At 53.1% G+C, this 57,671-nt stretch carries 55 protein-coding genes (2 of these 55 only partly in view); 17 read left to right on the top strand and 38 right to left on the bottom strand.

Features of this window, described 5'->3' with window-relative positions; all coding sequences use genetic code 11:
- Together pnpS and LOS79_RS14230 are read right to left on the bottom strand one after the other, a co-directional pair.
- Positions 1-274, bottom strand: partial view of a two-component system histidine kinase PnpS gene (gene pnpS, locus LOS79_RS14225; protein WP_315422224.1) — the 5' portion only. The gene continues 1,520 nt to the left of window position 1, outside the view; only the first 274 of its 1,794 coding nucleotides appear in the window; the start codon lies at positions 272-274; the stop codon falls past the left edge of the window.
- 301 nt (positions 275-575) lie between these two features.
- Positions 576-2,237, bottom strand: coding sequence for a fumarate hydratase (locus LOS79_RS14230; RefSeq protein ID WP_315422227.1), 1,662 nt, complete (start codon positions 2,235-2,237; stop codon positions 576-578).
- Between the two features lie 104 nt (positions 2,238-2,341).
- Here LOS79_RS14230 and yfbR point away from each other — a divergent pair, with 104 nt between their 5' ends.
- Positions 2,342-2,947: a 5'-deoxynucleotidase gene (gene yfbR, locus LOS79_RS14235; RefSeq protein WP_315420819.1), complete on the top strand. Its 606-nt coding sequence runs from the start codon at positions 2,342-2,344 to the stop codon at positions 2,945-2,947.
- Positions 2,948-3,703: 756 nt separating this feature from the next.
- On the opposite strand, the gene LOS79_RS14240 is transcribed toward yfbR, so the two are convergent.
- On the bottom strand, positions 3,704-4,573 hold the full coding sequence (locus LOS79_RS14240; protein WP_315420822.1) for an SDR family oxidoreductase: 870 nt from the start codon (positions 4,571-4,573) through the stop codon (positions 3,704-3,706).
- Between the two features lie 215 nt (positions 4,574-4,788).
- Between LOS79_RS14240 and LOS79_RS14245 the strand changes: the two genes are divergently transcribed.
- Positions 4,789-5,223 carry an NUDIX hydrolase gene (locus LOS79_RS14245; protein ID WP_315420824.1) on the top strand — a complete coding sequence of 145 codons (435 nt, stop codon included), beginning with the start codon at positions 4,789-4,791 and terminating at the stop codon, positions 5,221-5,223.
- A 109-nt stretch (positions 5,224-5,332) separates the two neighbouring features.
- A complete protein-coding gene (locus LOS79_RS14250; protein ID WP_315420827.1) occupies positions 5,333-6,481 on the top strand; it encodes an amidohydrolase family protein in 1,149 nt (382 codons plus the stop codon).
- Between the two features lie 129 nt (positions 6,482-6,610).
- On the opposite strand, the gene LOS79_RS14255 is transcribed toward LOS79_RS14250, so the two are convergent.
- The 4 genes from LOS79_RS14255 to LOS79_RS14270 form a co-directional block, all read right to left on the bottom strand.
- On the bottom strand, positions 6,611-7,036 hold the full coding sequence (locus tag LOS79_RS14255) for a hypothetical protein (protein ID WP_315420829.1): 426 nt from the start codon (positions 7,034-7,036) through the stop codon (positions 6,611-6,613).
- Between the two features lie 51 nt (positions 7,037-7,087).
- Positions 7,088-8,029: a malate dehydrogenase gene (gene mdh, locus LOS79_RS14260; RefSeq protein ID WP_315420831.1), complete on the bottom strand. Its 942-nt coding sequence runs from the start codon at positions 8,027-8,029 to the stop codon at positions 7,088-7,090.
- 233 nt (positions 8,030-8,262) lie between these two features.
- Positions 8,263-9,558 (bottom strand): NADP-dependent isocitrate dehydrogenase, encoded by a 1,296-nt coding sequence (gene icd / locus LOS79_RS14265; RefSeq protein ID WP_315420834.1) that lies wholly within the window; start codon positions 9,556-9,558, stop codon positions 8,263-8,265.
- 210 nt (positions 9,559-9,768) lie between these two features.
- Complete coding sequence (locus LOS79_RS14270; protein WP_315420836.1) at positions 9,769-10,881, bottom strand: citrate/2-methylcitrate synthase; 1,113 nt, start codon at positions 10,879-10,881, stop codon at positions 9,769-9,771.
- A gap of 396 nt (positions 10,882-11,277) precedes the next feature.
- Between LOS79_RS14270 and ytvI the strand changes: the two genes are divergently transcribed.
- The gene (gene ytvI / locus LOS79_RS14275; protein WP_315422229.1) at positions 11,278-12,393 is read left to right on the top strand and encodes a sporulation integral membrane protein YtvI; all 1,116 of its coding nucleotides are present in this window, start codon (positions 11,278-11,280) and stop codon (positions 12,391-12,393) included.
- 861 nt (positions 12,394-13,254) lie between these two features.
- Here the strand turns inward: ytvI and LOS79_RS14280 are convergent.
- Genes LOS79_RS14280 through LOS79_RS14290 form a run of 3 tightly spaced genes read right to left on the bottom strand, consistent with a single transcriptional unit; the run spans position 13,255 to position 15,413 of the window.
- A complete protein-coding gene (locus LOS79_RS14280; RefSeq protein ID WP_315420838.1) occupies positions 13,255-13,653 on the bottom strand; it encodes an FxsA family protein in 399 nt (132 codons plus the stop codon).
- Entirely contained in the window at positions 13,650-14,180 is a 531-nt protein-coding gene (locus tag LOS79_RS14285) for an acyl-CoA thioesterase (RefSeq protein WP_315420841.1), read from the bottom strand. Before LOS79_RS14285 ends, LOS79_RS14280 begins: the two co-directional genes overlap by 4 nt.
- 51 nt (positions 14,181-14,231) lie before the next feature.
- Positions 14,232-15,413, bottom strand: a complete 1,182-nt coding sequence (locus LOS79_RS14290; RefSeq protein ID WP_315420843.1) for an MFS transporter — start codon at positions 15,411-15,413, stop codon at positions 14,232-14,234.
- A gap of 103 nt (positions 15,414-15,516) precedes the next feature.
- On the opposite strand from LOS79_RS14290, the gene LOS79_RS14295 reads away from it, so the two are divergent.
- Positions 15,517-16,260, top strand: a complete 744-nt coding sequence (locus LOS79_RS14295) for a G1 family glutamic endopeptidase (protein ID WP_315420845.1) — start codon at positions 15,517-15,519, stop codon at positions 16,258-16,260.
- Positions 16,261-16,704: 444 nt separating this feature from the next.
- On the opposite strand, the gene pyk is transcribed toward LOS79_RS14295, so the two are convergent.
- The 6 genes from pyk to LOS79_RS14325 form a co-directional block, all read right to left on the bottom strand.
- Complete coding sequence (gene pyk, locus LOS79_RS14300; protein WP_315420847.1) at positions 16,705-18,129, bottom strand: pyruvate kinase; 1,425 nt, start codon at positions 18,127-18,129, stop codon at positions 16,705-16,707.
- Positions 18,130-18,492: 363 nt separating this feature from the next.
- Positions 18,493-19,494, bottom strand: a complete 1,002-nt coding sequence (locus tag LOS79_RS14305) for an acetyl-CoA carboxylase carboxyltransferase subunit alpha (protein WP_315420850.1) — start codon at positions 19,492-19,494, stop codon at positions 18,493-18,495.
- A gap of 1 nt (position 19,495) precedes the next feature.
- The gene (gene accD / locus LOS79_RS14310) at positions 19,496-20,389 is read right to left on the bottom strand and encodes an acetyl-CoA carboxylase, carboxyltransferase subunit beta (protein ID WP_315420853.1); all 894 of its coding nucleotides are present in this window, start codon (positions 20,387-20,389) and stop codon (positions 19,496-19,498) included.
- A gap of 83 nt (positions 20,390-20,472) precedes the next feature.
- Positions 20,473-20,661 carry a glutamate decarboxylase gene (locus LOS79_RS14315; protein WP_315420856.1) on the bottom strand — a complete coding sequence of 63 codons (189 nt, stop codon included), beginning with the start codon at positions 20,659-20,661 and terminating at the stop codon, positions 20,473-20,475.
- Between the two features lie 148 nt (positions 20,662-20,809).
- A complete protein-coding gene (locus tag LOS79_RS14320) occupies positions 20,810-21,310 on the bottom strand; it encodes a phosphatidylglycerophosphatase A family protein (RefSeq protein ID WP_315420860.1) in 501 nt (166 codons plus the stop codon).
- A 110-nt stretch (positions 21,311-21,420) separates the two neighbouring features.
- Complete coding sequence (locus LOS79_RS14325) at positions 21,421-25,047, bottom strand: DNA polymerase III subunit alpha (protein WP_315420862.1); 3,627 nt, start codon at positions 25,045-25,047, stop codon at positions 21,421-21,423.
- Between the two features lie 133 nt (positions 25,048-25,180).
- Here LOS79_RS14325 and LOS79_RS14330 point away from each other — a divergent pair, with 133 nt between their 5' ends.
- From LOS79_RS14330 to LOS79_RS14340, 3 genes are all read left to right on the top strand, one after another.
- Positions 25,181-25,501 (top strand): YtrH family sporulation protein, encoded by a 321-nt coding sequence (locus tag LOS79_RS14330; protein WP_315420864.1) that lies wholly within the window; start codon positions 25,181-25,183, stop codon positions 25,499-25,501.
- 52 nt (positions 25,502-25,553) lie between these two features.
- The gene (locus LOS79_RS14335; protein ID WP_315422231.1) at positions 25,554-26,057 is read left to right on the top strand and encodes a sporulation membrane protein YtrI; all 504 of its coding nucleotides are present in this window, start codon (positions 25,554-25,556) and stop codon (positions 26,055-26,057) included.
- A 106-nt stretch (positions 26,058-26,163) separates the two neighbouring features.
- Positions 26,164-26,466, top strand: a complete 303-nt coding sequence (locus LOS79_RS14340) for a YtpI family protein (protein ID WP_315420867.1) — start codon at positions 26,164-26,166, stop codon at positions 26,464-26,466.
- 106 nt (positions 26,467-26,572) lie between these two features.
- On the opposite strand, the gene LOS79_RS14345 is transcribed toward LOS79_RS14340, so the two are convergent.
- Together LOS79_RS14345 and LOS79_RS14350 are read right to left on the bottom strand one after the other, a co-directional pair.
- On the bottom strand, positions 26,573-27,907 hold the full coding sequence (locus LOS79_RS14345) for a DRTGG domain-containing protein (RefSeq protein ID WP_315420870.1): 1,335 nt from the start codon (positions 27,905-27,907) through the stop codon (positions 26,573-26,575).
- A gap of 342 nt (positions 27,908-28,249) precedes the next feature.
- On the bottom strand, positions 28,250-28,534 hold the full coding sequence (locus LOS79_RS14350) for a hypothetical protein (protein ID WP_315420873.1): 285 nt from the start codon (positions 28,532-28,534) through the stop codon (positions 28,250-28,252).
- A gap of 191 nt (positions 28,535-28,725) precedes the next feature.
- On the opposite strand from LOS79_RS14350, the gene LOS79_RS14355 reads away from it, so the two are divergent.
- Positions 28,726-29,301, top strand: a complete 576-nt coding sequence (locus LOS79_RS14355) for an LURP-one-related family protein (RefSeq protein ID WP_315420876.1) — start codon at positions 28,726-28,728, stop codon at positions 29,299-29,301.
- Between the two features lie 170 nt (positions 29,302-29,471).
- On the opposite strand, the gene LOS79_RS14360 is transcribed toward LOS79_RS14355, so the two are convergent.
- Positions 29,472-29,813, bottom strand: a complete 342-nt coding sequence (locus LOS79_RS14360; RefSeq protein WP_315420878.1) for a YlbF/YmcA family competence regulator — start codon at positions 29,811-29,813, stop codon at positions 29,472-29,474.
- Between the two features lie 471 nt (positions 29,814-30,284).
- Here LOS79_RS14360 and LOS79_RS14365 point away from each other — a divergent pair, with 471 nt between their 5' ends.
- Genes LOS79_RS14365 through LOS79_RS14390 form a run of 6 tightly spaced genes read left to right on the top strand, consistent with a single transcriptional unit; the run spans position 30,285 to position 36,971 of the window.
- Complete coding sequence (locus tag LOS79_RS14365; protein WP_315420880.1) at positions 30,285-31,652, top strand: YheC/YheD family endospore coat-associated protein; 1,368 nt, start codon at positions 30,285-30,287, stop codon at positions 31,650-31,652.
- A 10-nt stretch (positions 31,653-31,662) separates the two neighbouring features.
- Positions 31,663-32,832, top strand: a complete 1,170-nt coding sequence (locus LOS79_RS14370) for a YheC/YheD family endospore coat-associated protein (protein ID WP_315420883.1) — start codon at positions 31,663-31,665, stop codon at positions 32,830-32,832.
- Complete coding sequence (locus LOS79_RS14375; protein WP_315420885.1) at positions 32,833-34,206, top strand: YheC/YheD family endospore coat-associated protein; 1,374 nt, start codon at positions 32,833-32,835, stop codon at positions 34,204-34,206. It begins immediately after the preceding gene.
- Positions 34,203-35,327: a YheC/YheD family endospore coat-associated protein gene (locus LOS79_RS14380; protein WP_315420888.1), complete on the top strand. Its 1,125-nt coding sequence runs from the start codon at positions 34,203-34,205 to the stop codon at positions 35,325-35,327. The genes LOS79_RS14375 and LOS79_RS14380 overlap by 4 nt, the downstream gene beginning before the upstream one ends.
- A gap of 13 nt (positions 35,328-35,340) precedes the next feature.
- Entirely contained in the window at positions 35,341-35,859 is a 519-nt protein-coding gene (locus tag LOS79_RS14385) for a GNAT family N-acetyltransferase (RefSeq protein WP_315420890.1), read from the top strand.
- Complete coding sequence (locus LOS79_RS14390; protein WP_315420893.1) at positions 35,841-36,971, top strand: YheC/YheD family endospore coat-associated protein; 1,131 nt, start codon at positions 35,841-35,843, stop codon at positions 36,969-36,971. Before LOS79_RS14385 ends, LOS79_RS14390 begins: the two co-directional genes overlap by 19 nt.
- A 414-nt stretch (positions 36,972-37,385) precedes the next feature.
- On the opposite strand, the gene LOS79_RS14395 is transcribed toward LOS79_RS14390, so the two are convergent.
- Complete coding sequence (locus LOS79_RS14395; protein WP_315420894.1) at positions 37,386-37,574, bottom strand: hypothetical protein; 189 nt, start codon at positions 37,572-37,574, stop codon at positions 37,386-37,388.
- Between the two features lie 140 nt (positions 37,575-37,714).
- Here LOS79_RS14395 and LOS79_RS14400 point away from each other — a divergent pair, with 140 nt between their 5' ends.
- A complete protein-coding gene (locus tag LOS79_RS14400) occupies positions 37,715-38,905 on the top strand; it encodes a pectin acetylesterase-family hydrolase (protein WP_315420896.1) in 1,191 nt (396 codons plus the stop codon).
- Positions 38,906-38,950: 45 nt separating this feature from the next.
- On the top strand, positions 38,951-39,589 hold the full coding sequence (locus tag LOS79_RS14405; protein ID WP_315420899.1) for a TetR/AcrR family transcriptional regulator: 639 nt from the start codon (positions 38,951-38,953) through the stop codon (positions 39,587-39,589).
- A gap of 273 nt (positions 39,590-39,862) precedes the next feature.
- On the opposite strand, the gene LOS79_RS14410 is transcribed toward LOS79_RS14405, so the two are convergent.
- The 18 genes from LOS79_RS14410 to LOS79_RS14495 form a co-directional block, all read right to left on the bottom strand.
- Positions 39,863-40,432, bottom strand: a complete 570-nt coding sequence (locus LOS79_RS14410) for a PDDEXK family nuclease (protein ID WP_315420902.1) — start codon at positions 40,430-40,432, stop codon at positions 39,863-39,865.
- A gap of 230 nt (positions 40,433-40,662) precedes the next feature.
- Complete coding sequence (locus tag LOS79_RS14415; protein ID WP_315420905.1) at positions 40,663-41,097, bottom strand: hypothetical protein; 435 nt, start codon at positions 41,095-41,097, stop codon at positions 40,663-40,665.
- Positions 41,090-41,539: a hypothetical protein gene (locus LOS79_RS14420; protein ID WP_315420908.1), complete on the bottom strand. Its 450-nt coding sequence runs from the start codon at positions 41,537-41,539 to the stop codon at positions 41,090-41,092. Before LOS79_RS14420 ends, LOS79_RS14415 begins: the two co-directional genes overlap by 8 nt.
- A 1,506-nt stretch (positions 41,540-43,045) precedes the next feature.
- Positions 43,046-43,384 carry an Imm3 family immunity protein gene (locus tag LOS79_RS14425; protein WP_315420911.1) on the bottom strand — a complete coding sequence of 113 codons (339 nt, stop codon included), beginning with the start codon at positions 43,382-43,384 and terminating at the stop codon, positions 43,046-43,048.
- A gap of 17 nt (positions 43,385-43,401) precedes the next feature.
- Positions 43,402-43,572: a deaminase domain-containing protein gene (locus LOS79_RS14430; RefSeq protein WP_315422233.1), complete on the bottom strand. Its 171-nt coding sequence runs from the start codon at positions 43,570-43,572 to the stop codon at positions 43,402-43,404.
- A complete protein-coding gene (locus LOS79_RS14435) occupies positions 43,566-44,783 on the bottom strand; it encodes a hypothetical protein (protein ID WP_315420914.1) in 1,218 nt (405 codons plus the stop codon). Before LOS79_RS14435 ends, LOS79_RS14430 begins: the two co-directional genes overlap by 7 nt.
- Before the next feature lie 25 nt (positions 44,784-44,808).
- The gene (locus tag LOS79_RS14440; RefSeq protein ID WP_315420917.1) at positions 44,809-45,246 is read right to left on the bottom strand and encodes a hypothetical protein; all 438 of its coding nucleotides are present in this window, start codon (positions 45,244-45,246) and stop codon (positions 44,809-44,811) included.
- A complete protein-coding gene (locus LOS79_RS14445; RefSeq protein WP_315420920.1) occupies positions 45,239-45,688 on the bottom strand; it encodes a hypothetical protein in 450 nt (149 codons plus the stop codon). The genes LOS79_RS14440 and LOS79_RS14445 overlap by 8 nt, the downstream gene beginning before the upstream one ends.
- 8 nt (positions 45,689-45,696) lie before the next feature.
- Positions 45,697-45,975: a hypothetical protein gene (locus LOS79_RS14450; RefSeq protein ID WP_315420922.1), complete on the bottom strand. Its 279-nt coding sequence runs from the start codon at positions 45,973-45,975 to the stop codon at positions 45,697-45,699.
- Between the two features lie 178 nt (positions 45,976-46,153).
- Positions 46,154-47,878, bottom strand: a complete 1,725-nt coding sequence (locus tag LOS79_RS14455; RefSeq protein ID WP_315420925.1) for a type 2 periplasmic-binding domain-containing protein — start codon at positions 47,876-47,878, stop codon at positions 46,154-46,156.
- Between the two features lie 91 nt (positions 47,879-47,969).
- The gene (locus LOS79_RS14460; RefSeq protein WP_315420927.1) at positions 47,970-48,848 is read right to left on the bottom strand and encodes a carbohydrate ABC transporter permease; all 879 of its coding nucleotides are present in this window, start codon (positions 48,846-48,848) and stop codon (positions 47,970-47,972) included.
- Positions 48,849-48,861: 13 nt separating this feature from the next.
- Positions 48,862-49,791, bottom strand: a complete 930-nt coding sequence (locus LOS79_RS14465; RefSeq protein WP_315420930.1) for an ABC transporter permease — start codon at positions 49,789-49,791, stop codon at positions 48,862-48,864.
- A 390-nt stretch (positions 49,792-50,181) separates the two neighbouring features.
- Positions 50,182-51,864, bottom strand: a complete 1,683-nt coding sequence (locus tag LOS79_RS14470) for a response regulator (protein WP_315420932.1) — start codon at positions 51,862-51,864, stop codon at positions 50,182-50,184.
- A complete protein-coding gene (locus LOS79_RS14475) occupies positions 51,857-53,659 on the bottom strand; it encodes a sensor histidine kinase (RefSeq protein WP_315420935.1) in 1,803 nt (600 codons plus the stop codon). The genes LOS79_RS14470 and LOS79_RS14475 overlap by 8 nt, the downstream gene beginning before the upstream one ends.
- Positions 53,660-53,826: 167 nt before the next feature.
- A complete protein-coding gene (locus tag LOS79_RS14480; protein WP_315420937.1) occupies positions 53,827-54,399 on the bottom strand; it encodes a CueP family metal-binding protein in 573 nt (190 codons plus the stop codon).
- 55 nt (positions 54,400-54,454) lie between these two features.
- Positions 54,455-56,446 (bottom strand): Na+/H+ antiporter, encoded by a 1,992-nt coding sequence (locus tag LOS79_RS14485; RefSeq protein ID WP_315420939.1) that lies wholly within the window; start codon positions 56,444-56,446, stop codon positions 54,455-54,457.
- 248 nt (positions 56,447-56,694) lie between these two features.
- Complete coding sequence (locus LOS79_RS14490) at positions 56,695-57,426, bottom strand: HAD family hydrolase (RefSeq protein WP_315420942.1); 732 nt, start codon at positions 57,424-57,426, stop codon at positions 56,695-56,697.
- A gap of 156 nt (positions 57,427-57,582) precedes the next feature.
- A protein-coding gene (locus LOS79_RS14495) for an AbrB/MazE/SpoVT family DNA-binding domain-containing protein (protein WP_315422235.1) crosses the window boundary here: on the bottom strand, positions 57,583-57,671 show its final stretch. Its footprint extends 169 nt past the window's final position; only the last 89 of its 258 coding nucleotides appear in the window; its start codon lies off the right edge, out of view — the gene reads right to left on this strand; it ends in the stop codon at positions 57,583-57,585.

The raw sequence follows: 57,671 nt of genomic DNA on the forward strand, positions 1-57,671 counted from the left end.
CCCGGCCTTCCTTCGTAATGAAAGTAATGCGTGAGCCGGTCAGCTCAGAGATCTGCCGGGCCTGGTCCGTATAGTAGTCCATCGCGTCCGGACTGTTCATATCCTTGAATGAAAAAGTGCCGGATAGCAGTTTTATTTCCCGGGACATGTTTTCTTCCAGCACGGAAATATGTGAATCCTTAAACAGCTGAGCCATTGTAATGCCAGCCCCGAGCATAGATATTCCGATCAGGGCCATCAGTATGAAGGTAAGTCGAATGCGGAACGGTTTCATCAATAGCAGTCCTCTTCCTTGTCGTTATGTCTGTGTCCTTGAGAACATCCTAACCCCATTTCCGTCAAAATACCAGTTGCTGACCGGATTATCAACGCATTGTAAAATGGGTGCAAGCGTCTGGAGCCAGTGGTATGAGCAGGAGTAACGCCGCAATTAGGGTGAACGCTCCGCAAACGGACCGCTGTTTAAGAGGGAGAAGTTGCGCAAATTCTTATAAAAACATATCTCACACAAAAGACCTCTTTCATCAAGTGAAAGAGGTCTTTTGTACTGAAACCTGCCGTTAACAGCAAGCTGCTTATTTAAATACCGGCTCCTTGAACTGGGCCAGCCGGGCAGCAGAGTCCTTCTCGACATCCGCATGCAGGCTGTTGCCGTGCGCATCCATCGTCACAATTGCAGCAAAGCCGTCTACCTGCAGATGCCACATCGCTTCAGGAATTCCAAATTCCATGAAGTCTACTGAATTCACTTTTTTGATGCATTCGGCATAATACTGCGCTGCCCCGCCGATGGCATTGAGATAGACACCGCCGTGCTCGCCCAGCGCCTTCAAGGTTTTGGGTCCCATACCGCCTTTACCAATTACGGCGCGGATGCCGAATTTCTTAATAATATCGCCCTGATACGGCTCCTCGCGGATACTTGTCGTCGGTCCTGCGGCCTTCACATGCCAGCCGTCCTCATCCTTTAGCATGACCGGCCCGCAGTGGTAAATAACCGCACCGTTCAGATCAACAGGAGCCTCATGGTCCATGAGGTATTTGTGCAGGGCATCGCGTCCGGTATGCATCTCCCCGGAGAGAATGACCACATCACCGACCCGCAGGCTGCGGATATCCTCCTCACTGATCGGGGTGGTCAGGCGGATCTCGCGCGAACCAGTCGAGGCAGGTGCCGCCGGGGCGGCACCTGCAGCTTCAGCACCTGTCATGCCGGCTGGTGCCGCAGGAATAACCGCATCCTCAGGTGTGATACCGGATAGTACAGCACCTGAAGCAGATACAGCGACAGGCTCAGCTGCCGGCACTCCGGCGCCGTTGCCGTCTACGGAAATTCCGGTTCCGCTCTCATACAGCCATTCCCGGATGCTGCCGGTTGCCGGATCAACCAGAACACCCTGGCGGCGGAAGGCCCAGCAGTTATAAGCCACTGAGACAAAAAAGCTCGCCGGCAGGCGGTTCATGACCCCTATCTTGCAGCCCAGCAGCGTAACCTCACCGCCGAAGCCCATCGTGCCGATACCCAGCTTGTTGGCATTATCCATAATATACTGCTCCAGCTTAGCCAAATCTTCAACCGGGTTCACATCCTCCACCTTGCGGAACAGCTGCTTCTTCGCCAGCTCGTATCCGGTGGTGCGGTCGCCCCCGATTCCTACGCCGATGAACCCGGCACTGCAGCCCTGGCCCTGGGCCTGGTAGACCGAATGGAGAATACATTTACGGATGCCGTCAAGATCACGCCCCGCTTTGCCCAGACCTTCAAGCTCTGCCGGGAGGCTATACTGAATATTCTTGTTCTCACAGCCGCCGCCCTTTAGAATGAGCCGCACATCAATGCCCGATTCTTCCCACTGCTCGAAATGGATCACGGGAGTTCCTGCGCCAAGATTGTCGCCGCTGTTCTCGCCGGTAAGCGAATCTACGGAATTGGGACGCAGCTTGCCGTTCTTCGTTGCCCGGACCACAGCGTTATGAATATCCTTCTTCATCTCTATCTGATTTACACCTACAGGCGTGTGGATAATAAAAGTCGGCATTCCTGTATCCTGACAGATCGGGGATACCTGATGCTCAGCCATGCCGATGTTCCGGGCGATTGTGGTGAGTGCCAGTCCGGAGCGGGTTGCCTGATCTTCCAGCGCCCGCCCTCTGGCTACAGCCCGGCGCACATCACCCGGCAAATTCGTGGAGGTCTCTACGATCAGATCATAAACGCTGTCTTCAAAATGCTGCATCTTCATTCAGTCTCCTCTCCAGCTATATCAAGCCGCTCTAACTCTGTTACAATTAGTTATTATAATATCATAATAAGCGGCTCATGAAAGGGGTTACTTCAAAATTGAACTACCATTTCTCCGCCTATCTCTACCGGCTGCAGTATATCCGGCGCTGGAGCCTCATGCGCAGCACCGCCCCGGAGAACGTGGCGCAGCATTCGTTCCAGACTGCCCTGCTGGCGCACATGCTGTGCACCATCGGCAATGTCCACTTCGGCCGGTCGCTGAACGCCGACCGCGCGGCTGTGGTGGCGCTGTTCCACGACGCCACCGAGGTCTTCACCGGCGATATCGCCACGCCGGTGAAGCACAACAATCCGCGGCTGCTGTCCAGCTTCCGCGAGATGGAGCGTGTCGCCGCCGAGCGGCTGGCGGCGATGATCCCGCCGGAGCTTGGCGCAGTCTATGCGCCGCTCCTGCAGCCCCAAGACAGCCCGCCCGGCTCCGAGGACGCCGGGCTGCTCCGGTACGTCAAGGCGGCGGATGTGCTGGATGCCTATTTGAAATGCACCCTGGAGACCGCCGCCGGCAACCGCGAGTTCGGTGCGGCCAAGGAGCAGACCGCAGCGAAGCTGAAGGGGCTGGCCCTGCCCGAGCTGGAATACTTCCTCACCCACATGGCACCCGGTTTCGAGCTGTCGCTGGACGAGCTGTCGGCTGATGAGTGAGGCCGCCTGCCGGCAACGTCCAAGCCATCTGCCCCATAGTTTGTGCAGGCCTTCCTCCAGAAGTAGTTGTGAGCTTTCAATGCGCCCTATATTACAGGAACTAAACCACCCTGCAGGTGCGCTTAGCCGGTACTCTGTTGTCCCGTTGAAGGCTTGACCTGTGCCAAGCGAATAGGCAGTCCGCGCAATGCTTATCCCAGCTAATCGCTTAGCGTAACGGACATGAGAGACGCTAAATTGTGGATAAGTACCCGAATCCCTGCCCTTGCGGACACCAGCGCCGTTATTTCCCCGGGAAAGTGAAGCTGGCACCTGAAAAGCAGGGAATAAGGTCCATGGTGTCCCCAAGCCCGCTGAATAGGCCGCAAATGAGCTATTAAAGGCTGTGGTGTCCGTCAATCGGACTCCTTTTGACCCGGAGTACTGACATTTGCCTCTTATATTACGCTCCAGCGCCGCATTCGGCTTACTTGTGGGACTTTGCCCAAATTTGCTCTTTGACATTGCCGCCTTCGTTCTTTAGCCAGCGGCGTTTTCCCATCTATTTCACGAGTGCCGCGGCATCCGGGCTCTCCCCATATTGTTCTCCGCCGCTTTAGTCACTGTTTTACCTTTATCCACATTTTTTGCATTGTATATTTCTAAACAGCGGAAAAGCCAGCCCGCCGGCTGGCCTTCCGCACCTGATTCTGCCCGATTAATCCTGCTCTTTCACCGGGTTATTTATACTTCCAGAAGCCGCTCATCCCTGCGGCCCTAGCCGTTAATAATTTCTCCGCCGTTCACATGTATTACCTGTCCGCTTACATAGGATGAATCATCGGAGGCGAGATAGACGTATGCCGGTGCCAGCTCTTCCGGCTGTCCCGGACGTTTCATCGGCTGGGTGGCGCCGAATTCACTGACCTTCTGTGCGTCAAAGGTAGACGGGATCAGCGGAGTCCAGATCGGGCCGGGTGCTACAGCGTTTACCCGGATGCCTTTGTCCGCCAGATTCACGGACAGCGAGCGGGTGAAGCTGAGAATCGCCCCTTTGGTCGCAGAATAATCCAAGAGCTGCGGCTGGCCGCGGTAGGCTGTAACCGAAGTGGTGTTGATGATGGCAGAGCCCTTTTTCAAGTGGGGCATGGCAGCCTTAGTCAGATAGAACATGGAGAATATATTCGTCCGGAAGGTCCGTTCCAGCTGCTCGGCGGTAATATCCTCAATGTTGTCCTGCGGATGCTGCTCTGCCGCATTATTTATGAGGATATCCAGCTTGCCGAGTCCCTCAACCGTTTTATTGATCAGATCCTGGCAGAACGCCTCAACCCCGATGTCGCCGGAGATCAGAATACATTTCCGCCCTTCCTGTTCAACCTGGCGCTTAGTTTCCTCTGCATCGGCATGCTCGTTCAGATAGGATATGACAACATCAGCGCCTTCTTTGGCAAAATGAACAGCAACCGCGCGTCCGATTCCGCTGTCTCCTCCCGTAATGAGCGCCGCTTTGCCCAGCAGCTTACCTGCCGCCTTATACGCAGATGTCTCAAATTCGGGCAGCGGATGCATCTCGCTTTCTATTCCCGGCTGACGGTCCTGTACCTGCGGGGGCAGGGTTTTGACGGGTTGTTTGTTGTCTGGCATAGTTCATTCTCCTTTCATTCTGCAGTTATTCTGTGAAACTGATCATGTTAGGATGGCTTAAGCGGCAATGATTATTCATAATTAACCTCAGCCTGTGCCTTGCAGCTCAATTTACCGCACGCTATATGCGGCTATACGTTATGTTAATTACCACACCCTGATGCCGGTCAAACACAAATCGTTCTTCCGGCAGCGGACAGAGGAGAGATCCGTAAGTGCCCAATAAATCACAATCGATCATAGTAGCGGTAAAAGGTGTGATCCTGCATCAAGGGAGAATCCTGCTTGTCCGCAGGACAGCTGCAGATTCAGCCGGTGCCGGGAGCTGGGAATGTGCGGGAGGCAAAATCGAATTCGGTGAGAGTCTGGAGACTGCACTCCAGCGGGAGATTCAAGAGGAGACCGGACTTGAGGTTACAGCAGAACGTATCCTTTATGCAGTGACCCTGTTGACCGCTCCCGGCAGGCAGGTCGTCATCATCACCTATCTGTGCCGTCCGCTGCAGCAGCAGCTGGAAGTGCTTCTCTCAGAGGAACATACCGATTACCGCTGGTGCACCATAAGCGAGCTGTATACCCTGCTCCCTGCGCAGATTACCGCCGATTTTACCCGGCACGGCATTTTTAAACTGGAAGGGCTCCTGCCGTAAGTAAGTAATGAACGATTATGAACTGATTATTATCTATATCCGGTAATGCGGAATATTCTATACTTTCCCTTGGAAGACAACTATCTTCACTGGAGGGTCTGGATCTGCCATGGACAATAAGAATATAGTACTGGCTAACGCAACCATAATCGATGGAACCGGGCGGCAGCCGCTTTATAACGCAACCGTAGAAATCGTGAACGGGCGGTTCGGCACAATTACGCAGCATGCAAATAAACGGACGGAGCCGGATTCCGCAGCAGAGATTGATCTTGAGGGGCATGTGATCCTGCCGGGGTTTATCCATACCCATGCCCATACCAGCTTCAAGTACATGCAGAATGAGCTGCTTCACGGGTACCATAAGGAATACTTGGCGGCATGCCTCTCGGAAGGAATCACCACCATCCGCGATGAAGGGATGACCACAGCGGCAACCATTGAAGATGTAATTATACATACGAAACAGCTGGATAACAGATTGTATCCCCGGGTAATCACGACCGGTAAAGTGTTCACAGCCCCAGGCGGATATGGCGGCCAGGACCCGATCGGGGTGGGCAATGCGGATGAAGCCAGATACAAGGTGCGTGAAGTATTAGAACAAGGAATAGATTGTATCAAAACAGCGCTGGAAGACGGTTACGATCCCGGTACCACCGGACTGCCGCAGCTAAACCAGGAAATACTGGAGAGCATTTGCCGGGAAGCCCGGAGGATGGGGTCTTACGTATCTGCGCATGTAACGAGTGCACACAATCTTCAGCTTCTGGTCAACGCAGGGATCAGCGATGCGGCGCACATGGTCTACGACAGTCTCGGTGATGATCTGATTACGCAAATGGTAAAAGCTAATGTACGTATTGTCCCCACCCTCACTGTACTTCGAATGTTTCAGGATAAATTCGGCGCGCCGCTGCTGGCACAGGGTCTCGATAATGTCCGGAGATTTCTCCAGGCAGGCGGAGAGATTGGGCTGGGGGATGATTTTATCGAAGAGGAAGGCCCGTGGTACAGGCTGGGTATGCCCTGGTCAGAAATTGCCTTGTTAGGCGAAGCCGGTCTGACTCCGCTTGAGATTATTACGGCCGCTACCTCAACCGGCGCAAAAATATGCAGGCTGGACCATGAGTTGGGAACCATTGAAACAGGCAAAATAGCTGATTTATTCGTCGTCGGTGGAGACCCGCTTGCCGACATCAATAATCTGCGGAAGGTCAGATTTGTAATGAAGGACGGCAGGATAGTACCGCAATAAATCACACTTTACGGAGTATTAGAGAAGGAATAAAAGGCAGGTACCCACATATAACCAGACAGCGGCAGACCGGGCTTGTTACTTGCCCCGGCTGCCGCTGTCTGGTTTACTGGCAGGAACAGATTCTATTTAGATAAGCCGCTTGTACACCATGAAGAACATCATGATAATCAGCACAACCATCAGCAGCAGGCTCATAGTGCGGATCTTATTCGTTTCCGCCGATACATCACGGTTCTCACGCATTCCGGCTGCGGCCAGGCGCAGAGGCTTGCTGATAATGCCGCCGAGGGCGAACATCGCCAGCAGCAGCACCGTTACAATAATCATCCAGGCGATTGAATAATCTCCCTGAGACATCATGTAGCCGCCGGTCAGCAGCTGAATCACAAGTCCGTACTGGGCGAACCGGTTGAATCCTCCGATTGCGCTTAAGGTACCCTCTTTGGCCGGGGCGGACAGCTTGGCAGTCCCGCTCAGAATGAACGGTAGTACCAGATAAAAGCCCAGCGCCAGCGTGCCAATCATATGCAGGAAATAGAAGATACGGTCCATACTGCTCTCCTCCAATTTGAATGTGATAGTGGTGTCTGAATAGTACGAATGTTACACCGTCACTGCTGAAGTTACGGCACGGACTGAATCAGCTGACTTATCCAGTGCCGCCTTCTCTTCTGCAGTAAGCTCCAGCTCATAGATCTTCTCAATACCTTCTGCACCAAGCAATGCCGGGATCCCCATAAACAGATTATCATAGCCGTATTCACCCTCCAGCAGGGCAATGACCGGAATAATCCGTTTCTTATCCTTCAGGATCGCCTCAGTCATTTGTACAAGCGAAGCCGCCGGTGCATAATAGGCACTGCCGTTGCCGAGCAGGCTGACGATTTCTCCGCCGCCAACACGGGTACGCTGCACAATCTCAGCGATACGTTCTGCCGGAATCAGTGTATCAATCGGAATTCCGCCAACACTGGAATAACGCACCAGCGGAACCATATCATCGCCATGTCCGCCCAGCACAAAGCCGCGTACATCTTCAACAGAAACATTAAGCTCCTGGGCGATGAATGTACAGTAACGTGCGGTATCAAGCACACCGGATTGGCCGATTACGCGGTTCTTAGGAAAGCCAAGCGCATTGTAAGCCACATAAGTCATGGCATCGACAGGGTTGCTTAGTATGATTACGATGGATTCAGGAGCCACACGCTTCACATTCTCACAAACCGTTTTCACAATGCCAGCATTGGTGTTCACGAGATCATCACGGCTCATGCCGGGCTTGCGGGCAATTCCGGCAGTAATGATAACGATATCGGAGTCTGCTGCATCCTCATAGCTTGCGGTACCTGTAATCTGAGCGTCGAACTTCTGTACAGGTCCGGCTTCCAGCATATCCAGCGCCTTGCCCTTGGTCGGATTCTCGAGCTGCGGGATGTCGAGCAGTACGACATTGCCGAGCTCCTTTTGTGCAAGCATGAGCGCCGTTGTCGCGCCGGTGAAGCCGGCACCTACAACAGTGATTTTATAACGTTTGATGGCCACGGAAAGACCTCCTAGAAATATTAACAGCATACTTTTCACACATTCATCTTCAAAAAGCAAAGCACAAAAGTAACCCCACAAAGTGGAGCTTCAGCCCGGGTGAAGACTAGGTACTCTGTGGCGGCCCAAAACATTTAATCTGAATTACTGCAAGTAATACAAGCATAAGCCGCACTATTGTGCAGCCTATACTTGCAATTTAAAGTTTCTGGCTTTAGATGCCGATTAGATGCTTACAGATTGTTAATGATCTCGTCGGCGAAGGCGGAGCATTTCAGCTCAGTAGCGCCTTCCATCTGACGGGCGAAATCATAAGTTACGGTCTTGTTGTTAATCGCGGTGCTCATTCCCTTGTAGATCAGGTCAGCCGCTTCCTGCCAGCCCAGATGCTCAAGCAGCATTACGCCGGAGAGGATAACCGACCCCGGGTTCACAACATCCTTATCCGCATACTTAGGTGCTGTACCATGGGTCGCTTCAAAAATAGCATGTCCCGTAATATAGTTAATGTTCGCGCCCGGAGCGATACCAATGCCGCCGATCTGGGCAGCCAGTGCATCGGAGAGATAATCTCCGTTCAGGTTCAGTGTCGCGATTACATCGAAGTCTGTCGGACGGGTCAGCACCTGCTGCAGGGCAATATCTGCGATAGCATCCTTAATGATAATTTTGCCGGCTACTTCAGCTTCCTTCTGGGCAGCATTTGCCGCAGCTTCACCGTCACGTTCCTTAATCACATCATACTGGTTCCAGGTGAAGACCTTGTCCCCGAACTCCTGCTCGGCCACTTCGTAGCCCCAGTTCTTAAATGCGCCTTCGGTGAACTTCATGATGTTGCCTTTGTGCACGAGCGTCACACTCTTGCGTCCGTGCTTGATGGCATATTCCACAGCAGAACGCACCAGGCGCTTCGAGCCTTCCTCGGATACAGGCTTAATCCCGATACCGGAGGTTTCCGGGAAGCGGATTTTGTTCACACCCATCTCCTTCTGGAGGAATTCGATAACCTTCTTCACTTCAGCCGAACCTTCCTGATACTCGATCCCGGCATAAATATCTTCAGTGTTTTCGCGGAAAATAACCATATCCACCAGCTCAGGATGCTTCACCGGAGAAGGTACACCGTCGAAGTAACGCACCGGACGCAAACATACATAGAGGTCCAGCTCCTGGCGCAGCGCCACGTTAAGTGAACGGATTCCGCCGCCGATTGGCGTTGTAAGCGGGCCCTTAATCGCCACAATATACTCGCGGATGGCTTCCAGCGTATCGTTCGGCAGCCATTCACCATATGTATTGAAGGCTTTCTCGCCGGCAAAAACTTCGTACCAGGCAATCTGCTTCTTGCCGCCGTAAGCTTTCTCTACAGCTGCATCCAGCACCCGCTTGGAGGCTTTCCAAATGTCACGGCCTGTACCGTCACCCTCGATAAAGGGGATAATCGGCTGATCCGGAACCAGCAGCTTGCCGTCTTCGATTGTAATTTGTTCGCCTTCTGTGGGCAGATCGTATTTTTCCAGTTTCAACATTGGTGGGAATTCCTCCTAAAAGTATGATGTACAAGCATAATCAATAGGCAGTTGCTGCATATATTATAGTTCATTCAAGCGGAAACAGCTACGCCGTCCTGTAGAGGACGGGGCGTTTCAGCGAGAAATAGAAGTATAAGTTATCATGCAAAGCATATAAACTCTTATATTTGTACTAAAGGGTTGGAGCGGCCCGCAAGGGCCGCCCTGTTATCGCTCGTCTACAGGCACATATTTCATGTCGGACATGCCGGTATATTCAGCACGCGGGCGGATGATCCGGTTGTCTTCATACTGCTCCAGAATGTGTGCAGTCCAGCCCGAGGTCCGGCTGATGGCAAAAATCGGAGTGAACAGCTCACGCTCGATACCCAGCTGTGTGTATACGGACGCTGAATAGAAATCGACATTGGGCTTAAGGCCTTTTTGCCCTGTAATCAGCTCTTCCACTCTGACCGACATGTCATAAAGCGCTGTATCATTCTTCATCGTACCGAGCTCATGCGACATCTTCATCAGATGTTTGGCCCGCGGATCGCCATTCTTATATACCCGGTGTCCAAAGCCCATAATCTTCTCACGGCGCTCCAGCTTCCCTTGGATATAAGGTTCAACGGCGTCCAGATTGCCGATTTCCTCCAGCATCTTCATAACAGCCTCATTCGCACCGCCATGCAGCGGCCCCTTGAGCGCGCCAATAGCCGAAGTAACGCCCGAGTAGATGTCGGACAATGTCGCCACGGTTACCCGTCCGGCAAAAGTTGAAGCATTCAGCTCATGGTCGGCATGCAGCACAAGCGCTGTATCCAGCGCCTTGACGGATACAATATCCGGCTGCTCTCCCCAGAGCATGTAAAGGAAATTCTCAGCGATGGTCAGGCCTTCCTTAGGCGCGACCGGCTCAAGCCCTTTACGGATACGTGCAAGGGCTGCAACCACCGTCGGAATCTGCGCCTGCAGCTTCACCGCTTTGGTCCGGTTGGCTTCGGGGCTCATATCTTCCGCTGCCTCATCGTAAAGCGCCAGACTTGATACAGCGGAGCGCAGGGCTGCCATCGTGTTCGCGTCCTTCGGATACAGCTTCATTTGGGCAAGCACCTGGTCCGGTATCGGCGCGAACGAGCTGAGGTCACGCCGCAGGGCTTCAAGCTCCGGTACAGTCGGCAGGCTGCCAAACCACAGCAAATAAGCAGTTTCTTCAAAGGTGGCATGATCCGCCAGATCATCAATGTCATAACCGCGGTAAGTGAGTACTCCATCCACGATTGAGCTGATCGATGAGGTCGTTGCAACGATGCCTTCAAGTCCTTTAGTAGCTGTCATAGTCTCTCTCTCCTTTGCCAACTGGGTTGTAAAAATCCGTATCAAACCTCATGAAAACATTTACAATTTTAAGTATTTCAATTCTCCGTAGCAGGCGCCTGTACTTAGTCTGTGGATTGCAACTAGATTTCTGCTGTTAACCTGTAATTATCATACCGGATTTTGACGGTTATGTGAACAACATGGAAGCTTTGCGACGCATCAAATGATTTTATCGGAGAGATAGAAAAAAACTAATGATTCCCCTGTTTCATGGGAACGCTTTCAGGTTAGCTGCACACCTGTATTCCGTCCATTTCCGTCCCCGGCTAGTCTTTTCACCTGCCCTATGAATATACATAAGACGAGCAGCTAGAGCCCGTATTTACATATCCATAGGAGTGGGAGGGACCGGAAATCGATACACTTGTGCTGAAAAGAGTGCTGCGCGGCCTGTGGGTGGTCCTCGCCGCCGTCATCATCCTGCTGGCCGTTTATGTACTGCTGCCGCTACTGTACCCGCTGCTGCTCGCGTGGCTGCTGGCTTATCTGATCCATCCGCTGGTTCTGATCCTGAAGGGGATGAAGCTTCCCGGCTGGCTGGCCGTGTCCCTCTCTCTGCTCTTCTACATCGGGGGTACCGCCCTCGTCCTGACTGCGCTGATTACCCGGCTGGTGAAGGAGCTGATTGTCCTGCTCCAGACCTTCGATCTCCATACAGACCAGTGGCGCGAGCTGCTGCTCTCCATCAGCCGCAATGCCAGTATTCAAAATATTATTAACCAAATCAACCAGTTTTACCACGACAACCCCGGTTATCATGCCACGATCGACAGCAATATCAGCAGAACTACGGAAACGGTCGGCCATGCCATGACCCAGCTGATCACCGGCTTCTTCAATATGATTCTGCGGCTGATCTCCTCGCTGCCGAGCCTGGGTACAATTCTGATTGTGATCGTGCTGGCCGCCTTTTTCCTCAGTACGGGCTGGGAAAGGCATAATGCCAAATTGACTGCCCTCCTGCCTGCGCCGCTGCTCCGGCCGCTGTCCGAGATTTGGCAGGATCTCCGCAAAGCGCTGTCCGGCTATCTCCGGGCACAGCTGGTGCTGATCTCGGTCACTGCAGTAATTGTCATTGCCGGGCTGCTGCTGCTGGGCGTGGACTCGGCCTTTGCCATCGGGATCACCATCGGAATTGTCGATCTCGTGCCTTATGTCGGAGTCGGCATCGTGCTCCTCCCTTGGGCGCTCTACTCGTATATGACCGGCAACCTGACCCTGGCTATCGGCCTGCTGGTGCTGTATGCCGTCATTCTGGTGACCCGCCAGGTGCTGGAGCCCAAGGTGCTTGCCAGCAGCATCGGCCTGGATCCGCTCGCGATGCTGATCGGCATGTTCGCCGGGCTGCAGCTGCTCGGCATGCCGGGCCTGATCCTCGGCCCGGTGCTGCTCGTGGTGCTGGACGCCTGCAGCCGGGCCGGAGTATTCCGCGCGTTATACAGCTATATTCTTAGCGGGCGGCTGCATTAGTTGGGCGAGCGGCGCGGGTGTGCGGGCGAGCGGCGCGGGTGTGCGGGCGAGCGGCGCGGGTGTGCGGGCGAGCGGCGCGGGTGTGCGGGAGGCAGGTAAGCGAAGAAGGCTGCCGGGGCAGCGGGTTAAAAGGGGATGTACTCCTCGGTTACTCATTCCGCCTACACTTACTAAAATTAGGGGCACTTGTGCTCCTATTTTGATCATTCTGCCTACTTTCGGCGGAATTAGGGGCACTTGTGCTCCTATTTTGATCATTCTGCCTACTTTTGGCGGAATTAGGGGCACTTGTGCTCCTATTTTGATCATTCTGCCTACTTTCGGCGGAATTAGGGGCACTTGTGCTCCTATTTTGATCATTCTGCCTACTTTCGGCGGAATTAGGGGCACTTGTGCTCCTATTTTGATCATTCTGCCTACTTTCGGCGGAATTAGGGGCACTTGTGCTCCTATTTTGATCATTCTGCCTACTTTTGGCGGAATTAGGGGCACTTGTGCTCTTATTTTGATCATTCGCCAACTCAAGTAATTCTAAAGTGATTAATCTCTTTACTTCCCACTATTTTCCCAACTTCCAGCGCACTTAATGTGACTTTTCCCTTTATTACTCACCGTACCGCCCACTTCCAGCACACTTAATGCGACTTTTCCCTTTATCGCTCACCATGCCGCCCACTTCCAGCACACTTAATGCGACTTTTCCCTTTATCGCTCACCATGCCGCCCACTTCCAGCACACTTAATGTGACTTTTCCCTTTGTTGCTCACCGTCCCGCCAATCCCCTCAAAAAAAAACCATGCGGCTGCATGATCTGCAGGGGCATGGTTTTATAGGGCGGATAAGCAAAGGTTACTTTTACACTATCTGCGGTAGAAGGTGAACGTACCGTTTTTCATCTTTTTCTCGATCCATTTCAGCAGAAAAACCCGGTAAAGCGGCCGGGTCAGCGGAAACACCAGTGTAAAGCCGATAATATCCGTAACGAATCCCGGGAGAATCAGCAGCAGTCCGCCGAAAAAGATACATAAGCCGTCCAGCATCGTCCGCCCGGGCACCCGTCCTTCCTGCATATGGGTTCTGCTGTCCTGCAGCACTTTTTTGCCTTCGAAATGCATCATGAGCGTACCGATAATTGAAGTGGCCAGCATGATCAGCAGTGTTTTGGGTGCTCCAAGAAAACTTGAGACATAGATGAAACCGAATAATTCCACGGCCGGGACGATAAATAATGCTGCCCACAGCCATTTGTTCCTGATCATACTGCTCCTCCTTCTTCTTCATTAAGCGCAGCCAGAATGGCACGGAACAGCTCAGGCTGTGCCCTGTCGATCCGCACAGGCTTCCATTCCCTGTTCAGCCAGACATGGCTTGTCGCCCCGCTGACCAGAAGCTCACCGGGCAAAGGCTGGCTGTTCTCCGGACGGAGCAGAAAGCTCCCCGACACTCCATCCTCCCCGCCATCTTCGGCCACCCGGCGGATTTCGTATTCATAAACAACCCTCAGCGCCGAGAAGGTGGTTAACCGTGCATACACGGCAATATGATCATCATAGCGCGCCGGGCTTTTAAATTGCAAATCTGCCTGTATCACCGGCAGCAGCAGCCCGGCCTCTTCCATGGAACGGTAGGTTAAGCCAAGCTGACGGAACATCTCCGTTCGTCCGGTCTCGAACCAGGTCAAATAATTCGCATGATACACAACACCCATCCGGTCGGTTTCCTGATAACGCACGCGAATTGAGGCTCCATACCAGCGGCTGGCCTTATCCGGTTTGCTTGAATTCATAAACATTCGCTCCTTTCAGTATTACAGTTCCCGCAGTACAGCAGTGCAGGATTATACACTGGCTCCGCCGGAAGCGGACGCCACCGGAAGCTTGCTTCGGGAGCTTCTGGCGACATAGAACAGGAGCAATGCTCCGGCTGCCGCACTCAGCATACAAGACAGGTTCATCAGGCCGACCCCGCCCTGATTCAGCAGCATGCCGTTCAGGAGATTACCGAGAATGCCTGCAAATCCGGAGAACACGATATTGAAGACGCTTTGTCCGGTTGCCTGCATCTCAGATGAGGTAATCTTCGATACATACTCGACAGCAGCGATATAGAAGAAGCCAAAGGACAGGCCGTGCAGCACCTGAACCCCGATCATGACCGGCGGATAAGGGAAGGCCACCTGTATCCCCCAGCGCAGCACATAGATCAGCGCACCCAGGAGCAGCGTCCGCTCCATCCCCAGTCTGCGGATCACCTTGGAGGCGAAGAACATCGAAGGCACGTTGGTAATAGACGCCAGAAACAGGGCAACCCCGGCATAGCTGGTTGTCCCGCCGACCGACTGGAAGGCAATGACGAAGTAAGTCCCGAAGGCCGCCATCGTCTGGTTCACCAGGAAGCTCCCGCCGAGAAAAGCCAGGAATACGCGGTTGCCTAGCAGTTTTTTGACCCCCTGGGAGAAGGACTGGCTCATCATATGATTCTCCTCCGCCTGCCTCGGCAGGGTCAGGGCGATTACCACCGCTACGCTGCTCAGCAGCAGAAACGGCAGCCAAATCGTGGACACCGAGAATCTGGAGACATACTGCCCCCCCGCAATGGCCCCTACAGCCGCGCCTATGCTCATCATCATCCGGATGCTCCCGTAAGTCGACCCGGCGCTATTCGCCGCTGCTATGGCGTAGGAGTCGGCAATAGGAGCCTGTGTAGAGGAGAAGATCGTTGACACCGTGTACACCAGCATCAGCACGATGAAATATTCAGAACGGTACAGCACGGCAAGCAGCGCCGGAATAGCCACACTTAAAATCAGCACCAGCCGCGCCTGGTTATATCTGTCAGAGATCAAGCCCCATAAAGGCTGCACACAGATGGCAATCAAAGTGCCTGTAGCCATCAGCATGCCGATCCGGCTGACATCAAGACCGCTTGTTTTGAGCAGCAGCGACAAATAAGAGCCGAAGGAGCCCCCGGCCAGTCCCAAAAACAGATAAAACCCGCGCAGCTTCGTTAATTTTCCCATTGGAGTAGTAAGTCCTCTCTGTTCCTTTTTAACGGAATACCCATACTTCACAGCCACCCGCTGCATTAAATAGAGCAGAACTTACTATAAAGGCGGTGGACAAGTGGGCCAAGTCAATCAATTACCAAGAAGCAAACCGTGTCTTGCGGATAAAATCAATACAGGCAGGGCGGCCAGTTCCGGCTTCGGCTGGACTTCAAGCAACTGGAGCGGTTATGCCATCTCAGGCAAAAAAGGATCTTTCCGGCGGATCTCTGCCGACTGGATCGTGCCCTATGTGAAGCCAACGGTCAAAGCTACCTATTCCTCTCTCTGGATCGGTATTGACGGCTTCCGGAACAGCAGCCTGATTCAGACAGGCACCGGTCACGAATCTGTTAACGGAACCGTAAATTACTATGCCTGGTGGGAGATTCTCCCCGCAGCTGAAACGGTGATCCCCCTGCCGGTGTCTCCCGGCAACCATATGCGCGCTTCCATTGTCAAGCTCAGTCCGGGCAAATGGTGCATCACGCTGCGCAATCTCACCCGAAACTGGGTGTTCCGCACCGTCCAGCGCTACAACGGACCGCAAACCTCAGCAGAATGGATTATGGAAGCCCCGCAGGTAGGAGCAGATATTGCACAATTATCCAAAATATCACTGTCCCGCTTCATCTGCTGCAGAGTTAACGGCCGCAGCCCGAAGCTTAAGGCTTCAGACGGCGGCATAATGGTCAAGAATAAAACGCTGCTCGCCGTGCCGTCTTTGCCGGGATCCTGCGGTGACAGCTTCTCTGTCCGGCGGCTTTACCGCAAAAGCCACCCGGCCGTGTATTCCAGAAACCCTATATATACCAGAACCTAATTCCTGGTTTCCCAAGATTCAAGATTCTCAAACTCTCTGGTTCAATATATACATTTGCCCCGTTGATATCAACCCGCAAGTTCGCCCATCCGGCAAGAATAAACGGCTCCGCCTTCCTGTTATCTGCGGCGAAGCCGTGAATGCGCGTAATTGGACAATATTAAATAACCCCACATAGTGGGGCTTTGGCTTCGATGCAGACTCAGGTACTTTGCGGGGACCCCGAAAATAACCCCCACAAAGTGCAGCTAAATCTTCGAAGTTGACTCAGGTACTTTGCGGGGACCCCAAAAATACCCCCCACAAAGTGCAGCTAAATCTTCGAAGTTGACTCAGGTACTTTGCGGGGACCCCAAAACATTTTATAAAAAAGAGCAGCGGCATCCAGGGCCACTGCTCTTATACGAATATTTAATCTGTGCTGCAGAGCACTAATTCCGGATCCTAGTCAGCCGGAATAGTGTCTACCTTCACCAGGTTAGTGGAACCGGAACGGCCAAGCGGAATACCTGCAGTGATTACTACGAGGTCGCCGGCTTGTACAAGACCGGAAGCTTTACCGCCATTAAGTGCAGTTTCCAGCAGTTCGTCAGTCGAAGTAGCTTCTTTGCCGAACACTGGAGTTACGCCCCAAACCAGCGCCAGCTGACGCATAGTTCTTTCCTGGGTAGTTACAGCAATGATCTGAGATTTAGGACGATATTTGGAAACCACGCGTGCAGTGTGGCCGGTTACAGTCGAAGAAATGATAGCTTTAGCATTCAGATCCAGAGCGGAAATCGCTACAGACTGGCTGATCGCTTCAGTAACGGTAGTTTCTTGAGCGATTTGCTGTTTCATGAAGATTTCACGGTGGTTCAGGGCGGATTCAGCCTTCTCAGCAATGCGGGACATAGTCAGTACGGATTCTACCGGATATTTCCCGGCAGCTGTTTCACCGGACAACATGATGGCATCGGTGCCGTCGAAGATAGCGTTCGCTACGTCACTCGCTTCAGCGCGGGTAGGACGCGGGTTGCGCTGCATGGAATCCAGCATTTGGGTAGCTGTGATTACCGGTTTGCCGGCAATGTTACATTTCTGAATCATCAGCTTCTGTGCCAAAGGTACATCTTCAGCAGGGATTTCAACACCAAGGTCGCCGCGGGCAACCATCATACCGTCAGAAACGGCCAGGATTTCATCGAGGTTATCGACACCTTCCTGGTTTTCGATCTTGGAGATGATTTGGATATGGGAAGCATTGTGCTTCTCAAGCAGTGCACGGATTTCCAGAACGTCGCTGGCTTTGCGGACGAAAGAAGCGGCGATAAAATCGATGTCCTGTCCGATCCCGAAAATGATATCGTTGGTGTCTTTTTCCGTAATACCCGGCAGGGAGATAGAAACTCCTGGTACGTTAACGCCCTTCTTGCTCTTGATTGTACCGCCGTTAACAATACGGGTCTTGATTTCAGTGCCTTGAATGTCGACAACAGTAAGGCCGATCAGGCCGTCGTCGATCAGGATAGTCGATCCAACTTGAACGTCGTTAGGAAGGTTGTTATACGTGATGGAGATACGGTTTTGGTCACCAAGGATTTCTTCCGTAGTCAGTGTCAGGTACTCGTCCTGAACCAGTTCAATCGGTTCTACTTCCAGCTTACCAGTACGAATCTCAGGTCCTTTGGTGTCGAGCAGAATGGCAACAGTCTTGCCGAGTTCTTTGGAAGCTTGACGGATTGTGTTAATCCGGGCACCGTGCTCTTCAAAATCGCCGTGGGAGAAGTTCAGACGGGCTACATTCATACCAGCCAAAATCAATTTTTTGATGTTCTCCAACGATTCACTTGCAGGTCCGATCGTACATACAATTTTACTTTTCCGCATTAGGTTTTCCTCCGTTTTTTCGTTCTCTCTGTCTCACTTTTTCCAACTACAAAATCTACTATAAGGCTTGCTCTCTGTATAGGAACTTTATCACATGCAGTCACATGCACCTTTTATTGCGCCCTTATGAATATTACTGCAAGTTGGCAACAAAATCAATGTTAGGGCCTGTTTTTGCTGTAAATTTAAGTCGAAATTGATCACAATCCCGTCAAAATAAAAATCACCCCGCAAGGCGCGCGGGATGATCGGATTGTAATTAAATGTATAGTGATTCTTGTCCCGCCCGCAGACAGGAAGAAGCTGGAATATGTCTCAAAGTGCAAACCGGCTGCCCCGGATACAGTGTCTTAAGCGTTACAATTACTCTACAATCTGCACTTCTTCCTCTGCAGGCTCCAGTTCCTCACGGGCCTCCGCGAACTCGCCGATTTTGCGGAATTTGAGGTAACGGTCCTCCTTGAGCTCAGCAGAATCCATGACGGAGATCTCCTCCAGATGACGCCATAACGCATCCTTAATGGCTGCAGCAGTAGCCTCATAATCACGGTGTGCGCCGCCTCTCGGTTCAGGAACAATCTCCTCGATCACTTCTATCGCAAGCAGATCGGAAGCGGTGATCTTCATCGCCTCAGCCGCCTGCTCGGCCTTCGTAGCATCCTTCCACAGAATAGACGCCGCCCCGTTAGGGGAGATTGCCGAATAGATCGCATGCTCCAGCATCAGCACCCGGTTGCCCACGGCCATGGCCAGCGCTCCGCCGCTGCCGCCTTCACCGATAATCACACAGATCACCGGTACGGCCAGCTGGGACATCTCGTACAAATTTCTGGCAATCGCTTCAGACTGTCCGCGCTCTTCCGCCGTGTTGCCGGGGTAAGCCCCCTTAGTGTCGACAAAGGTAATAATCGGACGGCCGAATTTCTCCGCCTGCTTCATCAGGCGCAGCGCCTTGCGGAAGCCTTCCGGGTGTGCGCTGCCGAAGAAGCGCATAATATTATCCTTCGTGTCCTTCCCGCGCTGCTGCCCGATAACCGTCACCGGACGGCCGTTCAGCTTGGCAATCCCGCCGACTACGGCCAGATCGTCGCCGAACAGGCGGTCTCCGTGCAGCTCAAGGAAATCATTAAAGATCAGCCCGATCAGGTCAAGCGAGGTCGGACGGCCGTGATGCCGGGCCAGATGCATCTTCTGGGCCGGGGAAATATTCGAATATATATCATTCTCAAGCATGCGATAGCGCTCTTCAAGACGGGCCACCTCATCGCTGAAATCAATGCCCTTCTCTTCACCGAACTGCTTCAGCTCGGCAATTTTCTTGCGCATTTCTAAGAGAGGCATTTCAAAAGGCAACTCTCCTGCCAACTTAAAAGCCCCCTTTCACATCATGCAGCTCCAGCAGCCTGGTAAGCGTGGAACGCATTTCCTTGCGGTTCACGACCAGATCCAGCTGCCCGTGCTGCAGATTAAATTCTGCCGTCTGGAAATCTTCCGGCAGCTTCTGGCGGATAGTCTGTTCAATGACAATCCGTCCCGCGAAGCCGAATACCGCACCGGGCTCGGCAATAATGATGTCGCCTAAGGACGCGAAGCTTGCTGACACGCCGCCTGTAGTCGGATCTGTAATTACGGAAATATACAGTCCTCCGGCCTCGTTAAACCGGGCGAGTGCTGCGCTTGTCTTCGCCATCTGCATCAGGCTGAGGATACTCTCCTGCATTCTTGCTCCGCCGGAGGTAGAGAAAATCAGCAGAGGGAGCCTTTTGTCGGTCGCTTTCTCCACTGCTCTTGTAATCTTCTCGCCGACAACAGAGCCCATACTGCCGGTGAAGAATTCAAAGTTCATCACGGCCACAATAACAGGGTGGCCGCCAATCGTGCCCTGGCCGGTAATGACAGCCTCAACCTGTCCGGTTTTGGACTGCTGCTGCTCCAGCTTCGAGGCATAGCCGGGAAACTGCAGCGGATCAACCGAAGCCATCTCGCTGTCAAACTCGATGAACCCCTCCGGGTCCAGCGTCATCGCAATCCGCTCGGTGGCGTTCAGGCGCATATGATAGCCGCAGGACGGGCATATTTTTAAATTTTTCTCCAGTTCCTTGCTGTACTGGATCGTTCCGCATTTGTTGCATTTGTTCATGAGTCCCTCAGGAATCTCACGTTTGGGGCGTTCGCCTTCCGCCGGTCCGCCGCTCCGCTCCAGACGTTCTGAAGGAATGATCGCGTACTTCCGTTTTTTCTGAAATAAATCTTTGAACAAGGGTCGCACCTCTTCAGCCGTTTATTTGCGTAAATAGCAGCTTGCCGCTGTCATGACTGCTCTTCTATCTCTAGGTTGTTCTCTCAAGGATGCAGAATCAGATTCAGGACTTCCTGCACTTCTTCAAGTTCTCCCGAAGGAACCAGAATCTCAAACTGCTGCTTGGACATATTAACCGGACGGCATTTTATCAGAAATCCTTCTTCCGTAAGCTTCCTCTGGATCATCTCCGCCACTCTGGCGGTCGGCGCTATATAGATTACCGTCCACATGCCCTGCAAGGCCTCCCTAATCTCGAATCCCAGCCGTATCCTGAATATAATGGAATCATGATAACACAGTTTTCTTTTTTCCCGCAACAGCCACGGGCTGGAAGAACACGTAACCGGGAGGCTGCCTGCAGCAATGCGGGTCCTGCGGTTATTCCCCGCCCGCCGGCGGAGAGTACACCTTGGCCCCTTCATGGCGGTGGGCAATTCTGGCCGATGCCGCCGCCGCAATTCCGGCCACCAGATCATCCAGGAACACATGGATTCTACCCTTATCATCATTCAATTTGCCGATAATTCCAAGCTTTATTTTGTCCAGATACCCAAAGCTGGTCAGCCCGATCATTCCGTATACTCCCGTGATGCCAAGCGCCAGTGTCTCGTCTGCCCCGTAAAGTGATTCATCCGCTTCCAGAATGGCCTGCAGCGGCTGGGGCAGCAGCTTCTTCTCCGCCAGCTCATCGAGTGCGACACCAGTCATCAGCGTGTACTGCACCTCCCGTTTGCCCAGCACCGCCCTGACGCTTTCCAGGCACTCTTCCTCCGTAAGCCCCGGGTAATAGGCTGACTGCAAAATATATACGATTTCAGCGATAGAAGCAAGCGAAACTCCACGGCGTTCCAGCAGCCCTGCTGCTAATTGATAAGACATGATGAACTTCCCCTTTCCGCACGGGACAATGTCCCGCTGGTTTCCTAATGTATGCGGAAAAGGGCCGAAATGTGCTTACTTCTCACTGAAGCGGTAATCAGGAAACGTTCCTACTTAATCCGGACGGTTCCGGCTCCCAGCATATCCTCAATCGCTGCGGACAGCGCCTCCGAGGGCCTGATCCGGTAGCTGTCGCTCAGCGCCAGCACCTTCTGGGTCCGCTCGTAGAACAGCAGCGTCGCCGCTGGTCCCGGATGGGTCTGCAGCAGAGCCTGCAGGCGCGGCAGCAGACCCTCTCTCTCTGCGGCCGGCGTGATCTTGATGAAGACACGCTGGCCGGGTGCCGCTGAGCCTGCGGAGCGCTCAGCAGGGCCAGGCTGCCCCGTGCCGGATGGGGCAGCCGCTGCAGGCCGCGGTGCCTGCGCGGCCGGGCGGGCGGCAGGAGCGGCCGCAGGCGCTCCTGCAGGGGTGCTCCGGCCCGCGCCGTAGGCGGGCCGGGCACCAGCTGTGCTGCGGCGCTGCAGCAGGCCGCGCAGGCTGTCCGCGGTGAGCGGGGCCACCTCCTCGGCCAGCAGCTTGAAGCCCTCGTCCTCCTGCTGCACCTTGGCGCGCAGGGCCAGCAGCGCGCCCTTCTCGATCAGGGCGCGGCTGCGTTTCCACACCTCCGGGAAGAGTACGACCTCGCAGCGCTCGATCTGGTCTTCCCATTCCACAAAGGCCATCGCCTTGCCGGCTTTGGTCGTAATCTCCTTCAGCGACACCACCATGCCGGCAGTCACCGTCATGCTCTCATCCGCTGCTTCGCCAAGATCCATCAGCTTGCTGATCCCCGGCTCCTCCAGCATCGCCGCGCTGTCGTCCAGCGGATGGCCGGACAGATAGAGGCCGAGCAGCTCGCGCTCCAGCTCCAGCTGCTGCGTAACTGTGAATTTCGGGATATCCGGATAACGGATTTCCCAGTTCGGGGTCTCAATCAGATCATCGAACAGCTGAATCTGCAGCTCATCACGCTCCTTGCGCCATTTCGCCGCGGCATCAACCGTCTCATCCAGCATCCCCAGCAGCTGGGCCCGGTGGCCGGGAAGCCGGTCGAAGGCGCCGGCCTGCAGCAGGGATTCAATCACGCGCTTGTTGCAGACGCGCAGATCGACACGGCGGCAGAAATCGAGCAGGCTGTCGAACGGGCGCTCCTTGCGGACCTCCATTATATTCTCCACGGCCAGCGTGCCGACATTCTTGACCGCAGCCAGCCCGAAGCGGATATGTCCGCCGCCTTCCCCGCTTACCGGAGTGAACAGCACACCGCTCTCGTTGACGTCCGGCGGCAGCACGCCGATCCCTGTACGGCGGCAGTCCAGTACATACTCCGCAACCTTGCGGTGGGAGCCCATGACGGCAGTCAGCATGGCTGCCATGAACTGCACCGGATAGTGGGCTTTCAGATAGGCCGTCTGGAAAGCCAGTACGCCATAAGCGGCGGCATGCGCGCGCGGGAACCCGTAATTGGCGAACCGAACGATCATGTCGTATACCTCATTGGCATCTGCTTCCTCATAGCCCTGCTTCAGGCTTCCCTCCACGAAGTGACTGCGTTCCTTGTCCAGCGTCTCGCGTTTCTTCTTCGACACCGCGCGGCGCAGCAGATCCGCTTCTCCGAGCGAGAATCCGGCCATCAGCGAAGCAATCTGCATAATCTGCTCCTGATAGACGATAATCCCGTACGTATCGGCCAGAATCGGCTTCAGATCGGCATGGGGATAGACGACCTCGAATTCGCCGTGTTTTCCCCCGATGAACTTCGGAATGAATTCCATCGGACCCGGGCGGTACAGGGCAAGTACAGAGATAATATCCTCGAAGCCGCTTGGCTTCAGATCCTTCAGCACCCGCCTGATTCCGGCAGACTCCAGCTGGAACACACCGGTGGTATCGCCTGCCCCGAGCATCTCATAGGTTAACGGGTCATAATCCGGGACGATGCGGAAATCAGGCACACTCCCGGTCATTTCCTGCACCCACTTCATACAGCGTTCAATAATCGACAAAGTCCGCAGCCCCAGAAAATCCATCTTCAGGAGCCCGACGCTCTCCAGATGCTCCATGGAATATTGGGTCAGCGCGGTACTCTCACTGCCCGCCTGCAGCGGAACGGCATCGGTCAGCGGGCCCTTGGAGATGACCACACCGGCCGCATGCGTAGAGGCATGGCGCGGCATGCCTTCAACCTTCAGCGCCATATCGAGCAGTCCCCGGGTCTTGGGATTCCCTTCATAGAGAGCCTTCAGCTCAGGCGAGCTCTCCAGCGCCCGCGTAATGCTGATGCCGAGCTGGCCGGGAATCAGCTTCGCGGCCTTGTCCACCTCGCCATACGGCAGATTCAGGGCACGGCCTACATCGCGCACAGCTGCTCTGGCCGCCATCGTTCCGAAGGTGATAATCTGGGCCACATGCTCCTTGCCGTATTTATCAACCACATAGGCGATAACCTCATCGCGGCGCTCGTCGCTGAAGTCGATATCAATATCGGGCATCGTAATCCGCTCAGGATTAAGAAAGCGTTCGAAGAGCAGATTGTATTTCAGCGGATCGACATCCGTAATCTTCAGGGTATACGCAGTCAGACTCCCCGCTGAGGAGCCGCGGCCCGGACCGGTAACAATTCCGCTGCGGTGGCAGAAGGCGATGAAATCCCAGACGATCAGGAAGTAATCACTGAAGCCCATGCTTTCGATAACACCCAGCTCATAAGCAAGCCGGCTCTCCGCCGTCTGCTTCTGCTCCGGGCTCTCCCACTGCGGGGTCCCCCTGTAGCGCTCCTCCAGCCCGCTGAAGCACAGCTCACGCAAATATGCAGCAGCGTTCATGCCTTCCGGCAGAGGCGAGTACTCGGGCAGAATATGCTTCCCGAAGGTCAGCTCCAGATTGCACGCATCAGCAATGTGCTGTGTATTCTCTATCGCTTGCGGCACATGCGGAAACAGCGCAGCCATCTGCTCGCCGCTTTTGAAATACAGCTGATCCGTACCGATCTTCAAGCGGTCCTCATCATCGACAGATTTGCCTGTTCCGATGCAGATCAGCACATCCTGAACCTCGGCGTCCTCCTTGTCCATATAATGGACATCATTGGTTGCGACAAGCGGAATATTGAGTTCGGCTGCCAGGGCGATCAGCTTCGGGTTGACCCGTTTCTGCTCCGGCATGCCATGGTCCTGCAGCTCCAGGTAGAAGTCTCCGCCAAAAATCTCCTTATACCGCAGCGCCGCCCTGCGCGCTTCGTCCTCCCGACCGTGCAGCAGATGCTGTGGCACCTCGCCGCCAAGGCAGGCGCTGAGGCAGATAATGCCTTCCCCATACGCCGCCAGCGCTTCCATATCAATCCGCGGCTTATAATGCTGGCCTTCCAGATGGCCAATGGAGATCAGCTTCATCAGGTTCTTGTACCCGGTCATATTCTTCACCAGCAGAATCAGATGATAAATCGGCTGATCCTTCCGGCTGCCCCGCTCCCGGCGCGAGCCCGCAGTCAAATAAGCTTCACAGCCGATAATCGGCTTGATGCCCTGCTCCCGGCAGGCTTTATAGAAAGGGATGGCCCCGTACATCACTCCATGATCCGTCAGCGCCAGCGATTTCATGCCGTATTCGCCGGCCCGGCGCACGAGATCGGTGATGCGCGCCGCCCCGTCCAGTAAACTGTATTCGCTGTGCACATGCAAATGCACGAAAGGGCTCATTATCCCCACTTCCTTTCAGCTCCAAATCAAAACATAAGATGAAACTATTTTATCATATTAGAGGGGCAGCCGCCCATAGAATGGATTATGAGCAGAAGGACAGGCAGCGCCTGATCCGGAAAGGAGACTCTGTATGAGTATTTTTCTGAGCAAAGCCGTCCTCGATTTCTTCATTGCCTTCGGGATTGTGCTGGGCGGTGCGATGCTGGGCGGAATCGGAGCCGTGGTGTCCCTTCAGCCGCCTACGGACACGATGCTGGATATCGCCGACCGGATTAAAATCTGGGCCCTGGCCGCCGCCGTAGGCGGGACTATTGACCCGATGCGGGTAATCGAGAGCAACATGCTGGGCGGTAATCTTTCGCCTGCCATTAAGCAGATTCTGTATTTGGTATTCGCCTTTCTGGGCGCTCACATGGGCAGCGAGCTGGTCAAATGGGTGTGCGGGAAATAGCAGCAGCTGTAGCTGACGAAGAAATTCATAGATGATAGAGGTGAGCTTATCCATGCGGATGCCGCCGTTTCAGCGCTACCGCCGTTTTTCGCAGATTGCTGCTGTTTTTGTACTGGGAATGGTTGTGGGAGGCGCCCTGTACAATGCCATTTACCATATGGGCTATAACATGCTCTGGATTCATAATCAGGATCTGCGTATCCAGATCGAGCAGTACAAGAATGACATTCAGACGCTCAAAAAATACAACAATACCTCCACCGTAATCCGTGAAATCAAGGTCCGTACCGAAGACAGCAAGCTTAAGGAGAATTCAGCCGCCCTGGATCCGGTGATTGTTAAGGAGGTGCTCAGCAAGCTGGTGGGCAGCCTTGAGCCGATGCGCGGGCGCAGCATGTTCGATATCGACTCCGACGGCAAGCTGGCCCGCCTCCTGCTGGAAGGCAAAATTTATACGGCCCGTGAAAAAGAATACGCCGTCTCTATCCGCACCATGCTCGTTATGGAAGGTGTACTGCAAATCTGGGTAGAAATTAGTCCGGCTAAGCGCAGCTAAGGCATAAACATGATACAATAGTGGGCAAATCACAGAATAACAGAAGTGACAGCATTGTAAGTCCGGAGCACCGGTATCCGATTGTCCGCAAAGGAGCTGCCAGTCTATGATTATGTTCATCAAGTATCTGCTGTTTGTCCTGCTTGCCGGGTTCATGATTAGCGCCGCTGTCTACAGCTACACTTACCGCAGATCCGCAGATCCGCTCATCAAGGGGCTTAAGCGCTCAGTTATGAACGTGCTGCTGGGCGGAATGCTGGTTACACTCTCCCTGATATCCATGTTTCTGTTCCGCGGCTCTACGCTAAATGTTGTTATCGAGGCGGCTTTTCTGCTGCTGGGGATGTTCAATATCTTCTCGGGGCTGCGCAGCTACAGCTATTACAGCCGGATGCGCGGCAGCAAATGACATTAGCGGATATTGGCCTCCTATCAAAAACAGACTAACCGCGGCCTGAGCCCTGCGGATAGTCTGTTTGCGCTTGATTGATACTCTGGTTCTGGCAGATCTGCGGCTACCCGTGGTCAATCGACTGCAGCATGAGCACAGCTTTGGCTACTATGGTATCCATATAGCTGATCTCTATTTCCAGCTTGCAGGTACGCCGGCTGATCTCCAGCAGCTTCGGCATGACAATGATGGAATGCTCAATCTGCACCGGCCGGATAAAATAGGTCGACATATTGTCCAGCACATAGTCGTTACCGGTAATGTCTTTGGCCGCCTTGAAGGCGGACAGGGTCATCAGGGTAGATAATACGCCCTCCGAGATCGTCCCGAGATCGGTCGCCATCTGCGGTGTGATGAAGCCGTGGAAGAACAGCCTGCCCTCCTCATCGCGCTCATCGGCAAAACCGTTCCAGATCAGATGATCGAAGGTCTCCCCAAGCTGCGGCTGGTTGCTGGCATCCCGCAGGCTTTGCAGCACTTCCCGGCGGGTCAGCGAGCCGACCAGCTTGCGGTTACGGTCCACGATCGGCAGGAAGTCAATTCCCTCCCACATCATAATCTGCGCTGCCGAAGCAAGCGAAGTCTGCAGTGCCGCAGTGATCGGGCTGCGGATCATGGCCTTCTCAATGCTCTGCCCTTCCGCAAGATCCTCCACGTCACGCCGGCCGATGATGCCGATGACCCGGTTCCATTCATCCGTAACGGGAAAACGCTGCTCACCGCTCACCTGTGACAATTCCCGCAATTCACCTACGGTGCTGGAAATTTTGAGCGTGTTCAGACGCGGCTTGCCCTCTACAATATCCTCCACCAGCATAATCTTCTTCTTGATCAGCCGGTCAAAGATCGCCCGGTTAATCATCGAAGCCACTGTAAAGGTGTCGTGCCGGGATGAAATGACAGGCAGATCCAGTTCATCCGCCAGCGCCTTCACCTCACGGCTTGTCCCGAAGCCGCCGGTAACGAGCACCCCTGCCCCCTGCTCCAGTGCAAGCGAATGCACATCGTCGCGGTTACCCACGATCAGCAGGCTGTCGGCATCGATGTAACGGATCATGGCATCAACCTTCATCGCACCGATCACGTATTTGTGCAGATGCTTGTTCAGCCCTTCCGCGCCGCCAAGCACATGCCCCTCAACTATATCAACCACATCGCCGAAGGTAAGCTGGTCCGAGATATTGCGCGGCTTCTTCTCGACCCGGACCGTGCCGATCCGCTCCTTGGTAATGACAATCCCCAAATTCTCCGCCTCTTTAACCGCACGGTAAGCCGTCCCTTCACTTACACCCATTTCCTTGGCCAGCTTGCGGACAGAGATCTTGGTTCCTACCTTAAGACTCTCTATGTGCTGCAGCAGTTGTTCATGCTTGGTAATGTTATCGCCTTGGCCCTCCAACTGTTACACCCCCTTACACCGATCTGTACTACTCTGTACCCATTATACACGCTGGTAACATCAGAGTACAACAGAGCATGCCAGTCTTCTTTATAAGATATGACAGCTCTATGACTTTGCCCCGGGATAAGCCGGCGCCAGGCCAACTCGCCTTATCTAAATCCATGCATACAACTATGAATACAGCAGTAAATATATCTATAACAGTTCACCTGTCACACTGCTCAGCCCCCTGATATGCAAAAACCCCAATCCGCAATCATGCGGACCGGGGTTATCAGGTTAATCCAGCTGACTGCGGCAAGCTGCAGCCCAGGTAGTAAACCCGGCAGCCCGGAAGGATTATGGTCTTTGCGATACTCTGGCCTCTTCATTCCACTTGCCCTGCCACTGCTCCAGCTTCACCTTGCGGACCGCATCCAGACGTTTCTGCTTCTCTTCATCTACCCCGATAATAAAGTGCAGGTGTGAGGCAATGACGAGAAAAGCAAACACGCACCAGACCACACCAAAGCCCAGCACCCAGCCCGGACCGCTCCTGAAAGACAAATGCGGCAGCGCATACAGCAGCATGGCCAGGGCCGCCAGCAGGTAGAGGGAATGTTTGAACTTACTCTTTTTTCTCATAATCGGACCGCTCCTTCGCTCTTAAAGGTTGTTCAACCGAATCTATATCTCTACTCTATGAACAGAGATTCCAAATTATGAGACAAGTCTTAAATTTTCGCCGGGCTGCAGTTCCCCCTGAGTTAAGTCTGGCCTGCACGCCGGTGTTATGAGATGATGGTGTTATGAGATCCAGAAGGAGGAAATAAACCTTGAATAATTTATTCAGCCAATCTGAGTACATAATCCGCAAAAAAGTATTCTCTGTCATGGGAGCAAAGCTTCATATTTATAACAGCTCTGAAGAGCTGGTGCTCTACTCACAAATGAAGGCGTTCAAGCTCAAAGAGGACATTGCCCTGTATACCGACGAAAGCATGGGGAAGGAGCTGCTGCGCATCAAAGCCCGTAAAATGATCGACTTCAGCGCGACTTATGATGTGTATGATTCGGAGACCGGGGAGACGGTGGGTGCGCTGCGCCGCAAAGGGCTGAAATCGATCGTCAAGGATGAATGGGTGATTCTCGGACCCCGCGACAACGAGCTCGGATTCATTAAAGAAGACAGTGTGTTCATGGCGCTGCTGCGGCGGGCCATTCCGCTGATTCCGCAGAAATATAATGTCGAGCTTGACGGGCTGACCATTCCCGCCTTCCGGCAGAACTTCAACCCGTTCGTGACCAAGATTATTGCCGACTTCTCCGAGGACCGCCGGGAGCTGCTGGACAGACGCCTGGGCCTTGCTGCAGCGATTCTGCTCTGTGCGATCGAAGGCAAGCAGGACTAAGGTGATGCATTGTATGCGGACAACCGAATACATTACGGTACTGCGGGGGTAACAGCAGACCCGGTTGAGGGTGAATCTTCCGGTACGCAAATAAGAGGGTATTCCGGCGCCATTAGGCTCTGGAATACCCTCTTGTTATGTCGGAGCTATCAGCTGCCGTGCCGTATGGCTTATTGGCCGCCGTACATCTGGGACAGGCTGTCGGTGATGATTTTGTTCACATCTTCGATGACTACGCTGAGGCGGCGCTCTGCATCAAACAGGCGGCGGATGCCCAGGTTCAGGTTAAGCACCTCGAACAGCTTCTCCATCTTCTCCATTTCCTCCTGCGGCGGCATCTCTCCGCTCATCATCCGCTGCTGCAGCTCGATCTGGTTCTGGCGGAAGTTATCGAGCATGCGTTTGCTCTCCGGGTCGGCTTCAATCACCTTCATGGCGCTTTGAATATCCGATACTTCACTGCTGTCTTTAATGGCTCTCGCCAGTTCATGTGCTTTGTCGATTACGTTCATTTTTTGACCTCCTAAAAGTTTTGATAGCATAGACTTCCTGACTTTTCTTCGCAAAACTCACTTCGGAAGCATTTGCTTAAGTTTTGATAGCATACACTCCATTGACAATTCTTCGCAAAACTCACTTCGGAAGCATTTGCTTAAGTTTTGATAGCTCTATCCCCGATCCGGGGTTTCTTCTGCTCCGGCGGGCGGCTGCCCATAGATCCGTTTATCTGCATGCTCCGTCTGCGCCCATTTTTCACGAACCCGTTACTCCCCCTCAGGCTGCGCTGAAATCCGTCTATGCGCTTCCACCTGTACTTCCCTCTGCATACTGGCCTCATGACCAGCCGGATATTAATCCGCCCGGCACGGCTTTTTCAAGAATAGGTCAATCACCAAGGGTCAGATGTCTCCATATGATGAATGATATGTAACCCTTAAGATTCTATTGCCGGCATCATGCTGCCTACCGGAAGGAGATCCACGATGTCCCAACTTAAGATCCCGGTCCATACGGTCCACTCGGGCATCCTGCAGGAAAACGCTGTAATGCTTGGCGACAAATCCATGAAAAGGCTCAAAATACCGGCGCACGGCACACTCCTGCTTACCTTTGGCTCGCTGCGGCAGGAGGTTACCGTAATTCCGGTTCCCAAATCCGACAGTCTGCGCTTAAGCGAAGGGCTGGCGCGGAGGCTTGGCTTAAGGCAGCGCCTCACGCTTAACGCTTCCTACAGCACAGGCAGCCGTACGCTGCGGCTTGGACCACTCATTGGAGTGCTTGTCAGCCGGGATCATCCCGAACAGCCCGACAGAGTCTTCGGCCAGATCACGATGTTCTGCCGGGAGCTGACCAATGCCTGCCACGCTCAAGGCGCCTATGTATATTTCTTTACCCCGGAAGCGCTGGAATCGCGCGGTACTTCCATACAGGGCTGGGTATACGATGAGGGCTGGCGGAAGCTGAGTCTTCCTGTGGCCGATGTAATCAACAATCGGCTGACGACGCGAAAGGTAGAGAACAAACCTAGCGTACAGCATTTTTTGGCAGATGTAAAATCCCGCTACGGAACTCATTTCTTCAATGAAAAGTTCCTGGACAAAACAGAGGTATTCGAAGCACTGGCCCATGATCCCGCCCTGCAGCGGTATTTGCCGGAATCGCATGCCCTGAACGGCTTCGCCGTATTGAAAAAAATGTGCGGCACCTATTCCAGCGTGTTCCTGAAGCCCGTACGCGGCAGCCTTGGCAAAGGCATACTGCGTATCTCCAAAGAGGAGGGCGGCGGCTACCGTCTGCTGTCCACAACTCCGATGGGTTCGCGTAAGCAGAGTTATCCCAGTCTGGCGAAGCTTTTCGGGTCCATTGCCCCGAAGATGAAAACCACCCGCTACCAGATTCAGCAGGGCCTGCCTCTGATGGAGCTTGGACGCCGGCCGGTGGACTTCCGGGCCCTTGTGCAGAAGAACGGCACCGGGAAATGGGGCGTCACCTCCATTGTTGCCCGGACTGCCGGAAGCAATCACTTCGTCTCCAATCTCGCACGCGGCGGCACGCTCAGTACTGTCCGTGAGGCGATCAGCAAAAGCAGCCTCCCGTCCGGAGTTAAGGAAAGCGTCCAGGTTCAGCTGCCGCGCGCGGCGCTTGCCATTGCCAGAGGGGTTGAGACTTATATCCCCGCACACTTCGGGGAGCTTGGAATCGATCTTGCCCTCGATCAATCCGGAAGAATCTGGTTGCTGGAGGTTAACTCCAAGCCGTCCAAGAATGACAATACGCCGCTGAATGACCAGAAGATCAGACCCTCCGTCAAACAAATGATTCTATATTGCCGTTATCTGGCCGGATTATAAGGAGGACATCATGACTGAAACGCAAGTGGGCTTCCTCGGCATTATGACTGGCCGCCGTAACGGGAATCCTCCCATCTCTGAGCCGGAGTTCTGCAGCCAGCTGAGCCGGGCGGCGCCGCTGCATAATCTCAAGGTCCTGGTCTTTCATCCGGAGGGTGTTGCAGATGACGGCTCCTCCGTCAACGGATATTTCTGGGACGGGGAAAAGTGGCAGCCGGCGCAGGCACCTCCGCCCGACATCCTGTATAACCGCTGCTTTTACCGGACTCCGGAGGAGAAGCAGTCTGCCGCGGCCGCCATGCATGCCTTATCCCGCAGTCTTCCCTGGTCCCGCGGACTTCCGGATAAGTGGGGTGTGTACGGAATTCTCCGGCGCAGCCGCAGAGCCGCCGCCCTGCTGCCTGAAACAGCAGTGTACAGCGGCCGCCGGGATCTTGGCAACCGGCTGGCTGAACGGGAATACGGCGTATTTCTGAAGCCTCGGGCCGGCTCGCACGGCAGAAAAACCTTGCACGCTGTATTATCCGGCGGCGGCGAATTACTGGTGCGGGGAAGAGACAAGAAGAATGAACCTTTTCAATATGTTTTCGGTACGCCGGACGAAGGGCTGGACTGGATTCACCGCTTCATCGGCCGGCACCGCTATATCATACAGCCTTATCTTCATCTTATCAGCCGCAGGGGTCAGCCGTTTGATGTACGTGTCCTGATGCAGAAGAACGGCAGCGGCGCCTGGATGCTTACCGGTATGGCCGTACGCCTGGGCAGACAGGGGTCGCTGACCTCGAACCTGCATGGCGGAGGCACCGCGGTTCCCGCTTTGCCCTTCCTGCTCGCCGAATACGGGGAAGAAGGAAGGGAGCTGCTGGCGGAGCTGGCCTCCGCCTCTGCCCTGCTGCCTCCCCTGCTGGAAGCAGCCTGCGGACGGCTCGGCGAGCTGGGCCTTGATTTCGGCATCGATGCCGGCGGCAGGCTCTACCTGCTTGAAGCCAATTCCAAACCAGGGCGCACGGTATTCCGGCTGACGGGCGACCGCCGGGCTGCTAGGCTCGCGGCCGAGAATCCGCTGCGTTATGCCCGCCATCTGCTGCTCACCTCGGGCAGCAACTACAGGCTGCCTCAGCGGCAGCTCCGTTCAAACGGAAGAATGATATCAATGGTTCCTAAGGAGGATTCATAAATGGGTCTCACTTTTTGCAATGTACATTTCACCAAGCAGCCCCAGCGGGTGGTCTATGTTTCGGGTGAACTGATGAAAAGCCTGAAGCTGTCCGGCAAGAAAAACATCCGCCTGCGACTTGGCAAAGACGCCATACCGGCGATGATCAAACCTATCAAACGGGCGGGTAAACATCTGTTTCTGGCTTCAGGCGTAAAAAGCGCAATTAAAATCCCGAAAACAGGCGGCGTTTATCTACGCAATCTACAGAACGATGAAGTCCAGCTGGGACCGCTGGTCGGTGTATTGTCTGACGGCCCGGCCTCTGCAGCCCAGCCCTTCGGCTCCCGGACCGGCTTCATTAAGCAGTTGCTCCGCGAGGGCAGCAACAAATGCTATATCTTCGCCTTCATGCCGCGCGACATCGACTGGCAGCAGGAGCAGATTAACGGCTACTTCCTGACCGCCGGCGGCAAGTTCGAGCGTAAGCTGGTGCCGCTGCCGGATGTCGTCTACAACCGTCTGCCCAGCCGCAGAGCGGAGACCTCCCCCTACATCAACCAGCTGCGGGAGCGCTTTGGACGGAAGAAGATCCCTTACTTCAACTGGAGCTTTTTCAATAAATCCGATATTTACCGCCTGCTGGAGAATGACGGTGCCGCGAACCGTTTCGTGCCGGAAACACACAGTAACCCGAGCACCGAACAAATGCGGGATATGCTGGACCGCCACCACTTCGTCTATTACAAACCTTCTGCAGGCAGTCTCGGACACGGCATCTACCGGCTGACCTATCTGCCAAAGAAGGGCTACTTCGCCCGTTACCGCAAGAGCGGCAAAAATGTGCTGCTGCGCTTCACCAGCTTCGACAGCCTGATGCGGATGCTGCGTGCCCGGCACGGGCAGAGCCTGCAGAGCTACGTTGTACAGCAGGGCATCCGCCTGATTGAGATCGACGGCTGCCCGATTGATTTCCGCTTCCACATGCACAAGAACGGCAGCAACCAGTGGGTCGTTGTCGGGATCGGAGCCAAAAAAGCCGGCCGGGGCAGTGTCACCACCCATCTGAAAAACGGCGGCGCCCTGCTTACCCCGCAGCAGGCCCTTGGCCGTGTATTTGGAGCCAGATCGGATGAAGTGCTGCTGCGTGCCAAAACAACAGCCGTCAAGCTGGCTGAATCCCTGGAGATCCAGCACAGGCATCTGCTTGGTGAGATCGGCTTCGATCTCGGGATCGACCAGGATGAGGACATCTGGATGTTCGAGGCCAATGCCAAACCGGGGCGCTCTATTTTCCGCCACCCCTCCCTGCGTGCTGAAGGCAAGGCTTCCATCGAACATATTCTGGAGCACTGCCTGTATCTCAGCAAATTCCGCAGGAGGGATGAACTGTGAACAGCCGCATCCCGGATCCCGGTAAGCCTGTAATCGCCATTCTGACCACCAGTGACCGGCTGCAGCAGTTCCGCGGCAACCGCAATAACTTCCGCGACATTATCCGCACCGGCAAAGAGCAGGGTTATCTTGTCTATGTTGTCACCGTCCGCGATCTGAAGCTGGATGAGCGGCTGATTACCGGGTATGTGCCTTCCGCAAGCGGCAAGCTATGGTATGCCATTCCGGTTCCGCTGCCCCAGGTCATCTACAACCGGATTCCAAACCGTGATGAAGAGGAGAAAGCTCCAGTCGCCCGCAAAATTTCCGAGTGCCTGGAGCATCCGGAAATCCAGCTGTACAACCCGAATTTTTTCAATAAATGGAACCTGTTCGAATGGCTTAAGGAGTCCAAGGCCACTTCAAAGCATGTGCCGAAAACCCGGCGCCTGCGCAGTGCAGCTACACTGACCGCAATGCTGAAGAATCATGAGAGCCTGTATCTCAAGCCCGAGAACGGCAAGGCCGGCAAAGGAATTATGCGGCTCAGATACCGCACGGACACCCTTCTTCCCTACCGGCTGCAGATTCAGAGCGGCAAGAGAAACACTACCTACAAAGCTTCATCCATAGAGCGTCTGTGGGCCAGAATCGGCAAGGAAAAAGGAAACTCCCGCTACATTGTGCAGCAGGCCATCGGCCTGGCTGCACATCAGGGGCGGCCGTTCGATTTGCGTGTGCTGCTGCAGAAGAACGGCCGGGGTTCCTGGTCCGTAACCGGCATCGGCGCCCGGCTGGCCGGTGCCCGCAGCATCACCACCCATGTGCCGCGCGGCGGCAGCATAGAAGAACCCTCCAGCATGCTGGAGGGCACCTTCGGGGCAGAGCGGGGCGCTGTTATCCTGAAGAATGTGCCTACGACCGCACTGCTGATTGCCCGCCAGATTGAACGGGCTTCGGGTACCATGCTGGGCGAGATGTCCATGGATCTCGGCGTTGACGAAGAGGGCGGACTGTGGTTCTTCGAAGCCAATTCCCGCCCGATGAAGTTCGATGAGCCAGCCATCCGCAAGCTGTCGCTGGAGCGTATTTTCCAGTATGGCCAGCATCTTTCCCGCCAGAGCAAATCCATCAACCCGTAAAGGAAGTGACACCATGCAGATCTCCTCGCTCTATGACAGCAATCCCGTGCAGTGGAAAGCCCGGCTGTCGGGAATGCTTGAGTTCCTGAGGGAGTATGGGGAGCAGCGGATAACCCTTCGCGGCTGCAGGCAGCTGGCCCGGCTGACACCGGATCAGCTGGCTCTGCCCGGCGTTTCCCTGCTCGTTGCCACCGTGCGGGGCCAGAACGGCCGTCAGCTTGCAGGCGTCAGCTTCGTGTCCGGCTACGGCAAGGAGGCTTGTGTAGTTGCCGTTCATCCCCTCTACCGGAATAAGCACACCGGCACAGCCCTGCTTGCCGCTCAGCTGGAACGCCTTGGGCATCTGGAGTGCCATGTCGCCTGCGATAATCCGGCCAGCCTGAAAATGTGCTTCAACAGCGGGCTTGCCGCCGTAGACCTGGTAAGCGGTCCTACGGGCAAGCCCACGCTGCTGCTGCGTTCTCCCGGGACTGCTGCAGCGGTGTCAAATCTTCGACAAGAAGGTGAACTCCTGTGCCAGAGCCCGTCTTAGGCATCCTCACGCTGTACCTGAATGACGCCAAGCAGCTTGAAGAGAAGAGCGTGTACCGGAGGATGATCATTGAGGGCAGCCGGATCGGCCTCGATGTCTTCGTATTCACTCCCGCCGATGTGCACGTCAGCAAAGAAATGATCCATGCGCTGGTCTATGATGTGACTAAAGGGAGCTGGTCGCGCAAATGGCGTCCATTCCCTAATATGATCTACGACCGCTGCCGGATTCAGCGCAGCCAGCGGTTTCAGCAGCTGCTGCGCTTCCGTACCCGCTATAACCACCTTACCTTCCTGAACCGGCCGCTGCGCAACAAGTGGACGGTTCATCAGACTTTCGCGCAGCGGAGCCGCTTCCGCCAGCATCTGCCGGAGACGCTGCTCTACCAGTCCTCCGGCGATCTGCAGCGGATGCTGAAGTTCACGCCGGTTGTCTACGTGAAGCCGATCAACGGCACCGGCGGACGCGGTATCCTGCGGATCGAACGGACGCGGGAGGGCAAGTCCCTGTACGATATCCAGGGACGCCGCCAGAGCCGGCAGATCATCGCTCCGCGCAAGGTGTCGCAGGCGCGGCTGGAGTCTATTGTCCGCCAGTGGTGCCTCGGCGGACGGTTCCTGGTGCAGCAGGGTATCCCGCTGCGCCTGCCAAGCGGACGGTATCACGATTACCGGATGCTCGTGCAGAAGAACGGCCAGGGCGCCTGGGAGTTCACCGGCATGGCCGGCCGGGTGGGCGCCGCCCGCAGCGTCACCTCCAATCTGCACGGCGGCGGCCACGCCATGCGTGCGGAGACGCTGCTGAAGCAGTGGCTCGGCAGCGAGGAACGCGCCGACAAGGCAATGCGCACCGCGGAGAAGCTCGGGCTCGAAGCGGCTGCTTATCTTGAGGACAGCTTCGGCGCACTGTGCGAGCTGGCCCTCGACCTCGCGATCGACCGCGAGGGCCGGATCTACGTGCTGGAGGTCAACCCCAAGCCTGCACGCGAGGTGTTCGCCCGCTCTGGCGACAGCGCCACCTACCGCAAGGCGCTGATACGCCCGCTGGAGTACGCCATGTGGGTGTATAAGAACAAGAATACGCCGAGTGCGGCGAAGACGACCGAGGAATAGCGGGGAGCTTTGCAGTACTCAAAATCACCCTGCGGGCCACGCGAACTCAGCTGCTTCCGTTACGATTAACTTAGCTGCTGCTCGCTGGTCTGGCTAGGTTTTCCTTTGTACGTGCAGCTGCTTTAATGGGCTGGCTGACGTTGACCCCTTGGCCGGCCCCTCTGGGGATTTAAGTGGAAAAACGTATCTTAATTTCATTATTTTTGCTTGTTTTGGGATTTTAGTTGGATAAACGTCACTTATTTACTCACCTTTTCTCTATTCGGGCCGGTTTCCCGCAAATTAAGTGCTCTTTTTCCAACTACGGTTTGCTTGTTCCTCCTCTTGGTCTTTAAGAAGTGGACAAAATCCACTTATTTCAGGAAAGCCGGAGATGCAGAATCTGGGGAATGCTCTTCCAGGTAACTTTAGCCGTCACTCATCTGCAAAATTTCCTTTATATGAATAAAAAATCCTCTCCGCTGCTATCGGAGGGGTATTTGTTCGTTGTAATCCAAGCACTGTTAAAACTAACGCAACCTCCTCAACCCCATTAGAGAACTTTGCAATCACCGGATGCCTGTACAGCAGAACAGCCAAAGCGCCTAGGAAGCTCAGCGGCATAACTGCCCGGATACTTACTAGCCGTATGCTCGCTGCCTGGATGCTGCGGATACTCGCCGCCCGCAGCATCATCCCAATTTCAGTATACACATTGTGCAACGAGTTTGCTTATCGTATACTTTGAGCAAGGGGGAGATGAAATGAGAAAAATCAGGAAATTTACAATTTACACAGGTATCGGCTTACTGAGCCTTATCTTGATTGCTGTCGCTGCGGTCAGCGCTTTCGTAATCAAACGACCAGCGACCACTACTCCTGTTATTACGGAAGTGAAGCCTTACGAGTGGAATAAGGTCAAGCTTAGCGGCAACGCCATTTCAAGCGACGGATCGGAGTATTTCCTGTGGAATAAGACAGGTGAATCTGATAACTGGATTATTTTCTTCTCCGGCGGCGGAGCCAGCTGGGATGCGCAAAGTGCCGCACACCCGATCAAGCTCATGAATTTCTTCAAAGGCGGAGATACAGGCAACTATTTCCCGGACATTCCCTTTTATATGCTGACCCTGCTGCGGGGCATGATGGACACGGATAATCCGGACAATCCTTTTCATGGCTGGAATGTAGTCTATCTCCCCTATTCAACCGGTGACTTCCATATCGGCAACCGTACGGCCCAGTATACCAAGGATGACGGCAGCCCCTTCACTATGCGTTATAACGGAAGCAATAATGTGCGAAGCGCCCTTGAGTGGATATATTCGAACGTGGATAAACCGGATAAACTGCTGATTGCGGGCGAAAGCGCCGGCGGGTTCGGGTCTGCCTTCTGGGCTCCACAGATCGCTGCTCATTACGAAGACTCCGAAATCTTTCAATACTCTGACAGCTCTTTCCTGAGATCAGATAAGTGGCCAGCGGTTATTAATGAGGAATGGCAAGCAGATTTCGTGAAAAACTTCGGATATGCCCCTGAGGCGGATATCATCGGTGCAGCTTTCAAAGCGAACGGACGCCTGCTGCCGGCGGGTACCATTCAATTGCAGTCCTACTCCGTATTTGACGAGATTCTGATCCACTTCCAGAACAATATTAACGACTATAAGGGGCCGAGGGATCGAAGTGTGATCAATGAATGGTCTCAGGAATTACGGCAATCGGTATCTTCATTAGCTGCTGCCTTGCCTAATTACTATTACTATCTGACCGACTACGGGCTGAATGCGGATAGCGGTACAACCCCGCACACTTTTGCCACCCGCGGGACCTTTTTCGAGGCAGAACAGGACGGCGTGAAGCTGCTGCAATGGCTGGGCGCTGCGGTCAACCAACAGAAACCCTACTCAGTGGGCAGCGAGTTCCTTATGGACCCGGGGCCAGCCCAGCAATAATTCACTAAGCAGCAGATATCTTGCCCAGGATAGGAGAAGGTACCATTGAATTTACGTGAAAAACAGATGCAGCTGACAAGGCAGATCATTAAAGATACAGCGCTGGGCTTGTTCTGTTCTCAAGGGATTGAGCGTACAGACCTGTCACAGATTGCGCAGACGGCTGGCGTCTCCCGGCGCACCTTGTATCATCATTATAAAGACAAGGAAGATTTAGCGGCCCAGCTCTATGTCGAGAATCTCGAGCAGATGTTTGGACAGCTGCTGTTTGATTTTGATTTCGGGCAGCCGCTGCAGTCACTGGAGAACATTCTGGATAAATATCTGGCGTTGCGGGAACATCAGGAGTCACTGATTTACTATGATGCTATTTTTGGCGTCTATTGCAGCACCCTGTCCAGGAATCCTGCAGAGCTGCCTGATTTCAAGCGGGCTATGGAGGTCTGGTATACACGTTTTGTGCGTATGGAGACAACAGTCTCAGCAGCCCCGGAGGAAGTCAATCACTGGCTGGATATTCTGCAGAAATCCACCCACTTGTACTTTATGTATTTGCAAAAAGCCGTAATCATCACGCATCAGCGCGGTGGACTGGTTACCGAAGAGGACCGGGCAGCGGACCGGCAGTTTAAGGATTTCATCATATCAGGCGTGCGGAGCTCCTGTGATCACAAGGCCCGGTAAACACATATTGCTCTTCACTCTTTTCTCTTTGCTTATGACTCGAAAATCCTGCAAGAAATACAACAATCCCCGCACGAAATCGGCCAAAACCGCAAATTGTTGTACAAAAGGCAGCACTCTCCTTCCGCCAACCCGCTTTTCGGAAAAGATGCTGCACCCCGTACAACAATTTGCTCAAACACCCCCTTTTATGTGAGCACAAATTGCATTTTATACAACAATCCTGACTTCACTCCCTTTAGAGCCGAAGCCGGCCAACTTAAGCAGCATAACTCACACAAATTTATCGGACAATCCCTCCACCGGCGCGTAATAGCAAATGTATGAATTGCAGGTTACTGGACGGAGCTGACCTTTACGGACGAGCTCTTGCAGCTGTTTGCGGGCTGTACGGAAATTCATTTTGTAGTGCAGCATTACATCCTTGGGACGCAGCCCCTTCTCCTGGCTCCAGGCTAATTTAATCAGTTCCCGTTCCTGGGGTGAGAGCGATTCCCGGGGCGGGGTTCGGATCAGCGAAGGGGCAATAACCATTTGCAGCAGCATGCGGCAGATTTCCGGGCGGTTTTGCACATCATCGAAGGAGAAATGAATAATCGTCCAGCCCAGCCCGCTCAAAAATGTATCCCTGTTTAGGGAATAGCTGAACCGCTCACGGTCCATATCCTTCACATGGCTCTGATACCCGTCACATTCCAAGCCGAACCGCCCGTAAGGCGGCAGAAACGCGAAATCAAGAAATTGTGACTTACGGTTCCAGTCGTAGACTTCGTATTCAGGATGCAGGTGATCCAGATTGCCAAACAGCGGCCACCAGACATTTTGCAGCAGCAGCTTCCGCATACTGATGCCCCCGTGCTAGCCGGCCCCGGCGCTCCCCCGTTCTCACCGACAAATGCTGATTCAACAGCCACTGATGCACCTGTTCAAAATCCATAAATATTCCTCCCTCTCTCGCTTACGCAAAAAAAAGAACGCCCCTCTGCCAGTCAGCAGCTTGGGACGTTCTTCGTCTGAGTTCATTATACGCCGGCTCAGCGGGTGCGGCAATAGTATCGTATACCAAATTGAAATCAATTCTTTTTCCATACTCGTACATTAACGAGATAATACAAGCTCATAATCAATTGGATGATTATTATAGCCGCCGAAAGCAGGTAAATTATTTCCACCGCATATCTGGGTATTTCCCAAGAAATAATTCCCTCATCCTCACCGCCGCCTCCAGCAGTCTGCATTTCCACGAAAAGAAACAAGAGCAAACTGCCTGGAATGACCGTAAACAAAAACCAGGTGATTTCATCCCCCATCCTCTTCACGCTAATAAACAATAAACCATTAATCAAACACATGGTAAGGGGAAGAGCATACGTCTCACACAGCAAAAGGATTAACTCTGCTCCCCTTCCTCCTTCTATTCTTATTCCAAGAAAATAGATTAAGATCAGGTGTATTGCAATCGCTGCTAGTATGTACAGAAATGCCCGGAGCATGGACTTATTATTCATGCCTTGTCTCTCTCGTCACTTTCATGATCCACATTGCAAACATTAAGATGACCTGGATGACAGAATAGACTAACGGGAAAAACAGCATCAACTCAAAAGATGGCGGTGGAAAATCCCAGGTGATAAAAGCGGATTCGCTCGGCTCAGCCCCCGCCTGCTCTTTCAGTTCATAAAGAATTGCCGCACTAGGAAGAAAACTGGTTATGAACCAAACCAGATTGTACCTGATCTTCTTCGTCTTTATAGCCATCACACAGGTTGCAGACGCAAGAACTACCGGACAGCAATATGTGACTAATACATCGTATATACCTACATCGTCCCACTTTACCGGCTTTAGGTTCAGATACAGAATTAGAGCCAGATGGAAAAGCACAGCCAATGCGACTTGCACTACAACCTGCGCTATTCTTTTAATACCAAGAGGTATCCTTTCAGGCATATTGTTCTTCACCTCCAGAGTAATTGGGCAAGTATTAATAAGAGCACGAAGGCACTGTAACAGGCCAGAAGCAACAGGCGCAAACTTCGCTCTGTCTGGAACGCATTTAAGAAAAAAAACCTGCAAGCTCGTTCCCCTTAAGGCGCTTGAGGCATCAAAAAAACAGACTTATGCTTATGTTTCGTTCCTTAAGGTGGATTTTGCTACTCTACCCGGCAGCTCAACTATCAGGTCCGGATTGAATTTTTTTCCTTTATCCCTAATTATCGGATGCATCCTTCAATTTGTGTAGATCATTAGATAGGCAAATCAGGGCCACACATTGGACAGGTGGTTCTGATTTTAATCCAGTTGTCCATAGCCCTGCTATCCCGCCATTTAGGTGCAATATTTCTAGCATTCCATCCATGATCTGTTAGATGCATTGGTATAGTGTCATTTAAGGTATAAAAGTAAAGCATTGACATGAGTGCAGAGCATTCGAGAAGTATCATTGGATTATTATTTCTTTCACAGCTTTTAATTCTTTTCTACTGTACTTTCCATCTTCAAGGGGTTCGTATATAGTAATTAAAATTTAAATTTCATAGTTACCTTTGAATAACTCCGACTCATCATCATATTCGGCCACATTTACCTTTGTCCGTTAAATGCTATTCTGACTTCACCGCTAACAGGCATATCTGCCCATTCAATGCTCTGCGGACAAGCTTTGGATATGTAGGGATGCTAGCGTACGCCTGTGTTACTGGATTTTCACCATGAACAGCAGTAATCATCAAAAAATTCGGGAATAACAGCGCCAGAAGTCTCACCTTTCAGCGAAAAATCATGTACAATGAGCTGCCGCGCAGGTAAATGGGTTGAATGGGCCCTCCGTTAAGAAAAGCAGCCAGCCACGCAGCGGTTGCTCAAGTGACTAGCTTAGCGTTACGGACTTGAGAGACGTTAAGCCTGCGGAAAGGTACCTCAGTGTCGGTCTTACGGACTTCAGCGCCGTTATTTCACCGAAAAAGTGGCGTTTGCCCATGTAAAGCGGCGGATAAGGGCCGTGGTGTCCGTAGTCCCGACGAAATGACTTTTTTTGAGCGAATAAGGGCTGTGGTGTCCATAAGCGGCAGAGGTGGGCTATATTTGGTATTCTTCCTCTATAAACTGATCCAACGCCACATTTGGCTTCCTTAGTGGGTGTACAGTAAGCTGCAGCGCGGGTATCGGTGAATATATTAGAATGAATTTCGGCCGTTCAGCAGGAAGTTCATGGGGCATTCTTGTATCCTAAATCAACATATAGCTTTTCAGTTCAAGCTACAAAAAACAAGTCAATCATGGTGGTATCTGACCATAATCGACTTGTTCAATGTAACGCTACAGCGTAATTTAGGTTATAAAATTCAAGCTTTGATGTGCGTACAATCGAGTTTATGAAATCTTTATACGGGTATTACATGGGTTATATGTGTTATTGGTTGAATGTTGGATTCATTCGGCAATGGGTAGCCCCCATTAAAAAATATGCCCAAGGTGTCCTTTATATTGTTCAATTTCCCGCAAGACTTTCTTAATATCCTCGGCTTCTAATTCTTCCTTCAATGGTATTGATGAAATATCACTAATCATATTATTCAATTCATTTCTCACATCTTCTCTAAGATAGCTTTTACCGAGACAAAGAAGAGCAATTGTCAGATAAATAACTAATTTTTCAACGTTACTGTTGACAATTCCACGATGATATTCCACAAGCAATTTTTCCGTTACTTGTGATAATGATAACCCCTCATCTAAAAATTCTTCAAAATCTTCAACAATATATTGCTCAAGTTCCTTATAACCACTTAACATGAGTATCATTCACCTCTCTAATTTTTAAATTCACCTGAGTAGACATTCAATTTGATATTGGGGTACTCTTGTCTGAATTTCATTATGATATCGGAACAACTTCCGCAAGCAGGTAATTCCGTGAATAAATCAATTGTACCCTTAGCTTGCTTGTTATTCCCTAATTGATTTGCTATATCCTCTAGGATTTTTCGCTCTGTGTCATTATCCCTAAGAAAAGCCCCCTCACCGCAAACTTCTCCGGCGAATCAAGCAGATGATCTGCCCGGCCTTTGGCTTCCTTATACATCCCAACGGGAAGATCGCCTGTAATTCCTAACGTCAGCCAATTAAAAAAGTCATAGGGGGAATCTGTAGCTTTATCCGCACGGGCTTTTAACGTATCGACAAAACCTGTTCCCATTTGTTTGAAGCTGTCCAGCGATTTTACAAAGGCATTTTCCGGCTTCTCGGGTGTTACGTCTTTGTCTTCTGCAGCTCTACTAAATAGATTGTAGTTTCCCAAGTGGACTCCTGCCGCAATCATTTGCTTCATTGTAGCATGGATACCAGCCAGCCGCCCCTTCGCCCAGTCGCTCTGCTTCCCATCCTCCATCGCCATCCGCAGCAGCAGTTGATACGCTTCATTATGTACTAGCGGTACTCTTACAGAGGTTATTGACGGATCATAGTCGCACGCCTGAACTGCAGGCTGTTTGAAGTAGACACCCAGATCCTTACCCGCCCGGTACTGGGCCTCATTTACCCCTAACGATTTCAACTTGGTTCGCGCTGCTTCCGCAGTCTCGTGTACCGCATCCATTTGTGCCTGGTTTCCAAACGCCCGGTATACACTAAAGGCCGTCTGCGCCTTGGCGATCCTATCCCTTGCTTCGTAGATATCTTTGAGCTTGCTCTGTGCCGCAATCGAGTCCACAGTCACCAGACCGGACTGCTTAATGATCTCCCTGAGCTTCTGCACTACCGGGTCGCTGTCCAGCTCATCCCTGCCGCTCAAAGCCGCGATTGAAGAAATCAGCCTGGTGGATACCTTCTGTACAAAAGCCGGAATGGTTACTCTTCCCGCGCTTTGAGCGCCTACCCCAAGGCTTTCGAATATTCCGTCAAAAGCGCTGAACTGCAGACTGAGCTGACCCGCCTGTCGCCTGTTCTCATCCAGTACGTCCTGAACTCCCTTCACCGCCACCCGGATGAGGTCCTCAAGCTTCTCCGCCTCTACGGTCAATTCGTTCATCAGCACCTGGGCTTGCTGCATTGTCCCTACCGGCAGTCCGTCCCATTGACTGGCTTGACCCTTCAACTGCAGGTATAGCCGGTTTGTGTCTTCACTCACCCGGCCTATTTTGGTCTGCAGGCGCCTGACTTGATCAACGTCAAACACCATTTTTTGAGCTGACATGCCTTCCCTCCAACCCTATACTTACTTAAAATCCCATTTCAGAAATCTCTTTTCTTTTAATGAAATAGTAAAAAGTCAAAATACACTGTATTACTAAAACGCCTCTAGGAAAAAGCAGGAGCATTTCAAGCCTATTCTTTGGGGAAAAATCAAGTGTAACTATAGCGCCAGACTCACTATCACCCTTGGTTTGCATTATTTTGAAAAACAACAACAGCAAAAAGCTAGAGAGCGCAGTCCCTAAAAACCAGATAACCAGAAGTCTTCTCCTCCCGGTTCTCATGAACAGAAAGATATTAATAAACCCCAATAACAGCGGCAGCCGATACACACTGAATAGAGTTCGTATTATACCCGGGTCCCCTAACTCCATTCTTATCCCAAAAAAATAGATTAAAATCAAATGTAAGCCAACCGCCAGCAACAGATACAGAAACGCCCGGAGCATGGTCTTATTATTCATGCCTTGCCTCTCTCGTCACTTTCATGATCCACATTGCAATCATTAAGATGACCTGGATGAAAGAATAGACTAACGGGAAAAACAGCATCAACTCTAATAAACCCGGTGGAGGATTCCAGATGATAATTGCGGATTCGCTCGGCTCAGCCACTGCCTGCGTTTTCAGATTAAAGAGAATTGCCGCACTAGGAAGAAAACTGGTTATGATCCAAACCAGATTGTACCTGATCTTCTTCGTTTTTATTGCCATCATACACGTTGCAGACACGAGAACGAACGGACAGCAATATGTGACTAATACATCGTATATCCCTACATCATCCCATTTTACCGTCTTTAAGTTCAGATACAGAATCAGAGCCAGATGGAACAGCACAACTAATGCCACTTGCAGTACAATCTGCGCTATTCTTTTAATACCGAGGGGTATCCTTTCAGGCATACTGATCTTCACCTCCCCAGCCAGTGGGCAAGAATGAAAAAGAGCACCAAAGCACTGAAACAGACCAGCAGCAGCAGGTGCAAATTCCGCTCGATTAAGTGTTTGGCAAAGAAAAAGCAGATTACGAGGCACGCCAGCAGGAGAACAAGATAAAACGATAGCTGATTATAGTCCGTAGCTACCGGAAGATCGCCTCCGCCAATAGAAAAAACTATGCCTATAACCAGAAAGTACATCCCCGCTCCCATTACGCCGCTTAACGCAACAAAAATCAGACTGATGATCATTATGTACTCCTTTTTGCGGGAAGACCCGGCTCCCTTAATCACTCCTGCAATATCAGGATCAATTTGAATATTTTCCCTTTACCCCGAATTATCGGCTGCTTCTCATGATTTGTGTATATCAATAAAACAACAAAAAAAGGAGCCGCGATATCCACGGCCCCACTACTCTATTTATCCCTTATTGCACGCCCTTCTTCTGCATATCCTCGAGGTGGCGCTGATACATTACTTTCTCGGCCTTTTCGGCACCAACTTTGTTCATCTGGCTGATGAAGTCGTTGTAGGCATTATCGAAGTCGGCATCGGTTTCAGCCAGGATCAGCTTCGGAATGGTTTTGTTCCAGAGATCCTTCACTTTACCGTTGATTACACCTTCAGGAGAGGATCCGTCCGGCTCCAGGTTATCCATACCCAGGGAATAGCTGTCAAAGTTATACTTCTCCAGCAGCTTGGCTCCGGCGAACTGATCCGGCTGCTGCTCCTGGAAGTCACGGGCAGAGGCATCATCCCACAGCTTGCCGGCACGCATCAGGAGGGTCGAATCGTCGAACCCGTACTGGGCGTTATAAGCGTTGTTGTCGTTGAGCTTCAGATCCATAATCTCCTGCTTGAATTTCGGCAGGCCGTCAACCATATCATAGGTTTCGCCTTCAGTTCCATAACGTGCATCCAGCTGGCCTTCGTCAGACCAGGCGTATTCGGCAAAGCGGATAATGCGTTCGGGATTCTTGGCATTTTTGGTGATGAAGAAGCCCTGCCAGCCCATCAGACGGGAAGCGGCATATCTCGGATCCTGGCCGTTCGCCTGGAGTCCGCCGATAATCGTGTATTTATGGTCAGCGCCCAATGTGCTTTCAATCTTCGGATTGTACTGGGTATACATATTAGACATGTACTGCGAAGCTGCTGCATATTGCGCGCCGTACAGCTTCTCTTCATATTGCTCCTGCTTGTAGATCAGCAGCTGTGAATCGAATAGCCCGTTGCGGTACAGCTGGTTCATGTAGCGGAAGGAATCGATGAAGCCTTTATTCCGCATCGGGTACTCAACTGTCTGTGTATCATCCTTGATCCGTTCCTCCAGCAGCTGCGGAGAGAAGGAGCTGATCAGGAAGTTCATCGACAGACTGCCGCCGAAGCCGTTCTTGGCTACATCAAAGTTCTCAACACCCACCGGGCTGACATCCGGGAATTTCTCTTTGGCCAGCTTGAGGGCGTTCATCAGATCATCGGTTGTTTTCAGCTCAGGACTGCCGATCGCCTTATAAATATCTTCGCGGAAGAACCACGGGCGGATAGGTGTAATCGGCACACCGCTGGTCAGTCTGTCAGCGGTTTCAAACAGGTTCGGCAAATACCAGAGCTTGCCGTTGACGGAGTGATATTTGACCATATCCGGGTCGAGCATGGACTTCAGCTCGGGCGCATATTTGTCCATCAGCTCATCCATCGAATAGACCATGCCGTTGTTAATCAGCTTGCTGACTGCAGGGTTGTTCCAGTCGAGCATGATCGTATCGGGCAGGTCACCGGAAGCAATCATGGTGTTCAGATAGTCGTCATCGTTACCGGTTGCGAGCTTGCGGTCGATTTTCACACCGGTTTTGTCTGTGGCCAGCTTCATCGCATATTGATCCTTCCACAGATAAGCTGAAGCCCAGTTTCCGTAGAAATACTGGCTGAAGGTGAACGGCGACGTATCCTGCTTCCAGGATTCCTTGCCGCCCGTCTCTGTTCCCGCATTGGCCGGTTCTGCTGAAGCCGTAGCCGCCGGAGTATTAGCAGCCCCATTATTATCAGACGTTCCATTTGCAGTGTTACCGGTATTATTAGAACTGCAGCCTGCCAGCATGGTGAAGACGAGTAAAGCAGCAGCCATTCCTTTTGCGCCATTCTTTCTCATACATTGACCTCCCATGAATTGAAATTGAATATACTTGCACGGCCAAAGCCGCAGAAGCCGAATGTTATCCTAGCTGTCCTTGTTACTCTGTTTAACCTTTAACTGAACCGATCATGACACCCTGCACGAAATATTTCTGCACGAAGGGATACGTAAATACGATCGGCAGTGTAGTAATGACCATAGTTGCCAGCTTAAGCGATTGTGCCGAGACAGAACCCAGGCCGAGATTGCTGGCCATCAGACTGACATTGCTGTTCGAGCTGATGATCTGCATCAGAATCTGCTGCAGGGTGAGCAGGCTGTCGTTACCGAACAGCATCGCATCATACCACGCATTCCAGTGGAAGACCGCATTATAAAGTGCAATCGTCGCCAGCACGGGCTTGGATACCGGCAGAACCAGCTGCCAGAAAATCCGCAGATCGTTAGCACCGTCTATTTTGGCCGATTCCTCAATTTCCTTGGGCAGTCCCCTGAAGAAGGTCAGCATGATAATGGCATTAAATACATTGAACAGATTCGGGATAATGTAGACGAGGAAGCTTCCTTTCAGATGCAGGTACTTGGCCACAACCAGGTAGTAAGGAATAATCCCTCCGCTGAAGTACATGGTGATGATCGCCATCATGAGGAAAATCCGCCGTCCCATCAGCTCTGTCTTGGATACACCGTAAGCAAAAGCTGCTGTAAACAGCACTGCTGTCGCCGTTCCGGCAAGGGTTCTGGCAATGGTGATGAAGAAGGCATGCCCCATCCGGTCATCCTGGAACACAACTTTATAGTTCTCCATGGAGAATACGCGCGGCCAGAAGACAATTCCCCCGCGGGCAGCATCGGTCGGATCATTAAGGGAAGTAATCACAATATTATAGAACGGATACAGCGTAATTATGGCGAGGGCCAGCAGAACCAGAACATTCAGGATGTCAAAGACGCGTTCCGGCCAGCTTTTTGAATAGGTTAGCATGATGTCCCTCCTCCTAGAACAGGCTCTCTTTGGTTATTTTGCGTGAAGAATAGTTAGCGATATACATGAGCACGAAGGCCACGATCGATTGGAACAGTCCAATTGCCGTACCATAAGAGAATCTGCCTGTAACCAGGCCGGTCTTGTAGGAATACACCGACAGCACGTTCGCGGCATCCTGGGTCATTGAGTTCTGCATCAGGTACATCTGGTCAAAGTTCGAGTTAATAAGTCCGCCTACGGACAGAATCAGCAGGATAATAATGGTCGGCTTCAGTGAAGGCAATGTGATATGCCAGATCCGCCGGAACCGGCCCGCCCCGTCAACAATGGCTGCTTCGTACAGCTGGGGATCAATGCCGGCAATTGCCGCCAGATAGATGATCGAGTTCCAGCCGATGTTTTTCCAGATCTCCGTAAACACCACCAGCGTCAGGAAAGTATGCGGGCTGCCCATGACCATGGTATCGCTTCCAATAATTCCGGTATGGACCAGCAGCTTGCTGATTACACCGGTCTCCGGATCAAGCAGGGTGTACATCAGGCCGACGACCAGCACCCAGGAGACGAAATACGGCAGATACGTCAGCGACTGGACAATCCGCTTGAACCTTTTGAATACCAACTCGTTCAGCAGGATTGACAGGATGATGGGTGCGGGAAAACCGAATACCAGCTTGGCAATGCTGATTTTGAACGTATTCACCAGTGAATCCGTAAACGTCGGATCATTGAATAATTCCCGGAAATTCGCCAGCCCTGTCCAGGGACTGTGAAGAAATCCCTGAAACGGTGTGTATTCCTTGAAGGAAATAATGACACCATACATCGGGATATAGTTGAAAATGATCATCCATAACACTGCCGGCAAAGTCAACAGCATGAGATAACGCTGCTGCCAAAACCGTTTGGATACTCTCCGTTTAACGGGCAAACTGCTCATAAGCTACATCCTTTCTTCTGCTTTCGACTTCGTTCGACTTCTCTTCTTCCTATGGGTTAATTATAAAATGCCGCCCTCCGGGGTGATATATTAAAAATGAACGCGGGTATCAGAATCCCACGATCTTTGTAAGCGTTATCTTAAAGTCAACCGCATCTCTTCCGAATTAAAGCAAGCTGCCACTTAGCGTATTTACTATTGAGAGGGGATAGCGAGGATAGCTGGAGTAATGGGGTTGCCGGGAACTGCTGGGGGTTCTGGGGTAGTTGGGGCAGGTAATGAGGCTGCCGGGGGCCTTCAGTGCCGGAAATTCAAAGCTCATTACATAAGCAAAAAACCTCAACCGCATCCATCACGATTGAGGCTTACATGAATTTAGTCCGAAACCTGTCAGCGCTGTACGAATTCCCTGTACTCTCCCGGCGTCATGCCATAGACCTGCTTGTACAGCAGCCCGAAATATGACGGGTTCGGTATCCCGATAAGCTCTGCGACAACAGCAATGCGCTGCTTGCCCGTGCGCAGCATCTCCTCGGCGCGCTGAAGCCGGAACTCCTGGATATATTCGCTTGGCGTCTTCCCTGTCTTCTTCTTGAAGATCATGCCCAGATGGTTCGGGGAGACAAATACCTCGCCGGCCAGATAAGCCAGACTCAGCTCCTGGTTCCCGTACTGCTCCTCAATCAGCTGGATGACCCGGTTAATCAGATAGTCATCCTTGCGGCCACGCTTCTCCTCAAGCAGCCGGGCCATGTCATCGACCACCGCCGCCGTATAATCCCGCATCTCCGTAAGCGTCCGGCAGGACAGCAGCGCCTCCATATGGCCTGCGGCAAATGCCGTTGTGGCTTGGGCTGCAGGCATCGCCAGCGCTGAGCAGCTCTCAATAACACCGCCGAGCTGCGAGGCGATGTAAGACCTGCCGGCGCCGGGATGCCCGGCCAGCAGAGCGAACAGCCCGTCCAGCACCGGTTCAGCCGGGCTGCCGCTGCCCAGATCATGCCGCAGGCGCTTCGCCAGCTCGCGGAACTGGACCGAGAAGGGGTCCGCGTCCCGGGTGAACTGCTGCCGCGCCAGCTGCTCCTCCTCAGCGGCCAGCACGCCGCTGAGGCCGTTAAACAGCGCATACTGGAAGGCATTCTGCGCTTCCCGGAACGATTCTCCGGCCGCCGCAGCCGGGGCGGCCGGGCGGCCGGTGCCGATGATCCACGCAGCCGGCCCGGTCTGCACCATCCAACCGTCCCGCTCCTGCCGGGCATCCTCCCTCTGGCTCCCGTCCAACGGAGCGGGCCCGCCGCCTTCCTGCAGCAGCTCCAGCTCCTGCAGGAGCTGAAAGGCCAGCTGCGGCTGCAGACCTGCTTCATCAGCGCGCAGCGCAATCAGCAGGATGAAGCAGGCGCCAAGGATGCCCTGCCCCGCCGGATGGACAAGAACCTTCCGGCCGAGCATCCTGCCCGCGAGCTGCTCCAGCTGCTCCGCCTCAGGCAGCTGCAGTGCAGCCGGCTGTGCGCAGATCCATATGGAGCAGAGCTCTCCCTCCAGATAGCCGCCGGCCTGAAGCTCACTTATTGTCTGCTGCCTGGCTGCTTCCTCCGCGCGGCTGAGCAGCAGATCCATCAGACGCTGGCGCAGCGCGAGATGGTGGACCGCATCTTTTTCCAGCCACAGCCGTTCCTCTTCACTGCGCTTCAGCCGGTTCTCCTCACAGCCCCGGACAACCTTCTCCATGGTGCTAAGCAGCTCTTCCTCACCGACCGGCTTCAGCACATAGTCCACTGCGCCAAAGCGCAGCGCATCCCGGGCATAACCGAAATCATCATAGCCGGTCAGCACCACAATCCGCACCTCAGGCAGCTGGTCCAGGACAAGCTTCGCCATCTCGATCCCGTTGCGTCCGGGCATTTGAATGTCGGTAATGATGATATCCGGCCGGAACTCCAGCGCCTTGTCCAGGCCTTCGATCCCGTCCGCAGCCGTCTCAATGACAGCGATGCCCATGGACGCCCAATCCAGAAAGTCTAACAGTCCTTCCCGCTCCCAGCGTTCATCCTCGACAATAAGCATTTTATACATTGCTGAGCCCCCTTGCTGCAAAAGATAGGGTAATTACCGTCCCGATCCCCTGTCTGCTGTATAGTTCAATCTGCTGGGCTTCCCCGTAATACGCCTGCAGCCGTCTTCTGATATTGGCAATCGCAAACCCGCTTCCCTTGGAATCGAGCGCCTTGCCGGCGGTCACATCCAAGGCCCTCTCCCGTGACATGCCCACCCCGTCGTCAATGATGCGGATGACCACCAGACCGTCCTCAAGCGAGGCTTTTATAATGATGGTTCCGTGTGAGCGCTTCGGCTCGATCCCGTGGATCAGCGCATTTTCAACCAGCGGCTGCAAAATATTTTTGAGCGTGTAACAGTGTCTGACCCGGTCATCCACCTCAAATACCGCATCAAACCGGTCCTCGAACCTGAATTTCTGAATCGCCAGATAAGCCCCGACCATATCCAGCTCATTGCCGACCAGCGTCTCCGAGTTCCCCTTGTTCAGCACCAGCCGGTAGAACTTTGCCATAGAATCCGACAGCTTCACTATATCCGGCGCTTTGGCCCGGCGGGCCACCCAGGAGATTGTCGCCAGCGTATTGTACAGGAAATGCGGATTAATCTGCGATTCCAGCGCTTTCAGCTCGGCATCCTTCTCCAGCAGCTCTGATTTGTAGACGGTCTCAACTAAATCATGCATCCGGGTGGTCATATGATTGAAGCTGAGCGCCATCTGCGTGAATTCGTCATTCCACACCACCGGAACCGAGACATCGATCGACCCCTCGCGCACCTGCTTCATCGCCTTCAGGAGCACCTTCATCCGGGACAGCAGCTTCACCGTCAAATAATACACCAGCAGGCTGAGTATGATCAGCGCGGCGATAATAACAAGGAAGCTTGTCCGGATGGACTGGTTCACCTTGTCTACGAAATGGCTGACCGGAAACACGCCCACAAGCCGCAGCTCCGGGCCGGTTAACGGAACCGAAATGACGATCGACCGCACACCGCCGATGGTTGCCATGAAGTTCTGCTTGCCGCTATCCTCCGGTAACACCCGGGTCAGCTCCGCGAGCCTTTCATCCGCCAGCTGAATCTGGTTATTCGAAGCCACCCGGCTGCTGCTGTCCAGGACGAGAACGCTTCCAACCTCCTGATTGGCATCCGCCAGCGGCTGGAACAAGACGTTCTGCGTCACTTCAATCTCTACCAGGCCATTCACTTCGTCATTGCGTCCGGAGAAAATCTTCCGGTTATAAGAGAACACATCCGCCTTCGCCTTCACATCCGGCCGCACCGTCAGCAGCTTCTCCAGATGCAGGCCGCGCCAGTTCGTCTGGGTACCCGAATCATTCATAAACTGCACGTATGCCATATCCCCCTTGATCCGGTTCATACTGTAAAAGCCGTCATACAGCTCGAACAGCTCAGGGATGGTCGGATTGTTCATATAGACATGGATGGAATGGATATAAGTGTTCTGCCGCATGATGTTGTCAACAATCGGAGCTACATTATAACGGTAATCCTGCAGCTGAAAGCTCTCATTAATAAAGGCGCTGTCCAGCAGCGTCTGAATTCTGGAGTCAAAAGCGATGATCTGGGACAGGTTCTCAATCATGTCCACCTTCTCGTCAATACTGTTCTTCGTCTGCAGCAGATTCTGCTCCATCACACTCCGTGCCTGTGAAATTGCTGAACTGTAAGCCTGCACATAAAGTATAACGCCAGTGATGACAGACGAGACCGTTAGAATCAATACATAGACCCCGACAAACTTTGAGGTCACACTCCAGTTATGAAAAATACGGGTAATCCGCTTCATGTAATTATTGCAGCCTCCTATCAGCCTCTGCTCCATCCCATCGTAACACCGGCCTGAGGAATAGTAAATTAACATATCGGCACAGGATGGGCTATCAGAAAAGCCGTCTTCCGGCCGCTGAACAACAGCACCGGAAGACGGCTTGAAGCGGCAGCCTGGGCTTAAAACTAACTCAGCTGCATCGTGGTCAGGCAAGTGTCATCGCTCTCAAAGGTGGAGATATCCGTCTTGGCCTGCTTCCCGTCACGGGTAATGGTGATCTGGAGCTTCTGATCGCGCGGCAGCCACAGGTCGATGAATCCGTTCGGCTGCGATTTCACAGCCCCGTTCATTACTTCCTTGCCTTCTGCGTCTTCGATATATACCTCGAATTCTTCATTGGGCAGCTCCCCCTGGCAGCCGGTCAGGCTATGTGTAGCGCAGGGATGGGTCTTATTCACATACGGGGCAACCGACAGGAAGAATTCATCCTCCGGCAGAGCATAAGCCGCTTCCCCCGGCCCGCCGCTGTCGACGATCAGCTGTGTAGAAGTAATGGAAGCCGATTCTGATGTGATGCTGCGCGAGCTGTAGTCCGCTACCATTTGCTTGATGTTCAGGCCCGCTGTATTACCGGCAGCCCCGGTCCCGGAGAATGCCGCTTCCGAATCCGCCGGCTTCCGTCCCTCATTTCCCGCATACCAAAAGATTCCTATTGCCGCAACCACGGCACAGGTTCCAGCCACGAGTTTTTTTCGCATAGTCTATATGTTCATCTCCTTATCGAAGTGAAGCCTTGTCCAGAAGGAAGGGCTGTTAATAGCCCATTTCTTCCCGCAATTCATGTTCCATAAACAGGATATCACGTTTCATTTCCTTCATGCTACCTCTGGAAAGCCGTCCGGCCTCGAACATCAGCTGAATGTTATCGCGCTCCAGCTGAATTCCTGTCCGGGACAGCTCCTGAAGCGCCTCATCAAAGCCCCGCTTGGTGGAAGAAAGCGACTCCGTACGGGTCAGTCTCATCTGCCCCCGCTCATAGCGCATAAGCAGCGCGTTGACCGCTTCCGGCTCGGTCTCCCCCTTAATTTGCAGCTCTCTCAGCTGCTTAAGGACGTAAGCGAAACTGCCGGACTGCAGCTTGTTCCATTCCTCCCGCCGCTGCTGCCTGCTAAGGCGGACCTGCTGAATAACCCCGACGATCTCTTCCCAGCTTCTGAGCGGAACCAGCTCACTTCTGTATTCCGGGTCACGCGTATGCATGAGCAGCTGCTTGTTCAGCCGGTTCAAATAGCGGTAGGCCGTATACGGGTTCACCTCATGCTGCTTCATTGCAGCCAGGGTATATTCTCTTTGCCACTTGAGCGCAGTAACTCCAAGCATCCGCTCTGTTTCTTCGGCAGCTTCGTTTTTCTTCAACATGCGGATTCTTGAAGTGTAGGTGCTGATCAGGTGGCTGAGAGCCATTTTGGACTGATCCGTGGCCTGATCGTTTAACCCGGCTATGACATTGCGCAGAATTTCAATTTTGGCCTCAATCTCTTCGGCATTATGCTCCGCTTCATTTTCTTTGCCCAGCAGGAGGGGCAGCAGATAGTTGGAGGCAAGCAAGGTCCACAGAATAACGCCTGCCGCCAGGAAGATAATCAGGTCCCGCGCCGGGAACAATGACTTGTCATCCAGCACAAACGGCAGTGACATCGTACTCGCAAGCGTAATCGTTCCCCGGACGCCCGACAGCGTAAGAATAAGCGCCTTCTTGAACTCCAGCTTCCAGGGACCGCGCGGCTCCTCCCCTTCGGGAATATCCATAATCAGCATCCAGACCAGCCGCAGGCCAAGGACAGCAGCCGTTAATAACAAAGTATACATGATAACCTTGACATTCCCGATATCCGGGTTGCTCCAGACGGTGTCGATAATCTCCGGCAGCTGCGTGCCGAGCAGGAGGAAGACCAGGCCGTTCAAGACGAAGATAATAACAGACCAGGTGCTTTTGGATACGATGCTCAGCTTGGCTACCTCCGGATTCATCTGCTTATACCCGAAGGAATGGGCGATCCCTGCAGCAACTACTGCGAGAATGCCGTTGACCCCAAGCTCTTCAGCCGCCATAAAAATAGCGAAGGGCGTAAGCAGCTCAATCAGCATATGTAACGTCACATTCTCCATCCCGAGTCTGCGCAGCCCTTTGACCAGCCCGTATTTAATCAGCGTCAGCAGCAGACCCAATACGACTCCGCCCAGTGAAATGGTGATAAAGCTCAGGCTGGCCGTTCTGAAGGAGAACGCCCCGGTAACCATAGCAGCCACAGCGAACTGAAACGATACCAGTCCCGAAGCATCGTTGATCAGCGATTCCCCTTCAAGAATCTGCATCGTCTGATGCGGGATTTTCACCTTCTGCTCCAGCGCGCCTACAGCGATAGCATCCGTCGGGGCCAGGGCCGCCGCCAGGGCAAACGCCGCAGCCAGCGGAAGAACCGGGAGCAGCCAGTGCAGGAAGTAGCCAAGCACGGCTACCGTCAGGAAGACCAGGCCCAGCGCGAGCAGCAGGATCGGCTTCTTCAGCTTCCATAACGCCGCTTTGTCCGCAAGCCTGCCATCATTGAACAGCAAGGGGGCAATGAACAGGAGCAGGAACAGCTCCGGATTTAATTTCAGTTCATAATGTAATGGCAGCCAGGTAATCGCCATCCCCAGCCCGATCTGAATAATCGGGACGGACAGCGAGGGGATGAACCGGTTCACCAGATTGGACAGGGAGACTGCTGCCAGCATCAGCAGAATATATTCGAATAATTCCAAGATTTCAAACCTCCATCTCTCTCTGTTGTCATAATCACTGCACTAAAATTACGGTGCGTATGTAAACTCAGTATAAACGATCCCAATGGAAATATCCGCCCGGAGCCCGTTTAAGCAGGGCAGATTCACCCGGGACGTATCCGGCGCTCTGACAGCGACAGCAAAACGGATGCCTTTCACACCGGCTTGTACGGCGGAATGGGCACCCGTGTGCACTTGCTTTTATGAATAAAAGAATGCAGCAGTACTTACTTCAGGTCCGTTGCCGCACTGTTATCGTAAAGGCTGATCAGCTCATCGAAAGCAGAAATAATAACGTCAGAGCCCTTCAGCTCATCCTGCCGTCCGAATCCGGCATAGGCACAGCCAATCACAGTCTGGCCGTTCCCTTTGCCTGCCTCTACATCAGACGAGCGGTCACCGACCATCCAGGCACTGCTGATATTATGATTGTCCAGCAAGAGGCGCAGCAGCTCGGTCTTGGTTGCTGTTCCTTGTCCGCCTGCGCTGTACAGCCCCTCGAACAGATCCTTCAACTCATGTACTACGACAATACTATGGATATAATCCGCCAGCCCGTTGCTGGCCACGAATAATCTGACGCCGCGGCTATGAAGTGCTGCCAGTGTTTCCGCTACCTTCGGGTACAGAATGGTCCCTCCGGCTTCCAGACCCTCGATCTCCAGCTGCAGCAGCAGATCATCAGCCCGGCGGTGCACCTCCTCGGAGGCCTCCGGCATTACATTCTTCCAAATTTGCGCCAGCAGCATACCGAGACTGCCCAGAATAAGCTCCTCCGGCGGTGTTGGTCCGGCGTGCAGCCCTTCCTCGCGCAGAATATCAAACATTTTATGGTAGGCAGGCAATAACAGGCTTTCTGTCTGGAACAACGTACCATCCATATCAAATACGATTGCTTCCGGCTTATTCAGCTGCGGCAATTGCCCGTTCGCGGCCGGAGTGTGTCCTTCATTACTCATGGGGTGATCCATCCCTTTCATGTTGTTCTGCATCCCGCCTTAATGATATAGGAAAATTGCATGCATTGTCTATGCAGCCGGGGAGGTGCAAATAAAAAGGACCGGAAGGCGCACTGTGAAGTGCCGCTTTCCGGTCCCTGCTGTTAAGTATAGAACTTAAATGTGGTCGAAGCTGGCAATCAGCTCATCAAGCACATCTTTGCTGACCATTTTGCCTCTGAAGTTAATCAGGTTCTCAGCACTTC

The sequence above is a fragment of the Paenibacillus sp. MMS20-IR301 genome, assembly GCF_032302195.1.
Lineage (GTDB): Bacteria > Bacillota > Bacilli > Paenibacillales > Paenibacillaceae > Paenibacillus_AQ.

Excerpts from the sequence above, each read along its gene's own strand:
- LOS79_RS14230 (WP_315422227.1), bottom strand. The coding sequence starts at position 2,237 with ATGCAGCATTTTGAAGACAGCGTTTATGATCTGATCGTAGAGACCTCC.
- LOS79_RS14240 (WP_315420822.1), bottom strand. The coding sequence starts at position 4,573 with ATGCCAGACAACAAACAACCCGTCAAAACCCTGCCCCCGCAGGTACAG.
- LOS79_RS14250 (WP_315420827.1), top strand. The coding sequence starts at position 5,333 with ATGGACAATAAGAATATAGTACTGGCTAACGCAACCATAATCGATGGA.
- LOS79_RS14255 (WP_315420829.1), bottom strand. The coding sequence starts at position 7,036 with ATGGACCGTATCTTCTATTTCCTGCATATGATTGGCACGCTGGCGCTG.
- icd (WP_315420834.1), bottom strand. The coding sequence starts at position 9,558 with ATGTTGAAACTGGAAAAATACGATCTGCCCACAGAAGGCGAACAAATT.
- LOS79_RS14270 (WP_315420836.1), bottom strand. The coding sequence starts at position 10,881 with ATGACAGCTACTAAAGGACTTGAAGGCATCGTTGCAACGACCTCATCG.
- LOS79_RS14280 (WP_315420838.1), bottom strand. The coding sequence starts at position 13,653 with ATGATCAGGAACAAATGGCTGTGGGCAGCATTATTTATCGTCCCGGCC.
- LOS79_RS14285 (WP_315420841.1), bottom strand. The coding sequence starts at position 14,180 with ATGAATTCAAGCAAACCGGATAAGGCCAGCCGCTGGTATGGAGCCTCA.
- LOS79_RS14290 (WP_315420843.1), bottom strand. The coding sequence starts at position 15,413 with ATGGGAAAATTAACGAAGCTGCGCGGGTTTTATCTGTTTTTGGGACTG.
- pyk (WP_315420847.1), bottom strand. The coding sequence starts at position 18,129 with ATGCGGAAAAGTAAAATTGTATGTACGATCGGACCTGCAAGTGAATCG.
- LOS79_RS14315 (WP_315420856.1), bottom strand. The coding sequence starts at position 20,661 with ATGTGGACGGTAATCTATATAGCGCCGACCGCCAGAGTGGCGGAGATG.
- LOS79_RS14320 (WP_315420860.1), bottom strand. The coding sequence starts at position 21,310 with ATGTCTTATCAATTAGCAGCAGGGCTGCTGGAACGCCGTGGAGTTTCG.
- LOS79_RS14325 (WP_315420862.1), bottom strand. The coding sequence starts at position 25,047 with ATGAGCCCTTTCGTGCATTTGCATGTGCACAGCGAATACAGTTTACTG.
- LOS79_RS14330 (WP_315420864.1), top strand. The coding sequence starts at position 25,181 with ATGAGTATTTTTCTGAGCAAAGCCGTCCTCGATTTCTTCATTGCCTTC.
- LOS79_RS14335 (WP_315422231.1), top strand. The coding sequence starts at position 25,554 with ATGCGGATGCCGCCGTTTCAGCGCTACCGCCGTTTTTCGCAGATTGCT.
- LOS79_RS14340 (WP_315420867.1), top strand. The coding sequence starts at position 26,164 with ATGATTATGTTCATCAAGTATCTGCTGTTTGTCCTGCTTGCCGGGTTC.
- LOS79_RS14350 (WP_315420873.1), bottom strand. The coding sequence starts at position 28,534 with ATGAGAAAAAAGAGTAAGTTCAAACATTCCCTCTACCTGCTGGCGGCC.
- LOS79_RS14360 (WP_315420878.1), bottom strand. The coding sequence starts at position 29,813 with ATGAACGTAATCGACAAAGCACATGAACTGGCGAGAGCCATTAAAGAC.
- LOS79_RS14365 (WP_315420880.1), top strand. The coding sequence starts at position 30,285 with ATGTCCCAACTTAAGATCCCGGTCCATACGGTCCACTCGGGCATCCTG.
- LOS79_RS14370 (WP_315420883.1), top strand. The coding sequence starts at position 31,663 with ATGACTGAAACGCAAGTGGGCTTCCTCGGCATTATGACTGGCCGCCGT.
- LOS79_RS14375 (WP_315420885.1), top strand. The coding sequence starts at position 32,833 with ATGGGTCTCACTTTTTGCAATGTACATTTCACCAAGCAGCCCCAGCGG.
- LOS79_RS14385 (WP_315420890.1), top strand. The coding sequence starts at position 35,341 with ATGCAGATCTCCTCGCTCTATGACAGCAATCCCGTGCAGTGGAAAGCC.
- LOS79_RS14395 (WP_315420894.1), bottom strand. The coding sequence starts at position 37,574 with ATGCCGCTGAGCTTCCTAGGCGCTTTGGCTGTTCTGCTGTACAGGCAT.
- LOS79_RS14400 (WP_315420896.1), top strand. The coding sequence starts at position 37,715 with ATGAGAAAAATCAGGAAATTTACAATTTACACAGGTATCGGCTTACTG.
- LOS79_RS14410 (WP_315420902.1), bottom strand. The coding sequence starts at position 40,432 with ATGCGGAAGCTGCTGCTGCAAAATGTCTGGTGGCCGCTGTTTGGCAAT.
- LOS79_RS14415 (WP_315420905.1), bottom strand. The coding sequence starts at position 41,097 with ATGAATAATAAGTCCATGCTCCGGGCATTTCTGTACATACTAGCAGCG.
- LOS79_RS14420 (WP_315420908.1), bottom strand. The coding sequence starts at position 41,539 with ATGCCTGAAAGGATACCTCTTGGTATTAAAAGAATAGCGCAGGTTGTA.
- LOS79_RS14425 (WP_315420911.1), bottom strand. The coding sequence starts at position 43,384 with ATGTTAAGTGGTTATAAGGAACTTGAGCAATATATTGTTGAAGATTTT.
- LOS79_RS14435 (WP_315420914.1), bottom strand. The coding sequence starts at position 44,783 with ATGTCAGCTCAAAAAATGGTGTTTGACGTTGATCAAGTCAGGCGCCTG.
- LOS79_RS14440 (WP_315420917.1), bottom strand. The coding sequence starts at position 45,246 with ATGAATAATAAGACCATGCTCCGGGCGTTTCTGTATCTGTTGCTGGCG.
- LOS79_RS14445 (WP_315420920.1), bottom strand. The coding sequence starts at position 45,688 with ATGCCTGAAAGGATACCCCTCGGTATTAAAAGAATAGCGCAGATTGTA.
- LOS79_RS14450 (WP_315420922.1), bottom strand. The coding sequence starts at position 45,975 with ATGATCATCAGTCTGATTTTTGTTGCGTTAAGCGGCGTAATGGGAGCG.
- LOS79_RS14455 (WP_315420925.1), bottom strand. The coding sequence starts at position 47,878 with ATGAGAAAGAATGGCGCAAAAGGAATGGCTGCTGCTTTACTCGTCTTC.
- LOS79_RS14460 (WP_315420927.1), bottom strand. The coding sequence starts at position 48,848 with ATGCTAACCTATTCAAAAAGCTGGCCGGAACGCGTCTTTGACATCCTG.
- LOS79_RS14465 (WP_315420930.1), bottom strand. The coding sequence starts at position 49,791 with ATGAGCAGTTTGCCCGTTAAACGGAGAGTATCCAAACGGTTTTGGCAG.
- LOS79_RS14470 (WP_315420932.1), bottom strand. The coding sequence starts at position 51,864 with ATGTATAAAATGCTTATTGTCGAGGATGAACGCTGGGAGCGGGAAGGA.
- LOS79_RS14475 (WP_315420935.1), bottom strand. The coding sequence starts at position 53,659 with ATGAAGCGGATTACCCGTATTTTTCATAACTGGAGTGTGACCTCAAAG.
- LOS79_RS14480 (WP_315420937.1), bottom strand. The coding sequence starts at position 54,399 with ATGCGAAAAAAACTCGTGGCTGGAACCTGTGCCGTGGTTGCGGCAATA.
- LOS79_RS14490 (WP_315420942.1), bottom strand. The coding sequence starts at position 57,426 with ATGAGTAATGAAGGACACACTCCGGCCGCGAACGGGCAATTGCCGCAG.